The sequence below is a fragment of the Conexibacter stalactiti genome, assembly GCF_033542075.1.
In the GTDB taxonomy this organism is placed as follows: Bacteria; Actinomycetota; Thermoleophilia; order Solirubrobacterales; family Solirubrobacteraceae; genus Conexibacter; species Conexibacter stalactiti.
This window is the reverse complement of the sequence record NZ_JAWSTH010000049.1, coordinates 1-44,924: the sequence shown is the minus strand read 5'-3', so window position 1 is coordinate 44,924 and position 44,924 is coordinate 1. Positions and strand designations below refer to the sequence as shown.

Genomic DNA, 44,924 nt, shown 5'->3' with positions numbered 1-44,924 from the left:
CGGCGGCGTCGGCCGCGCCCGCGCCGCCCGTCGCGCCAGCGCCAGCGCCCGCAGCGCCCGCGGCCCGCGGGAAGACCGGCCGCGGCAGCGCCGGCAGCCTGTTCGTGAAGGCGAACTCGCCGAGCCCCTCGGAGTAGAGCGCCTCCAGCAGCGCGGCGGCGTCAGGCCCGGGCGCGGCGCCTTCGATCACGACCGCCGGCGGCACCGCGGTCTTGAAGTACGAGACGCCCGCGACCCAGTGCAGCAGCGACAGCAGCCCGTCGACGCGCGCGCGGTCGGCGGCGCTGACGCGCCTCCCCTCAGGCAGCGGCAGCGTGAAGGTCTCGCTGAACTCGATCCGCTCGTCGAGCGCGTAGCCGAGCGTGACGACGCCGTCGTCGCTCAGCTCGCGGCCGGTGAAGCGGAAGCGCTCGAACGACGCGGGATCGAACCGCGCCGACCGCTGCGTGGCGTCGATGCTCATACCCTCAGCGTAGTGGGCGGGGATCGCGGGTAGCGATCCGACGAACCCCATCCACGTGTCACCAGCGAGGTGAGGCCGATGCCACCAAGAGGTGTCAGAAGAGGCAGCAAGCGCGCGCGTCAGTACGAGCACGTCAAGGAGTCCGTCAAGGACCAGGGCAAGAGCGAGAGACGCGCCGAGGAGATCGCGGCCCGCACCGTCAACAAGGAGCGGGCACGCAGCGGCGAGTCGAGAAGACGCTCGCGCAGCTCGACGAGCGACATCTCCTCAGGACGCCGCGGCGGCCTGCGCTCGGGCACGAGACGGCCGCGCGGACGCACGCGCGACCAGCTCTACGAGGAGGCGAGAAGGCTCGGCGTCGAGGGCCGCTCGAAGATGGACAAGCAGCAGCTCCAGCGCGCTGTGGACGCGAAGAAGTAGGCGCGAGGTGAGCCGCGTGCTCGTGATCGGCGCCGGCCACAACGGCCTCGTCGCCGCGATCCAGCTCGCGGCCCACGGCCTCGACGTGACGGTGCTCGAGCACGCGCCGCACCCCGGCGGGGCGTCGACCTCGACGGCGGCGACGCTGCCGGGCTTCGTGCACGACCACTGCGCGGCGTTCGTGCCGATGGCGGCCGCCTCACCGGCGATCGGCGAGCTGGAGCTGGAGGCCGACGGGCTCGAGTGGATCGACCCGCCGACGGTGCTCGCGCACCCGTTCGAGGACGGCCGCGCGATCGCGCTGCACCGCGACGTCGAGGCGACGCTCGACTCGCTCGCGCGCGGCGGCGAGCGCCGCGCCGATCGCGCCGCCGCCGGCTGGCGCGCCGCGATGAGAACGATGCTGCCGCTCGCGACGCCGCTGGTGGAGAGCGTGCTGTCGCCGCTGCCGCCCGTGGTCGCGGGCGCGCGCGTCGGCGCCGGCCTCAACCGTGACCTCGTCGAATGGACGCGGCGGCTGCTCGGCTCCGTCGAGGCGCTCGGGCTCGACCTGTTCGACGGCGACCGCCGCGCGACCGCGTGGCTGTCGGGCTCGGCGCAGCACTCCGGCCTGCCGCCCTCGACGACCGTCAGCGGCGCCTTCGGCTTCCTCCTGCAGCTGCTCGGCCACAGCCACGGCTGGCCGCTGCCGCGCGGCGGGATGGGCGAGCTGAGCGCCGCGCTCGTGCGCCGCGCCGAGCGCGAGGGCGCGACGATCCGCTGCGACGCGCCAGTCAGATCGCTGCTCGTCTGCCGCGGCCGCGTGACGGGCGTGCTGCTGGAGAGCGGCGAGCACGTCGAGGCCGGCGCCGTCGTCACGACCGTGAACGCGCGCGTGCTCGCGCGGCTGCTGCCGCCCGGCGCGCTGCCCGGCCGCCTCCACCGGCGCCTGCACCGCTGGCGCTCCGGGACGGCGCCGTTCAAGCTCGACTACGCGCTCTCGGCACCGGTCCCGTGGGCGGCCGAGGAACCGCGCGCCGCCGCGGTCGTGCACGTCGCCGGCGCGCTGGAGGAGCTGTCGGCCGCCGCGCAGGCGGCGACTCGCGGCGAGCTGCCGCGGCGCCCGGCGCTGGTCGTCGGCCAGCAGTCGCTGCTCGACCCCACGCGCGCGCCCGCAGGCGCCCACACGCTCTACGTCTACGGCCACGTGCCGTCGCGGCTCGACGCCTCCGACGAGCAGGTGACGGAGCTGATCGAGGCGCAGCTGGAGCGGTTCGCGCCCGGCTTCGCCGACGTCGTGCTGGCGCGCGCGGCGCGCTCCCCGGCGCAGACCGAGCGCGAGAACCCGAGCCTCGTCGACGGCGATCTCGGCGGCGGCTCCTACGAGCTGGACCAGCAGCTCCTCTTCCGGCCGGACCCGCGCCTCTGCCGCTACCGCGCGCCGCTCAGCGGCCTCTACGTCGCCGGCGCCTCGACCCATCCCGGCGGCGCGGTGCACGGCATGAGCGGCCGCGGCGCGGCGCGCGCGCTGCTGCGCGACAGGCGCCTGCGGCCGTGGCGGACGCTCGGCGCCCGCCCGCTCTCCCGCTAGCGGGGCTGCCCGACGCCCGCTACGACGGTGAAGCTGGCGCGCTGCTGCCCTGCACGTCGCCCTCGGCCGCGCTGCCGCGCGGCGGCAGCGGCCCGTCGGGCAGCGGCTCGCGTCTCTCCGCGAGCGCCTTCAACCGTCTCAGCGACTCGGCGTTGCGCAGCTTGATCAGCGGGTCGGTGAGCGGATTGAAGAAGAGCCGGCTGCGCGTGTCGGCGGCGACCTCGTCCATCTCGACGCGCGCGCCGCCGCCGCTGGGGTGGATCCGCAGCGTCACCCACGCGACCGCGAGCGGCCGCGTCATCACGCGCAGTCTCAGCAGCCGCGGCGGGTCGCTCTCAACTGCCTCGGAGGAGTCCTTCAGCGTCAGCGGCCCGATCCCGACCTCGTGGTCGAAGGCGCTGCCGCGCGCCGGCCAATCGGGGTCGGCACGGCGGATCTTGCGCGAGCCGACGACCCAGCGCGCATAGGAGCGCGGGTCGGCCAGCACGGCGAAGACCGCCTGCGGCGGAGCTTCGACGTCGATCTCGTTGTGCGCCATGCCACGACGACTGCCCGCTCGGCGGCGATGCCAAGCGGGCCGCGTCAGCACGAGCGCGCCGCCGTCACACCGCCGCGGGGACCGACGCCGGCTCGCCCTCCGACGCCGACTCCAGCTCCGTCTCGACCGCGGCTCCCGCGCTCGGCCCGTCGCGCAGCACGGCGAGCGCGACGGCGAGCGCGGCGATCGTCAGCCCCGCGGCGACGAGGAAGGCGAGGTGGTAGCCGCCGGTCAGCGCCGCCGCGGTCGACTCACCGGCCGCTCTGAGCGTGTCGGTGCGGGTCGCCGACAGCGTCGCCAGCACCGCCAGCCCGAGCGCGCCGCCGACCTGCGCGGTCGTGTTGACCAGCCCCGAGGCGAGCCCGGCGTCCTGCGGCGTGGCGCCCGACATCGCGAGGTTCATCAGCGCTGGGAAGCAGAGCCCGGCGCCGGTGCCGAGCAGCACCGTCACGGGCAGCACGTCGACGACGAACTGACCGTCGACCGGCGCGCGGCCGAACAGCAGCAGCGCCAGCGCGATCAGCACCAGCCCCGGCAGCAGCGTCGCGCGTGCGCCGAAGCGCGTCACGAGCCGCTCGGAGTAGCGGATCGACAGCGCCGCCATCACGATCGTCGTCGGCAGGAAGGCGAGCCCGATCTCGAGCGGGTCGTAGCCGAGCACGCGCTCGAGGTAGAGCGAGCCAAGGAAGAAGGTGCTCATCATCCCGGCGACCGCCAGCACCTGCACGGCGTTGGCGCCGGAGACGTTGCGTGAGCGGAAGATCCGCAGCGGGATCAGCGGCGTGCGCGCGGTCGCCTCACGGGCGACGAAGCCGGCCAGCAGCGCCAGCGACAGCGCACCGAGCAGCAGCGTCGTCGTCGCGCCCCAGCCGTCCTCGGCGGCCGGTCCGACGATCGTGTAGACGGCGGCCATCAGCGCGCTCGTGATCAGCAGCGCGCCGAGCGCGTCGGCGCCGGCGCCGAGGCCGATCCCCTCGTCGTCGTGCAGCAGGCGCGCGGCGAGCGTCGCCGTCACGACCGCGATCGGCACGTTGACGAAGAAGATCCAGTGCCACGAGATCGCCTCGGTCAGCAGCCCGCCGGCGAGCAGGCCGACGGCGCCGCCGGCCGACGCGACGAAGGCGTAGATGCCGATCGCTCTCGCCTGCTCGCGCGGCTGCGGGAACATCGTCACGATCATCCCGAGGATCACGGCGGAGGTCATCGCGCCACCGGCGCCCTGCACGAAGCGGGCGGCGACGAGCATCCCGGAGGACTGCGAGACGCCGCACAGCAGCGAGGCGCCGGTGAACACGAGCAGCCCGGCCATGAAGACGCGCTTGCGCCCGATCATGTCGCCGACGCGGCCGGCCAGCAGCATCAACGCTCCGAACGCGATCAGGTAGGCGTTGACGACCCACGCGAGGCCCGACTGCGTGAAGCCGAGGTCGTCCTGGATCGACGGCAGCGCGACATTCACGACGGTCGCGTCGAGGACGATCATCAGCATCCCGGTGCAGAGCACGTAGAGCGCGGCCCAGCGGCGCGGATCGCCCACGGCGGCGGTGGTGTCGGGCGTGGCGGCCGGTGCGCTCATCTCGCCTCCAGCACCGACAGGACGTTGCCGGCCGGATCCTTGAACCAGGCGATCAGCGGACCGCCGCCGCGGAAGATGCCCTGCGCGTCGGTCTCCAGCTCGCTGCCCTCGTAGCGCTCGAACTGGACGCCGCGGGCGGTCAGGCCCGCGACCGCTGCCTCGATGTCGTCAACGGGGAAGTTGAGGATCGTGAAGGTCGCCGGGACGTGGTCGGCCTTCGGGTAGACGATCGTGTCGCGGTCGCCTGCGATGTGCAGCGTCAGGATCCCCATCTCGCCGTCGCTCACGCGCAGGCCGAGCGTCTCGCCGTAGAACTTCCGCGCGGCGTCGACGTCGTCGACGGAGAAGCCGCTGAACGCTCTCGTGTGCTCGAACATGGTGTTCCTTCCGCGAGTGGGTGGATGGGCTTGGCGGCGCCCTCCGTCAAGCGCGAAGAGGCGCCGGCCGGCGAGCGCGATGCCGTGGGCATGCGTCTGCGTCATGGAGGTCAAGACGCCCGCGGGCGCCGGAACTCATCGGCGAGCGCGCGGGCCGCGCGCGTCAGCGCGCCAGGAAGCGCTCCTCGATCCCGTCGAGCAGGGTGTCGAGCGCCAGCTCGAAGGTGTCGCCGCGGGGCCGCTGGTGACCGGCGGGGAAGACCTGCGTCATGCGCGGGAAGCTGCCGGGACCGGCGGCGCGCAACTGCGCTTCCAACTGCCCCTCCTCCCGCAGCGTGACCGTGTGGAGCGCGTGGCCCATCGTCCACTCGTGGACGAGCGTGAGCGCGGTCCAGGCGTCAGCGGGGTCGGCGCCGAGCCCGGCGACGGCAGCGGCCGACTGCTCGGCGCGGCGCAGCAGGTTCGGGCCGACGCGCGGCGCGCGGCCGTAGGCGTGCAGCATCCACGGGTGGGCGAGGTAGGCGGCGTACGACTGGCGCGCGATCGCCCGCAGCGCAGCGCGCCAGTCGTCGGGCAGCGGGCCCTGCAGCAGCAGCTCGCCGCTGACCTCGTTGAGCATCAGCGCGACGAGGTCGTCCTTGGAGGCGATGTGCGTGTAGAGGCTCATCGGGCGCGCGCTCAGCGCGGTCGCGACGCGCCGGATCGAGACGGCGTCGAGCCCCTCGGCGTCGGCGATCGCGACCGCCGTGGCGACGACGCGAGCGCGCGTGAGCGCCCCGGCGGCGGCCGGCTCGGACTCCTCCCAGTCCAGCTCTGAGGCGCGGTTCGGCACCGCCGCAGGGTATCCGCCGTACGCTGTATCGGTTAACGATACGGTGTACGGCGTGCCAGCCAGAGCCCTCCCCGCAACCGCAACTGAGGGCGAGGGCGAGCCACCTGGCGCGCCCACCCTGCCCGCCATCGCGACCGTCGTCGTGCTCGGCGCGCTCCTCTCGATCCTCGACACGACCGTGGTCAACGTCGCGATCGACGCGCTCGCGCGCGAGCTGGACGCGCCACTGGCGACGATCCAGTGGGTCGCGACCGGCTACCTGCTCGCGCTCGCGACGACGATCCCGCTCAGCGGCTGGGCCGCCGACCGCTTCGGCTCGCGCCGCCTCTTCCTCGCCGCCGTCGCGCTCTTCAGCGCCGGCTCGGCGCTCTGCGGCGCCGCCTGGTCGGCCGAGTCGCTGATCGCCTTCCGCGTCGTGCAGGGGCTCGGCGGCGGGCTGATCCTGCCAGCCGGGATCACGCTGATCGGGCAGACCGCCGGGCCGCGGCGGATGGCGCGCACGATGAGCGCGATCGGCGTGCCGATGCTGATCGCGCCGATGCTCGGGCCGCTGCTCGGCGGCGGCCTGCTCGACGCCGTCTCGTGGCGCTGGATCTTCCTCGTCAACGTCCCCGCCGGCGTCGTCGTGCTGCTGCTGGCGGCGCGGCTGCTGCCGCGCGACCCGGCGCCGGCGCCGCGGCAGCGGCTCGACTGGGCCGGGCTGGCGCTGCTGTCGCCCGGCCTCGCCGCGCTCGTCTACGGGCTGGCGCGGGTCGGTTCAGGCCGCGACGCGCCGGGCGCGAACGCTGGCGCGCTCACAGACCACGCCACCGCGCTGCTGCCCCTGCTCGCGGGCGCACTGCTGCTCGCCGCCTTCGCCCGCCACGCGCTGCGCCGCGACGGCGCGCTGCTCGACCTGCGGCTGCTGCGCGAGCGCTCGGTCGCGGCCGCCGCGGTCGCGCTGCTGCTGCTCGGCGGCGCCTTCCTCGGCGCGCTCTTCCTGCTGCCGCTGCTGTTCCAGCTCGCGCGCGGCGAGAGCGCCTTCGCGACCGGTCTGCTGCTGCTGCCGCAGGGCGCGGCGGCCGCGCTGACGCTGGCGCTCACCGGCCGTCTCGCCGATCGCATCGGCGCCGGCCGCGTCGTGCTCGCCGGACTGCTGCCGTTCGTCCTCGGGCTCGCGGCGCTGACGCGGATCACGGCCACCACCCCCGACCTCGCGCTCGCCGCTGCGCTGCTGCTGTTCGGCGCCGGCATGGGCGCGACGATGATGCCGGCGATGACGGCCGCCTACCGCACGCTGGAGCGGGCCCGGGTCGCGCGCGCGACCGCGCTGCTGACGATCGTGCAGCGGCTCGGCAGCTCGCTTGGCGTCGCGCTCGCGGCCGTCGCGCTCGGCGACGGCCGTGCCGCGGCCGACTTCGCGAGCGCCTTCCGCTGGCCGCTGCTGCTGGCGCTGGCGGCCGTCGTGCCTGCGATCGTGCTCGCATGTCACAGACCTGAGGGGAGCGTCGTCAAGCAGGCATGAGCACGCACACGAACACCACACCCCGCATCGACTCGATGGCCCTCGCCGGCGGCCCCGTCGCCGCGATGGTCCGGCTGGAGCAGCGGATCGAGCTGGACCCGACGATCAGAGAGCTGGTGAAGCTGCGCGCCTCGATCGTCAACGGCTGCGCCTTCTGCATCGACATGCACTGGACCGACGCGCGCGCCGCCGGCGAGTCCGAGCAGCGGCTGTCGCAGGTCGCCTCGTGGGACGAGAGCCCGTACTTCGACGCGCGCGAACGCGCCGCGCTGGCGCTGACCGACTCGGTCACGCACGTTGGCGAGACGCGCGTCCCCGACGACGTCTGGGAAGCCGCCGCGGCGCAGTTCGACGACACCGAGCTGGCGCACCTCGTGATCGCGATCGCGGCGATCAACTTCTGGAACCGCGTCGCGATCGCGACCCGCAAGCTGCCGGCGAGCTGGACCGAGGAGGCCGCCGCATGACCACCGCATCCTTCGACCCCGCGGCGCTGCGCGCCGCCGTGCGCGGCCCGGTCGCGCTCCCCGGCGAGCCGGAGTGGGACGCCGCGCGGCAGGCGTGGAACCTCGCCGCCGACCAGCATCCCGCCGCCGTCCTGCACGCCACCGGCCCTGACGACGTGATCGCGGCGGTCGGCTGCGCCCGCCGCGCCGGGCTGCGCGTCGCGCCGCAGGGGATCGGCCACGGCGCCGGCGCACTCGGCCCGCTCGACGACACGCTGCTGCTGCGCACGACACGGATGACCCACGTCGAGGTCGACGCGGCCGCGCGCCGCGCACGCGTCGAGGCCGGCGCGGCCTGGGAGCCGGTGGCGCGGCTCGCCGGTGAGCACGACCTCGCCGCGCTGCACGGCTCCTCCGGCACGGTCGGCGTCGCCGGCTACACGCTCGGCGGCGGGCTCGGCTGGCTCGCGCGCCAGCACGGGCTGGCGTCGGAGGCGGTCACCGCGATCGAGCTGGTGACCGCGGACGGCCGTCTGCGCCGCGCGACCGCCGAGCAGGAGCCGGAGCTGTTCTGGGCGCTGCGCGGCGGCGGCGGCAGCTTCGGCGTCGTGACCGCGCTGGAGTTCGAGCTGTTCCCGCTGGCGGAGGCGTACGGCGGCGGGATCTTCTGGCCCGGCGAGCACGCGACCGCGGTCATGCGCGCCTACCGCGAGTGGGCGGCGACGCTGCCCGACTCCGTCAGCACGACGGTCCGCCTGCTCAGACTGCCGCCCTTCCCGCAGGTGCCGGAGCCGCTGCGCAACGTGCCGATCGTCGACGTCGGCCTCGTCGTCGCCGGCGACGCGGCGAGCGGCGCCGAGCTGGTCGCGCCGCTGCTGGCCGCGACCCCGCCGCCGCTGGCGAACAGAGTGGGACCGCTGCGCGCGCCCGACCTCGCGTTCGTCCACGGCGACCCGGAGCAGCCGGTGCCCGGCGTCGGCCACCACGCGCTGCTGCGCGAGCTGCCCGACGCGGCGATCGACGCGCTCGTGGCGGTCGCCGGCGCCGATTCCGGCAGCCCGCTGCTGAGCTGCGAGCTGCGTCAGCTCGGCGGCGCGCTGGGGCGGCGCGCGCCCGGCAGCGGCGCGCTCGGCGCGCTCGATGCCGCCTTCGCGCTCTACGGCGTCGGCATCCCCGCCGGCCCCGAGGTCGCGCAGGCGGTGCAGGAGCGGCTCGACGCCGTCGTGGAGGCGGTCGCGCCGTGGCAGGCGCCGACCGGCTACCTCAACTTCGCCGACCGTCCCGGCGGCGACAGCGCCGACCTGTTCGACGGCGCGACGCACGCGCGGCTGCTGGCGCTCAAGCGCGAGGTCGACCCGGAGGGGCTGATCGTCAGCGGGCACGCGCTGGCGCTGCCGGCCGCCTGACGCACGCTCCGTCGCCCGCGCGCCCCGGCCCGGCGCGCGGGCGCGCGAGCCGCGGCGGCTACGCTCATCAGATGGGTGAGCTGCTCTCCGTCAACGTCGGTCAGCCGGCGCCGATCGGCACGCGCAAGGGCCAGCCGGTCGGCAGCGCGATCCGCAAGCGGCCGGTCGACGGCCGCGTGCGCGTCGAGGGCGTCAACGTCGCCGGCGACCGCCAGGCCGACTGGCGCGTCCACGGCGGTCCCGACAAGGCCGTCTACGCCTATGCGCGCGAGGACGGCGACTGGTGGGCGCGGGAGCTGGAGCGCGAGATCCCCGCCGGCGAGCTGTTCGGCGAGAACCTGACGACGCGCGGGATCGACTGCACGAACGCCGTGATCGGCGAGCGCTGGCGGATCGGCACGACGCTGCTGGAGGTCTGCCAGCCGCGCATCCCCTGCTTCAAGCTCGGCCTGCGCTTCGACGACCCGAAGATGCTGAAGCGGTTCGCGCAGGCGTCGCGGCCGGGCGCCTACCTGCGGATCGTCGAGGAGGGCGAGATCGGCGCCGGCGACGCGATCGCGGTCGAGCAGCGGCCCGACCACGACGTCACGATCCGGCTCGTCGCCGATGCGCTGCTGCTCGACGAGACGCTGCTGAAGCGGACGCTCAACGCGCCGGCGCTGCCGGAGTCGCTGCGCGGCTGGATCGAGCAGCGCGCGGAGTAGCGCCGGCGCCGCTCAGCGCCCGGGCGGGTGCGGACCGCGCGGGCCGGGCGCGTGGAACGGGACGACCGCCGCGCTCCCCTCCAACAGGCCGGCGACGTGCTCCCCGAGCGCCGGCGCGTGCTTGAAGGCGTGGCCCGAGCCGCCGCCGAGCACCCAGTGGCGCTCCAGCTCGCGTGACGGCCCGGCGACGAAGTGGCCGTCGGGCGTCATCTCGTACGGCAGCACGCGCGCCCACAGCAGGCCGCTGTCGCGCAGCGCCGGGAAGCGGTGGCCGACGTAGGCGCTCAGCTCCGCGATCGACCGCGCGCGCGGGATCCGCTCGTCGTGGTCGAGGTCGAACGCCGGGCCCGGCACGTGCGTGACCGCCTTGACGCCGAGGCCGTCGACGTCGGGGAAGCCGTACGTCCCCATCCCGCCCTCCTCGCCGGCGTCGATCCAGGCCGGCCCGCCGCGCCACGCCGGCGCGCCGTTCCAGTGCAGCACGTCCTGCCACGCCGGCCGCACCGGCGCGTCGCCGGGCAGCAGCGCGCCGAGCCAGGCGCCGCACGCCCACACGACGTGATCGGCTTCCAAGACGCCGCCGGAGGCGAGCCGCGCGCGGCCGGGGCCGTCGGGGCGGGCATCGTCGAGCAGCAGCCGCGCGCCGTGGCGGCGCGCCCGCCGCAGCAGCGTCTCGACCGCCGCCCCGGCGCGGATCACGTACGCCTCCGGCTCGTGCAGGACGAAGGCGAGGTCGCCGGTCTCGACGTCCTCGAACAGCTCGCGCGCGGCGTCGGGCGCGAGCCGCTCGCAGGCGGCGCCGACCTGCTCCAGCCGCCGCTGCACCGTCGCCTCGATCCCGTCGTGCGAACGCGCGAACCAGGCGAGCCCCGTCCGCTGCAGGAGGTCCGCCGACTCCTCCTCCGCCAGCTCCTGCCACAGCGCGATCCCGCGCGCGGCCGAGCGGACGTACCAGAGGTCGGTCGCCTCGTCCCACTCGCCGTGGCCGAGCCGCAGCAGCCGCGTGCGGTCGCCGGAGCTGCCGCGCGCGTTCGCGGGCGCGTAGCGCTCGAGCACCGTCACCGCCCAGCCGCGCCGCGCGAGCGCGTCGGCGGTCGCGACGCCGAGCGCGCCCGCTCCGACGACGATCGCCGACGGCCCGCTCACAGCAGGAAGGTGAAGATCGGCGAGCCGGGCGGGACCTGCTCGATCTGCAGCGGGCTCTGCTCCATCCGCTGCAGCAGCGCGGGCAGGTCGAGCGCGCGCTCCAGCTCGATGCCGACGAGCGCCGGCCCGGTCTCGCGGTTGTTCTTCTTGACGTACTCGAAGACGACGATGTCCTCGCCCTGCGCCAGCACCTCGTCGAGGAAGTGACGCAGCGCGCCCGGCTCCTGCGGGAAGGTGACGAGGAAGTAGTGGCGCAGTCCCTCGTGCACCATCGAGCGTTCGAGCACGTCGCCGTAGCGCGAGACGTCGTTGTTGCCGCCGGAGACGACGCAGGCGACCGGACCCTGCGGCGGACGGCGCAGGAAGCTCTTCGCCGCGGCGCTCGCGAGCGCCCCGGCCGGCTCGGCGATCACGCCCTCCGACTGGTACAGCTCCAGCATCTCGGTGCAGACCGCGCCCTCCGGCACCGCCACGACCTCGTCGACGAGGTCGCGCACGAGCGGGTAGGTCTGCTCGCCGACGCGGCCGACGGCGGCGCCGTCGACGAACGTGTCGACGCGCGCGAGCGAGACCGGGCCGCCGGCCGCCAGCGCCGCGCCCATGCTGGCCGCGCCGGCCGGCTCGGCGCCGACGACGTGGATCGCCGGGTGGTGGCGCTTGAGCCACAGCGCGATCCCGGCGATCAGCCCGCCGCCGCCGACCGGCACGACGACGGTGTCGATCGCGGCGCCCTGCTCGCCGGCCTGCTCGGCCAGCTCCAGCGCGACGGTGCCCTGTCCGGCGATCGTGCGCGCGTCGTCGAACGGGTGGACGTAGATCGCGCCGGTCTGCGCGCTGTCGGCGTGCGCGGCGGCGCTCGCCTCGTCGTAGGAGCTGCCGGCGATCACCAGCTCGATCCACTCACCGCCGATGTCGGCGATCCGCTCGCGCTTCTGCCGCGGCGTGTTGGTCGGCAGGAAGACGCGCCCCCTGATGCGCAGCTCGCGACAGGCGAACGCGAGCCCCTGGCCGTGGTTGCCGGCGCTGGCGCAGACGACGCCGCGGGCGCGTTCCGCCTCGCTCAGCGACGAGATCAGGTTGAAGGCGCCGCGCGCCTTGTAGGAGCGGCAGACCTGGATGTCCTCGCGCTTGAGCAGCACCGGCACCCCGAGCCGCGCGGAGAGCCGCTCGCTCGGCTCCAGCGGCGTGCGCTTGAGGACCGGCGCCAGCAGCGCGGCGGCCGCCTCGATCGACGTGGCGGTGAGGTCGTCGGCGGCAGCGGTCATCGACAGGAATCTACTCGGGAAGGCCCGGCGGAGCTGTTCCTGCGACGTACCTCAGCGCACGACGCGCGGCGGCGCGAGGCCGGGTGCTCCGCCGCGCCCGCCGATCGTCTCACCGCCCGCGGTGCAGCTGACCTGCTTGCCGCGGTGGTCGCTCGTGAGGCGGAAGGTCGGGCGCGAGCCCTCCTGCTTCTGGTAGCCATCGATCGTGAAGCCGTAGTCGAGCTTGCGGGTCGGCTTCACGAGCCAGCGCACGTCGCATCGCACCGTGTGGCCGACCGCGGCGGTGCCGGTGATGCGCGCGCGGCCGATCACGGCCGGCGCCCACGCCGGTCTGGTCGCGAGCGCGAAGTCGCGCCCCTCGACGGCGTTCGCGTAGATCTCCGGGTCGCCGTCCTCGCCGCAGCTCGGGCCCCAGCTGACGACGCCGACGATCCGCGCCGACTCTGCCGGCCCGGCGAGCAGCGGGCCGCCGCTGTCGCCGACGCAGGCCGACGTCTTCACCCTCTTGCCTCTGGGCCCCGCGACCGGGCGGCCGCGCGTGCACAGCGACCAGCGCCGCTCCAGCGCCGTCGGCAGCTGGTCGGGGCACGAGCCGGGCGCGACGAGGTCGACGAGCGCGGAGCGGAAGACGCCCGCGCCGCTCCCGTCCGATCTGGTGGCGCCGCGGCCGATCGTGGTCGCCGCCGTCCCGGCGCGGGTGAGGCCGTCGGCGGCGGTGGCGATCGTCGCGACGGGAACGTCGAGGACCGGGCGGTTCAGCTCCAGGATCATCAGGTCGCCCGCGGGCGGCGGGAACTCGCGCTCCATCTTCGCCAGCTCGCGCACGTGCAGCGGCAGGATCGCCCGCCGGCGGATCGTGCGCCGCTCGTTCTTCGGGCCGACGAGCACCTCGTCGCTCTCCTCCAGCGCGGTCGTGCAGTGCGCGGCGGTCAGCACGCGATCGGGCGCGATCAGCGCCCCGCCGCAGCCCGTGCCAACGACTGAGAAGGCGGGGAACTGCGCCCGCGACGCCGGCGTGCCGCCGACGACGGCCGCCGCCGCCTCGAGGTCGTCGTCGTCGCCGGTCGGCGAAGCCGACAGCCGGTAGACGTTGCGCGGGCTGATCACCCGCGTGATCGCCTCGCCGAGCGCCTCGCTCGGGGCGACGCCTCTGCGCGCGATGTCGGCGTTGATCAGCGCGACGATCGTCGTCTTCGTCCGCGGGCGGTACAGCGAGAGCGTCTGGTAGCCGGGCAGCGAGCCGTTGTGACCGAGCCAGCCGTTGACGTTGAACATGCCGAGGCCGTAGACGATCGGCGCGTCACCGGCGACGGACGCGAGCCGCAGCCGCTGGGTTCTCGGCGACAGCAGCCCGCGGCCGCTGACGAGCCGCGGCGCCCAGATGCGCAGATCGCGCAGCGTCGAGACCATCTGCCCGGCCGACCAGGTCCAGGTCGGGTCCCAGCTCGTGGCGTTCGCGACGCGCCCGTCGGGCGTCGTGTCCGCGTAGCCCTGCGCGTGGGGCGACGGGAACCCGGTGCCGGCGGGGAAGCTCGTCTGCCGCATCCCCAGCGGCGCCGTGATGTGTCTGCGGATGTACGCGCCGATCCGCTCGCCGGAGACCTGCTCGACGACGAGGCCGAGCAGGATCGTGTTCGTGTTCGAGTAGTTGAAGCCCGTTCCAGGTGCGAACAGGAGCGGCTCGCCGATCGCGTACGACAGCAGCCTCCGCGGGGCCCACGGCAGGTACGGCTCGTCGGTCAGCAGTCTGTCAAACGACGGGACGACGCTGTAGTTGACGAGGCCGCTGCGCATCGCCGCAAGCTGGCGCAGCGTGATCGTGTCACCGCTGATGACGCCGGGCACGTACTTGGAGATCGGATCGTCCAGCGCGACCTTGCCCTGGTCGACGAGCTGCAGGAGCGCCGTCACCGTGAAGGTCTTCGTCACGCTGCCGATGCGCATGTAGAGGTCGCTGCGCATCGGGCGGCGCGTGGCCGCGTTGCGGACGCCGAAGCTCCGCACGTAGGGCGCTCTGCCCTGCTGCCAGACGCCGACGATCGCGCCGGGAGCGGCCGTCGTGCCGAGCGCCCGGCGGATCGATCTGGTCAGCGCCGCGTCGCGCTTCGACGCGGCGGTGGCGGCGGCCTGCGCGCCGCCCTCGTAGCCGGCCAGTGCCTTGACGATCCCGTCCTGGAGCGCGTACGCCGGCGACTCGATTCTGTCCGGCGGGACGAATTCCATCCGCATCCCGTTCATCATCACCGCGAAGGCGAACTGCTTCCCGCTCTCGCTCGTGCAGTAGCCGGTGATGTTGAGCGTCGAGTTCGCCTGCTTCGCGTCGACGCGCGTGCCGTCCTTGAGCTGGCAGCGACCCTCCGCGACGGTTCCGGCGAAGCGGCGCAGCGTGCCGTCGCGTCCGGCGAGCGAGAGCGACCGCGTGAAGGCTCTGCCCTCGGGCCGCTCGCGCATCTTGGTCAGCAGCCCCACGAGCTGCTGCGGCGACGTGCGATCGTCGAGCGTCTCGCCGGAGCCCGAGCGGATGCTCGGCGCGAGCCCGAACGTGTCCGCGATGGTGCGCGAGACGACGCGGGCGCCCCCGGCGCGCGAGCCGTTGCCGGCGACGCGAGCGCCGAGCAGCCGCAGCGTCGCGTCCGCCGCGTAGTTGTCCGACGGCTTGTTGATCAGTGCGGCGAGCCGTGCGACGGTGGGCGATCTGGTCGTCGCCAGCGTGCGGGCGCGCGACGGCGTGCGCGCGGCGCCGGCGGACCCGTCGACGCGGATCCCGGCGTCGCGCAGCGCGCGCGTGAGCCCGCTGGCGGCAAAGGTCGCGGGGCGGCGCTGCGGGGCGGCGCTCGTCGCGTCGCGCAGGCCGCGGTTGAAGCCGATCGGCGTGCGCGGTCCGTTCGGGATCGGTCGCTCGAAGACACCGGCGACGCCGTACGGGCAGCCGCGGCCGAACAGCGGATCGGCGCAGAGGACGAGCGGGAACTCCGTCCCGCCGTTGTCGCGGTACAGCGATGCGTCGCCGAGCACGCGGCCCGTGACGCGCCGCAGCCCCGAGCGGCGCAGCTGCGCCGCCAGCCGCTCGACGCTCGCGTCCGATCCGTACGCCTTGCGCGCGAAGGCCGCGGTGCCGAAGGTGAAGTCGCCGGAGCCGCGCAGGTAGAGGTCCCCGCTCCAGGTGGCGCCGCTGCGCCGCCCGACGCCGAGCACGTGCGTCGTCAGCCTGGTGTCCTCGCCCAGCTCGATCAGCGCGGTCGAGGTCGTGTACAGCTTGGTCACGGAGGCCGAGAGGCGCGGTCTGTCGCTGCGGTCGTCGAAGACGACGCGGCCGTCGGAGAGATCGACGACGTAGGCGCCGGCAGCCGACGGGCCCTTCGCCATCAGCGCGGTGAGCGTCGAGCGCAGCTGCTCCTCCGGGTTCGGCGCCGCGGCGGCGGTCGCGGGTGCGGCGAGCACGGTCGCGCCGACAGCGGCCGCTGCCGCGGCGAGCAGGCGGGCGCCACGCGGCCCGGCCGCTCCTCTGGTCACGTGGTTCATGGCCCCCACACTGCGCGTCGCGCCCGAGGCGGACAAGGGACCTGGGTCCCTGTTCGCGTGTCAGCGCGAGAGGTAGCGGACGACGGCGAGCACGCGCCGGTGATCCTCGCTGCTCTGGTCGATGCCGAGCGCGTTGTAGACGAGCGAGACGTGCCGGACGACCGACTTCTCGGTGACGTGGAGCCGCGCGGCGATCGCCGCGTTGCTGCGCCCCTCCGCCATCAGCGCGAGCACCTCGCGTTGGCGGCCTGTGAGACCGGCCAGCGGATCGCCCGGGCGCGGGCGGTCCATCATCGCGGCCACGACGACGGGGTCGAGCACCGTCCCGCCGTCGAGGACGCGGTGCAGGTCGGCGATGAAGGTCTCCAGGTCGGCGATCCGCTCCTTCAGCAGGTAGCCGACGCCGCGGTCGTCGTGTCTCAGCAGCTCGACGGCGTAGCGGCGCTGGACGTGCTGGGAGAGCACCATCACCGGCAGCCCCGGCCGCTCGCCGCGCAGCTCCAGGACCGCGCGGAGCCCGTCGTCGGTGAGATCGGGCGGCATGCGGATGTCCGCGATGACGAGGTCGGGTCTGAGCCCGATCACACGCCGCACGAGATCTCGCGCATCCTCGGCGAGCGCTTCGATCGTGAACCCCGCGCCCTCCAGCACGAGCCGCAGTCCCTCGCGCATCAGGACCTGGTCCTCGCCGATCACGACGCGCATGGGATCACCGCCCGCACGCGCGTCCCGCGGCCCGGCACGCTGTCGACGTACAGCTCGCCGCCGAGCGCCTCGACGCGGTCGGCCATCCCGCGGATCCCGCTGCCTGCGCGGGCGCGGGCGCCGCCGGCGCCGTCGTCGGCGACCGCGAGCACGAGCTGGCCGCCCGTCCGCTCCAGCGACACCGTCAGCGCCGCGGGGCCGGCGTGCTTGAGCGCGTTGGAGATCGCCTCGGAGAGGACGAAGTAGGCCGCGCTCTCGACGTCGAGCCGCAGGCGCTGCTCGAGCCCGGCGACGTGCAGCTCGATCGGCATCGGGAGGCGGTCGCGCAGGTCCTCGACCGCTGCCGCGAGCCCGCGCTCGGTGAGCTGCGCCGGCATCACGCCGTTGACCAGCTCGCGCAGCTCCTCGATCGCCGACTGGATGCCGGCCCGCAGCGTCGCCTGGTCGCCCCTGCCCGCTGCCTGCACCGCGAGCAGGACCAGCCGCGCCTGCAGGCCGTCGTGGAGGTCGCGGGCGATCCGGCGCCGCTCGCCGTCGGCGGTGGCGGCGATGCGCGCGCGTGAGGCGCGCAGCTCGACGGTCAGCCGCTGCCGGTCGAGCGCGATCGCGACGATCCGGCCGGCCTCGCGGATCTCCTCGGGCCGGTCGACCAGCATCGCGTCGTAGGTGATCGCGCCGACCGCGCGCCCACCCAGCTCGACGTCGACCGTCCCGCGACCGTTCGCGTGCGCCGGGAGGGCGACGGGGAAGCCGAGGTCGTCGACGAGCGCCTCCTCGCCGTGGACCCGGAAGAGGACCTGGACGGACGGGTCGCCGAGCGTCGTCGCCAGCGCCGCGCGCAGCTCAGGCCGCCCGGCCTCGTCGGAGCCGAGCCAGACGCCGAGCTCCGCGAGGTCGCTGGTGCGGTCGAAGCCGCCGCGCGAGGAAGCGATCAGGAAGACGATCGGCACGAGGCCGAGGCTGACCAGCTGCAGGATCGTGCGCTGCACCGGGTCGCCCTCGAAGACGCTGTGCTCCAGCGCGCTGCTGACCGGGACGACGAGCAGCGCGAAGATGCCGTAGACGGAGAGCGGGACGAGCACGCGGCGCTGCTCCGGGCGGGCCCGTCGCATCCGCCCGATCAGCAGCGCGGCGGTCGCGAGGATGACGATCGCGCCTGCGATGCGCTGCACCTGCAGACCGGCGTCGGCGAGGTCCGGGCGGTCCGCGAGCGAGAGCGGGTTGCCCGCGGCGAACAGGTACAGCGGTGCTTGCAGCGGCAGGGAGACGAAGTAGGCCGCGAGGACCACGACGCGCTCGGTCGTGGTGTGCAGCCGGCCGGTCGGGAAGCTCAGCAGCAGCTGCACGATCACCGCGAGGACGACCGTCCCGACGATCATGCCGACGGCCACCGGCACGGGCGCGTCGACGGCGGTGACCTCCGCCAGCAGCGCGAAGCCGCCGGCGACCACGAGCAGCAGCCCCAGGCGGCTGCTCGGCCGGCGCGCCCATGCCACCAGGCCGGTCGTGACGTACACCAGCCCGAGCACCGGGAAGAACGACGAGATGAAGGCGTACTGGCCGCCCTGGTGCAGGATCAGCGCGAACTCCGTGCCCGCGACGCAGACCGCGCCCAACCCGATCAACCACAGCGCGTAGGGCAGCGACCCGCTACGTGAGGTGGCGGGCGACGGGGACGACGCAGTCGGAGCCCAGGGGACGCGGATGCGACAATCCTGCCAGAACTGTCACCGCGGCAGACGAGCGTCCATGCGACGGTTCCCGGTGCGCTGACACGCCGCTCGCGCGGCGTGCCGGACCGGCCCGCTCAGCGGCCGAGCAGCGCGCAGACCGCGTCGGCCTGCACCGAGCGCAGCTGCCGCAGCAGCGCGCCCTTCGGCGGCGGGATGTTCAGCGTGGTCGTGACCGAGGCCGAACCGTCGGCGGTCGCGGCAGCCCACTGCGCGTAGCCCGGGAAGCTGCCGGTGTGGCCGTAGACGACGCCGCAGCGGGTCGTGTAGCGGAAGAGCGCGAGGCCGGCGGCGTTGGTGCCGGGGCCGGGCGGATCCGAGGAGCCGCGCACGAAGCTCAGCTGCTGCTCCTGCTCGGCGGCGCCGAAGAACCTGCGGCCGAGGTCGGCGCGGATGAAGGCGGAGAGGTCGCGCGGCGTCGAGACGATCGCGCCTGAGGCCCAGGCGCCGCTCGGGCTGATCGCGGAGGTCACGTCCTGCGGGGCCTCCCCGGGCGACACGACGTAGCCGTGGATGAACGGCGCCGGCAGCGACAGCCGTCTGGTCGGGAAGCTCGTCCGCGTCAGGCCGGCGGGACCGAAGACGATCTGCTGCAGCAGCGTCGGATACGGCGTCGAGGCGACCGCCTCGGCGATCAGGCCGATCAGGATGTTGTCGGTGTTCGAGTACTCGTAGCGCGAGCCCGGCGCGAAGGCGAGCGGCTCTCTGCGCACGAAGCCGACGATCTGCTGCGGCGAGACGTACGCCCGCAGGTCTCTCGTCGCGGACTCGGCGAAGCCGTCCGACTTCGTGTAGTCCGGGATGCCGCTCGTGTGGTTGAGCAGCTGGCGGATCGTCACCGCCGACCACGCCGCCGGCGCGCTCGGGAGCCGCTGGCCGAGCGTGTCGTCGAGGCTGAGGCGGCCCTCCTGCACGAGGTGCAGCGCGACAGCGCCGCTGAACGCCTTCGCGATGCTGGCGATCCGCATGTGCTGGTTCGCCGTCGGCGCGCCCCGTCGTCTGACGTCGGCGCGGCCGGCGCGCAGCACGGTCAGGCGCCCGTCGCGGTAGAGCGTCGCAACCGCGCCGGGAGCACCGCCTCTGGCCGCCACGAGCCGTCTGAGGCCGCGCTGGACGTCGGCGTCCGTCGTCCGCGCCTGCCCGACCGCGGGGACGAGCAGCGGCAACGCCACCGCGGCGGCGCACGCGATGCGCCTGGGCGCGGTCGAACGGATGAAGCGGGCCATGCGGACTCCTCGGGAACTGGGCGGGCAGCGCGGCGATCCGCGTCCGCAGACGGTCGCGCATCGGGCGGGTACCGGAAAAGGGACCTAGGTCCCTTGTTGCGGTTTCAGCGCTCTTGGAGGCTGACCGTTCGCGCTCCGCCACGTGAGCGGCTCCGAGTTCCCGAGGTCACCGATGCGCCGAGGTTCGTCTCTTCTTCCGACGCTGGTCGCGTTGACCGCCGCGTCGTCGCTCGGAGCGACCGCCCCGGCAGTCGCGGCCGAAGGGCCGGCCGCCGCTGCCGCCGCCGCGAGAGCCCGGCGCGCGGCCGCACCGGTGGTCTCACCGCGGCCGGGCGGGGTCGTGCGGGCCCACCGCGTCCGCATCCGCGTCCGCGCGGGCGACGCTCCGGGTGCGCTGCGGGTCCGCCTCAACGGCGTCGCGGTCGGTGCTGACTTCGGCGCGAGCCGGGGCGGCGTGCGCACGCTCGTGACGTCGGTCAGCCACGGGCTGCGCCGCGGCCGCAACGTGCTGCACGTGACGGTCGTGCGCTCCGGCCAGCCGCCGCAGCGGGCGACGGTCCGCTTCACGGTCCGCACGAGACAGGTGCTCACAGGCGCCGGTCGCAACCGGCGTGTCGCGGTCGGGGCGACGGCATCGATGGTCGGCCGCACGCACGGGCTGCCGCGCGCGAGCCGCCCCTCCGCCCGCTGGCGCGTCGTCGCCGGCCCTGGCGTGCGGCGGACGCGCGCGGCGCAGCCCCGCAGGGGCGCGCGCAGCGCGCAGCGCAACCTCGCGAACGGGCTGCCGCTCACGGCGCTGACGCCGCCGCTGCTGGCCTCGCCCGCCGGCCTCGCGGCGAGCTTCCGGCCCGTCGTCCCGGGCAGATACACGCTGCGGCTGACGAGCGGGAGCGGGGCCGCGAGATCGTCCGACGAGGTGACGCTGACCGCCGTCCCGCGCTCGCCGCTGGTGCCGGTCGACACGATGGCGGCCTTGACGGGCGCGGGGCGCGGCATCCGCGTCGGGGAGACGACCTACCGGCTGCGCGACGCGCAGGGCGCGCCGCAGAGCACCGCCGTTCCGGCGCTGCAGGTGGTTGTGCTCGACCGCGACACGCTGAGCCCGATCTCGAACAAGGCCTATGACAGCAGCCAGCGGGCGATCCCCGAGCTGAAGGCGCTGCACGACGACGAGCAGCTCGTGATCGTCTCGCTGCAGGCGGGCGACGCGTCGACGAGCGGCGACTTCGATGGCATCGACCAGGGGCTCGCGGGTATCGGCTTCCCGGCGGGCAAGCTGCCGGTCCGCCCAGGGTCGTTCTCGGGCGTCGGGGTGCCGAAGATGGAGCCCGGCGAGGCCGACGTCAGCGTCGTGCCGTTCTCGATGGACACCGGCCGGATCGCGACGTACGGGCGGATGCAGGGCTACCTCAGCCCTGACCAGTACCTCAATTACGGCTTCGTCCCGAGCGAGCGCGTCCCCTTCAGATACGTCGCGCCGGACTCGCCCTGCGGCCCTGGCGCCTCCTGCGCCGGGTCGGTCGGCTTCCGCGTGCGCGTGCAGGACTGGAAGACGCTCGATCCCGCCCGCGGCGGCGACGGGATCGTCTACCAGACCGGCCGGCCCGGCCTGAGCGCCGCGCAGCAGAGCGCCGAGGCCCAGAGCATGGTCAGAAACCTCGCGGCGGTCGAGGACGGCAACGTCGTGACCATCCAGGCCGTCAGCACGCGCGACGGCGCCGGCTACCTGCCGCCGATCGGGGAGATCGACAGAGCGACGATGACGGCGCTCGCGGACACGATCGCGCGCTTCGGCGGCACCCGCAACGCCCTCAACCGGATCGCCCGCACGACCGGCCCGGCCGCCAGCGGGGGCTCGACCTACACGCTCGTCGGCTGGAAGGACGCCGGCGAGGGCAAGGCCGCGGAGGTCGCGGCGAACGTCGACGGCGCCGGCCCCGCGCCCGCGCTCAGCGGCATCTTGCGGCCCGACCGCGAGTCGCGCTTCCGGCCGGCCGAGGTCTCCGCGACGAGCAGACCCTCCGCCGACCCGACCGCGCTCGCCTCGCTCGTGATGCAGGAGCCGGCGGGGGAGTGGCCATTGTCGGACCCCAGACACGCCGCCGCGATCGCCTACATCGGCGGCACGCTGCCGCGGCTCGGCTCCGACCCGCGCACCGCCTACTGGACGCAGAGCTTCACGGAGTCCGACACCAACGCGCTGATCCGCGACGTCACGAACACCGCGTACAGAGCGAACGACCGCTTCAGCGCGAGAGAGTTCGTCGAGGCGCGCGACCAGCTCGTGCTGGAGCTCGGCCTGGTCGGCAACGTCCGCTCCTACCTCTCGAAGCTGCAGCAGCCGTTCTCCGAAGGCCAGCTGAGCCAGTGGGTGACGGCGCAGACGGTCGCCGACCGAGTGCTCGAGGACGCCGAGAACCCCGACGACGAGGTGACGCTGTCGTGGCTCGAGCTGACCGCGCAGGTGCTCGAGCTGCTCGGACCGGCGACCGAGGAGGTCACCGGCGTCCTCGGCGGCCTGCTCGACATCGGCATGTGGGCGTACGGCTCGACGAAGAGCGGCGGCCCCAGCGAGGGCGAGATGCGGGTGCACGCGAACGCGCTCGGCAAGGCGCTGGTCGACAGAGCCGAGCAGGCGAAGGTGACGATCGACCGGATGGGCGACGTGATCGTCGGCGACTACGCGAAGCTCGCGATCGTCGGCAGATACGGAAGCTGCCTCGACTGCCCGGCGAGATACTCCTACCTGGCGCTCAGCGGGAGAGACATGTCGCGCAACAGAGCGCAGATCGACCGCGGCGTCCAGCGCCTCGCCTACCAGAAGCTGCTGCCGCTCGGCTTCCCCGTGATGGCACTGACGCGCGTCGGCAGACTCAACGACTGGCCCCGCAGCACGGCGCCGGACGTCCGGAACTACGCCTGCAACGGGTACCGGCCGTGGATGGACTACGAGGAGAGCGCTTCCACCTCCCTGCTGCAGGAGCTCGATCCGGCAGGCAGAGTGAACGCGTATGACACGTTCGTGATGTCGCGTCCGCCCGGCATCTCGACCGGGCACGGCACGCCGCCGTCGAACGAGCTGCTCGAGCTGATCTTCGGCGCCGAGAGACTCGCCATGGATCCGGGCGCCTTCATGGCGGCGGCCAGACACCGCACCTGGTTCGGCACCGAGGACAGAGAGCGGAGCGCGTGCTACTGGCTGAGATAGCGCGGCCGACGCCGTGACGACGATGAAGACGACGAGGAGCAGCATGAGACGACTGACCGGAGCAGGCGCGGCGATCGCGCTGGCGTGCATCGCCGCACCCGCGGCCGACGCCGCGCCGATCGGGCCGGTGCCGGGCCTGCCGGCTGAGGCACTGCCCGTGATGAACCAGCCCGCCTACGGCCACTCGAGCTGGAACATCGCGGTCCGCGACGCCGCCACCGGCGCGTCGGTGATCTCGCTGAACTCCGACCTGATGGTGCAGCCCGCGTCGGTGGTCAAGACGTACAGCGCGGGCGCGGCATGGCTGCAGTTCGGGCCGGAGAGCCGCGTGACGACGCCGGTCAAGCGCAGCGGGAGGCTGACCCGTGGGACGCTGCGCGGCAACTTGATCCTGGTCGGCAAGGGCGACATGACGATGGACGGCCGCACCAATGCGGACGGCACCGTCGACTTCGCCAACCTCGATCACAACGACGCCAACGAGATCCCCGGCGCGACGCTCACCTCCGGCAACCCGCTGCGGGGACTGGACCGGCTCGCGCGGCAGGTGCGCAGATCCGGGATCCGACGGGTCTCAGGCAACGTGATCGTCGACGACCGGCTGTGGGAGACCTCCCACCTCGAGAACGGTCCCGTCACCCCGATCGCGATCAACGAGAACCTGATCGACTTCGTCACGAAGCCGGGACGGGTCGGGCAGATCGCGACGCAGACGATGATGCGGCCGAAGGTCGCGCCGTGGAGGGTGATCAGCGAGGTCAGAACGGTCGCCGCGGACGGGAGAACGAGAATCGCCGTCAGCTCGCCGCGCCACGGCCTCGTCGTGCTGTCGGGGACGATCACGGCGAACAGCGGGCCGGTCGTCAACACCTATGCGTTCGAGGACCCCGCGCGGTTCGCTCGCACGGCGTTCGTCGAGGCGCTCGGACGGGCCGGCGTGAAGGTCGGCGCCGACCCGGTCGCCGCCAACCCGGAGCGGCTGCTGCCGAGCAGAGCGGCGACCGAGCGGCTGCGCACGGTCGCGCGGCTGCGGTCGCTGCCGCTGCGCGAAGAGGCGACCTACGTGCTGAAGGTCAGCTACAACCGCGGCGGGCAGCTGCTGATCTGCCGCCTCGCGGTCGCTGCCGGCAGCAGCGACTGCGACGACGGCCTCGCGAAGGCGCAGCAGATCTGGGCCGCGGCGGGGCTGGACACCGACGGCGCGGTGCTGAAGGACGGCTCGGGCCTGACCGGCAACCTGGTCACGGTGGAGAACCAGGCGCAGCTGCAGGCGATCATGAACAAACGCCCCGACGCCGCCGCGTGGCAGGCGACGCTGCCGATCCTCGGCGTCGACGGCTCGCTCGCGAGAGTGCAGGCGAACACGCCGGCGGCGGGCAGAGTCTTCGCCAAGACCGGCACGCTCGGCGACTGGGACGGCTTCAACCGCCGCTTCGTGCTGCCGACCAAGGCGCTCGGCGGGGTCATGGACACGAGAGGGGGCCGGCGCTTCACCTTCGCGATCGTCGTCACCAACTCGATCTTCCCCGACCTGCAGGGCCTCTTCGCGGCCAACGACGACGTCGGCAAGGTCGCGGCGCTGATCCAGCAGGGCTACTGAGCGCGGCTGGCGGTCGGTCCCCCGCCGCCACGGCGGGGGACCTAGACCGCCCCGAGCGCGAGGCTGAGCCCGAGCGCGAGCATGATCGCCGCAATGCCGGCGTCGAGCAGGCGCCAGGCGGCCGGCCGCGCGAACAGCGGCCGCAGCGCCGAGGAGCCGTAGCCGAGCGTCGCGAACCACAGCACGCTGCCGCAGGCCATCCCGCCGGCGAAACACCAGCGCGCGTCGCCGTGGGCGTCGGCGGCGGTGCCGGCCAGCACGACCGTGTCGAGGTAGACGTGCGGGTTGAGCCAGGTCAGCGCCAGCGTCGTCGCGAGCACGGCAAGCGGGCCGCGCGCGGCGCCGGCCGCGTTGTCGGCGGCGCCCGCGCCGCCGCGCCAGGCGCGGCGTGCCGCCAGCGCCGCGTAGGCGAGCAGGAAGGCTGCGCCGCCGATCCGCGCCGCGGTGCCGAGCACCGGGACGGCGGCCAGCAGCGCGCCGGCACCGCCGACCCCGAGCGCGATCAGCGCGACGTCGGAGATGGCGCAGGTGACGACGACGACCGTGCGGTGCTGGCGCAGCAGGCCCTGTCGCAGCACGAAGGCGTTCTGCGCGCCGATCGCGACGATCAGCGAGAGGCCGAAGGTGAGCCCGGCGATGGTCGCCAGCAGTGCCGCGGAGGAGGACATCGAGCGGTGATGCTCGCGCATCGCTTCGCTGAAGCCCAACAACATTTTCTTCGGTATCTGTAGCGTTGCTTCAGTGGAGTTCGACTCGCAGCAGCTGCGCGCGCTCGCCGCGATCGCGGCCGCCGGCTCGCTTGACGGCGCCGCGGAGGCGCTGCGGCTGACGCCGTCGGCGGTCAGCCAGCGGCTGCGCGCGCTCGAGCGGGCAGCCGGCCAGGTGCTCGTCGTCCGCAGCCGACCGATCGCGCTGACCGCCGCCGGCGAGGTGCTGCTGCGGCTGGCGACGCAGGTCGCGCTGCTGGAGCGGGAGGCCGGTCGCGAGCTGGCCGGCGAGCAGGCCGAGGAGGGGCGCGCGCTGCTCGCCGTCGCCGTCAACGCCGACTCGCTCGCGACCTGGTTCCTGCCGGCGGTCGCACCGCTGGCCGACACGATCGAGCTGCACGTCCGCCGCGAGGACGAGACGCAGACCTCCGAGCTGCTGCGACGCGGCGCCGTGCTCGCCGCCGTCACGACGGAGACGGCGCCGGCCGCGGGCTGCGTCGCCAGCGCGCTCGGCGCGATGCGCTACGTGCCGGTCGCCGCACCGGCCTTCGCCGCGCGCTGGTTCGGCGACGGCGACGGTGACCCCGCCACCGGTTTCCGCCGCGCGCCGGTCGTCTGCTTCGACGCCGCCGACGAGCTGCAGGAGCGCTTCCTGCGCGCGCGGACGGGCGCCGGGATCACCGCCCCGCGCCACCTCGTCCCGACCACCGCGGACTACCTGCGCGCGATCGAGCTGGGCTTCGGCTGGGGGCTGGTGCCGGAGCTGCAGCTCGGCGAGCGGATCACGCGTGGCGCGCTCGTCGTGCTGGACGACGAACGGCTCGACGTGCCGCTGCAGTGGCAGCGCTGGTCGCTGGCGACGGCGTCGCTGACGCGGCTGACGGAGGCGGTGCTGGCGGCGGCGCGAGCGACGCTGCGTCAGCCGGGCTGAGGCGCGACCAGCTCCCCCGCGAGCAGGTCCATCAGCAGGCCGTCGTGCCACGTGCCGTCGAGGCCGCGCTCGTAGCGGCGCATCACGCCGACCGCCCTGAAGCCGACCCGCGTGTAGACGGCGATCGCGGCGGCGTTGTCAGCGGCCGGATCGATCGTGATGCGATGGTGACCGCGCGCGTCGAACAGGTGCCGCGCGAGCGTCACGAGCGCGTCGGTGCCGATCCCGCGGCCGTGGTGGTCGGGGTGGATCGCGATGTCGATCCCCGCGTGGCGGTACATCGGATCGTCCTCTTCCCAGCTCTGAATCAGGCCCAGCGGCGCGCCGCCGTCGCGCGGCTCGATCGCGTAGCGCGTCTCGCCGGGCTCGCGCTCGACCAGCTCGCCCGGGTCGGACTCGCCCCACCAGCGCACCACGCCGGGATGCGAGAGCAGCTCGGCCAGCCAGCCGCGATCGTCCTCGGTCACCTCGCGCAGCCGCACCCGCCGTCCCTCGATCGTCTCCATCCGCGGGAGTCTGCCCGCACCGCCGGCCGGCGCCCGTCAACATGCAGGGCCGCTGATGGCCCCCGCCCCTCGCAACCTCGTCAACCTCAAGTCCGTCGAGAAGGGCTACGCCAGCCGCACGGTGCTCGACGGCGTCACGCTCGGCATCAACGCCGGCGACCGGATCGGGATCGTCGGCGTCAACGGCGGCGGCAAGTCGACGCTGCTGAAGCTGATCGCCGGCGCCGAGCAGCCCGACCGCGGCGCGGTGACGCGCATCACCGGGCTCGACCTCGCCGTGATCGGCCAGGGCGACGAGCTGGACGGCGCCAAGACGATCCGCGACGAGCTGGTCGGCGGCCGCGCCGACCACGAGTGGGCCGGCGACGCGCGCTTCCGCGAGGTGCTCGACGGGCTGCTCGGCGGCGTCGCGATGGCACGCTTCCCGCAGGGGCTCGACACGCCGATCGCGCCGCTCTCCGGCGGCGAGCGGCGGCGGATCGCGCTCGCGCAGCTGCTGCTCGACAACCCCGACCTGCTGCTGCTCGACGAGCCGACCAACCACCTCGACGTCGAGGGGGTCGACTGGCTCGCGCGCCACCTCGCCGCGCGCAGAGGGTCGATGGTCGTGATCACCCACGATCGCTGGTTCCTCGACGCGGTCGTGACGCAGACGTGGGAGGTCGCCGACGGCGACGTCCACCAGTACGAGGGCGGCTACGCCGCGTACGTGCTCGCGCGCGCAGAGCGCGACCGCCAGGCCGCCACGCGCGAGGAGAAGCGCCAGCAGCTGATCCGCAAGGAGCTGGCATGGCTGCGGCGCGGGCCGCCGGCGCGCACCGCCAAGCCGAAGTTCCGCATCGAGGCGGCCAACGCGCTGATAGCGGACGAGCCCGACGCGCGCGACGGCGTCGAGCTGCTGAGATTCGCCAGCGCCCGCCTCGGCGGCAAGGTGCTCGACGCCGAGGAGGTGTCGGTCGCCTACGGCGAGAAGGTGCTGCTGCGGCGCGCGACCTGGCGCCTCGGGCCCGGCGATCGCGTCGCGCTGGTCGGCGTCAACGGCTCGGGCAAGACGACGCTCGTGAAGCTGCTCGCGGGGGAGTTGGAACCGTCGAGCGGCGTCGTCGAGCGCGGCGCGACGGTGAGACTGGCGCACCTGTCGCAGGAGACCGTCGAGCTGGACGGCGGCCTGCGCGTGCTGGAGTCGCTGGAGCAGGTGCGCGGCCGGATCAGACTGGGCGACGGCGTCGAGCTGACGGCCGGCCAGCTGTGCGACCGCTTCGGCTTCCGCGGCGTCAAGTCGCGCACCTTCGTCAGAGACCTGTCCGGTGGCGAGCGGCGGCGGCTGCAGCTGATGCGGCTGCTGATGGGCGAGCCGAACGTGCTGCTGCTCGACGAGCCGACCAACGATCTCGACATCGACACGCTGACGGCGCTGGAGGACCTGCTCGACGGCTGGCCCGGCACGCTCGTCGTCGTCTCCCACGATCGCTACTTCGTCGAGCGCGTGACCGACAACGTCTACGCGCTCGCGCCCGACGGCTCGATCCGCCACCTGCCGCGCGGGATCGACCAGTACGTGGACGAGCGGCGCGGGGCGAGAGCACCCACCGCCGCGCCCGCACCCGTTGCCGCGCCCGCCGCCAAGCCCTCGCTCGGCGGCGGCGAGGCGCGCGCGATGCGCAAGGAGGTCCAGCGGCTGGAGCGGGCGCTGGAGAGAATGGACGCGCGCGAGGCCGACCTGCACGAGCGGATGGCCGGCGCCGCGACCGACCACGGCGCCCTCCGCGAACTGGGCGACGAGCAGACCGCGCTGGCCGAGGAGCGCGATCGCCTGGAAGCCGCCTGGCTGGAAGCCTCAGAAGCGCTCGAAAGCTGAGGAGCGCAACTCTGCTGCGGTAGAGCAGCAGTAGACCTGCACTGCTCGCGTCAGAGCGCCGCCGCCGCGGCCTCTTCCAGTCTGTCGTCGCCCCAGAACAGCCGCCCGCCGACGTCGACCGTCGGGACGCCGGTGACGCCGCGCGCGATCGCGGCGTCGGTGACGGCGCGCAGGCGGGCCTTCACCTCCGGCCGCGCGACGCCGGCCTCGACGGCCGCGCGCGAGAGCCCGGCCGCCTCGGCGGCCTCCAGCACGACGGCGAGGTCGCTCAGGTCGCGGCCGTGGCCGAGCCCCGCGTCGAACGCCGCGAGCGAGAACTCGCGCAGCCGCCCGCGCTCCTCCGCGATCAGCGCGGCGCGCAGCACGACGATCGAATAGGTCGCTCTCGGCCAGCCCGGAGGCCAGCGCAACGGCAGGCCGAGCGCGGCGGCGCGCCGCTCGCAATCCTCCATCCGCGCCGTGCGATCCGCGCTCTCCTCCCACGACCACGGCACCTTGCCGATCTCCACGACGAGCGGTCCGAAGGCGATCGGCTGCCAGCGCGCCGCCGGCAGCAGCGTGCCGATCCGGTGGGCGGCGAGATACGCGTACGGCGAGCTGAAGTCGTAGTAGAAGCGCATACCTCGCAGTTTGCGGACCTTTCGCCGAGGTGGACGCCGTTACGCGCTCGGCATGGCACCCTGTGCGGCGATGGCAGACGTCGATTCGCTCCAGAACTCCGAGGAGGCCGTGGCGCAGCAGCGTCAGGAGGCCGCCGAAGCCTCCCGCCAGGCCGCCCTCCAGCAGCTGCGCAAGACGCCGCTCGCCGATACGGCCAGCAAGGCGCAGCGGCGCGTGAGCGCCACGCTCGACCAGGTGCAGACCTCGACCAACATGCGCGAGGGCCCGCTGCCCGAGGTCGAGGAGCTGGCGATCTCGCTGCTGGAGACCGGCCTGCTGCACCCGCCGCTCGTGCGCGAGACCGGCAACCCCGACATCCCCTACGAGCTGGTCGCCGGCGCGCGCCGCCTGGCCGCGATGCGGCTGGTCGACGAGGCCGAGGGGACGCCGCGCACGTGGGATCTCGACGTGCGCGTCGGGATGACGCGGCGCGAGGCGCTGACGCTCCAGTTCGCCGAGAACTTCCACCAGAGAAAGCCCGAGCCGATCATGTTCGCGCGCGCCGTGCGCCAGATCATGATCGAGGACCCGGAGCTGACCGCCGCCGAGGTCTCGCGCATCACCGGCGCGCCGGCCGACTGGACGCGCAGCGCGCTGAAGCTGCTCGATCTGCCGGCGATCGCCGAGCGCGTCGAGGCCGGCGACCTCGCCTTCACCGCCGCCGACATGGTCCGCCGCGCGATCTCGACCGGTCGCGTCGACGAGGAGGAGGCGGTCGAGCTGGCCGCGAAGGCGGCCGACGGCGAGATCACGACCGGCGAGCTGAGAAGAGCGGTCGGCTACGTGCCGCCGAAGCCGGAGAACTACGACCAGCTCGCCTCGGAGCTGGACAGACAGCGCTGGGAGGCCAGACGCGCGGCCGACGCCGGCGAGGGCAGAGGCGACGCCGACCAGCGCGACTGGGAGAGCGGCGGCCACGAGCAGGCGCCGGGCTTCTCCGCCAACGCCGGCGGCCTCGACGGTGCCGCCCGCCCCGTCGACCCCGCGGCCGGCGGCGCGCGCCCCGACGCCACCGCCGGCGAGAGCGCCGAGGAGGCCGAGCGGCGCGCCAGCGAGCTGGACGCCTACCTGCTCGGCCGCGTGCTGAACGGGATCGCCGACGACTACCGCGAGCTGCTCGGGATCGTCGACGACGAGGAGTCGTTCCAGTACGCCTTCGCGCTGCGCCCGTACGAGCGCGTCGCGGCGCTGCGGATGCTCGCCAGAAAGCTGCTGGAGGCCGACCGCAACCCGCCGCGCGAGCTGGCGCACCTGGCCGGCGCGGGGGCCTGAACGAGCTTCCGTCGCGGGCTATCGCACCGTCGGCGAGCTGCCGCGCCGTGCGTCCTGGATCGTCAGCACCGTGACAGCGTCACGGACCTCGTCGTACTCGTAGACGATCACCAGCCAGGGCCAAGGTCCGAGCAGATAACGGGTACCAGCCCAGACTCCGTCGAGCTGTCGCCCCATTCGCGGAAATCGCCCCACGCTGCGCAGTCGTGCGCGTATCCGTCGAGGTGTATCGCCCGGCAGCTCGTGACTGACGATCAGCTCGTCCAGATCGTCGACGGCCGCCCGCGTCAGGCGGACCGTCGCCACTACAGATCGTCGAGGTCGATGACCTCGCCTCGGTCCGCTTGCTCGCGACCGAGTTGGAGGCGCCCGGCGGCCCCAGGGATGCGATCGAGCACAGCCGTCATGTCAGCCGACGTCTGCTCGAGTTCGTCGAGCGTCTCGGACAACAGCGTGAGCGCGAGCGCGTCCTTGTCGGCGTGCGCGCGCTCCGCGAGCGCGGCGAGCCGAGCGGCCGCGTCGTCGTCCAGCGTCAGCTCGATCCGTTGCGCCATACGGGCCAGAGTATCGCCCGTCGAACGGCTCGGCTACAGCCGATGTCTGGTGTCTACCGCAGCTCCCGCATCGCTGGCAGCGTGCCGAGCGACAGCAGGCGCGCAAGCCGCTCGGCGTCACGGGCCGTGAACCCGCCCGCGATCAGCGCCCCGTCGTCGCCGTCGATTCCGTCCGGCAGCCGCTGCGGGTCGATCGCGGCGATCGACAGCAGGCGTCCGTCGAGCACGACGGCGAAGTGCTGCGCGATCTCGGCCGCGCTCACGCCCGGCAGCATCAGCGACTGGCCGCGCCGGGCGATCGCGCGCGTCGCTCTGTGGAACTCCCGGCGCCCCTCCGCCGTCAGGTCGAAGCGCACGTCGGGCTGACCGCTCGCGTTCGTCGCGGCGCGCGGGTGGACCAGCTCCGCGCCGGTCAGCGCCGGGCGCCCGCGCAGCACGTAGAAGCGCGCGCGCGGATCGTCGCGCGGCAGCGGGCTGCGGCGACCGCCGTCGAGCGCCTGCACGACCGTTCCGAGCCCATCATGCGGCCGCGAGAGGTTCTCCGGCACCTGCGCCAAGGTGCGCGCCAGCCCGAGCCGCATCCCGCCGGAGGCACCAGCCGTGCGACTGATCGAAGTCGCCCGCGCCGCGCCGTCAGCGAGCCCCTCCGCGACCGAGCGGCCGTCCGTCAGCAGCACGCTCGCCTCCCAGTCGTAGAACCGCAGGACGCCGGGAGCGAGTGCCGCGCGCGCGTCCGCGGCCGGCTCCGGCGTCCGGCTCGGCAGCTCGACCGTCAGCCGGTTGCCGTCGCCGACCACTTGCGACGGTCCCGGCCCGATCGCCTCCAGCCGCGCCTGCGCCAGCCCGACGTAGCGTGCCGAGAAACGGCCGCGCTCCACGCGGTAGACGAGCGAGCGGCCCGGCTGGAACCCGCTCGGCCGGACGGCGCCGAGTCGGATCGTCTGGCGCATCACGCGGCCATCCGAGTGGACCACGTCGACGTGCACGTCGACGCCGCCACCGCGCGGCAGCGTCGCGCCGAACGGCCGCGCCGTCAATCGCTCGCCGACCGTGCTGATCGTGACGGGCCGCTCGCGCAGCAGTGTCGCCCCGCTCGGCCCCTGCCCTCCGCGGGCCGCCGGCATCGACAGCACGACCCGCTCGGCGCCGGTCTCGGCCAGCCCCGTCACGACGACGCGGTCGCCATCGACGCGCGCGGCGAGCCACGCCAGCCCATCGCGTTCAAGCGCGGGCCGCAGCAGCTCCGGCGAGCTGCAGCTCGTCATGCCGGCGGCATCGCGTCCGTTGGGACGGTTGGCGCAGAGCGCGCCGTGCTCGTTCGCGAAGACCTCGAAGCTCCCGCCGGGCACGGCCAGCTCGACCCGCGCGGCCGGCGACAACGGCGAGCCGCCGTCGAACGGCCGCGCGACGACGAGGACCGCCGCCAGCAGCGTGACCGTCACAGCCGCGCCGGCGATCCGCTGGCGCGCATGCCGCCGGCGGCGACGCCGCTCGACGGCCGCGCCGACCAGCCGCTCGCCGATGCGCGCGAGCGGGTCGCCGCCGCCGCTCGCGGTCGTCGCGCGGCCGCGGGGTGCGTGGTGCTGGTGCTCGCTCATCGCTGCCGTCCCTCTCTCACCGCGGTCATCCGCACGCCGACGCGGCGCAGGCCGCGGTGGACGCGCGCCCGCACGTTCTGCTCGCTCGTCTGAAAGCGCGCCGCCAGCTCCGCGTACTCCCGCTCCTCGACGATGCGCGCGAGCACCGCCGCGCGCTGGTCCTCCGGCAGGTCGCCGACCAACCGCAGCGCAAGCGCGCCGTCGGCCTGCTCGCTGAGCCGCCGGTCGACCTCCGCGATCTCGTCCTGCGACAGGTCGAGCGTCGCGATCCCCAGCCGCTGGAGCGCGCTGTCGGCGGTGCGCGCCCGCCGCAGCGAGTCGATCAGCTTGTGGTTGGCGATCGTCAGCAGCCAGGCCCGCACCGGCGCCTCGCCGGGCCGGAAGCGATCGGCCGACTGCAGCGCGGCCGCGAACACCTCCGCCGTCAGGTCGAGCGCCAGCTCGGTCGAGCGGGTGCGCGCCCGCAGATAGGCGAGCAGCGCCGGCGCATGGCGCTCATAGACCGGCCCGAAGGCGGCCGGATCACGGCGCGTGGCAGCCAGCAGCTGCTCGTCTGTGCGGTCGTCGTGCCCCATCTACACGGTTCCACGCGGGAGCCGCTCCCCTGTGACGAGCGATTAGTCTCACAGAGGTGAGTGACGCGCAGGCAGATCAGCCGGGCCGGGCGATCGTGCGGATCGAGGCCGGGAGCGTCCCCGCGCTCGGCGACGTCGTCGACGTGCTGCGCGCGAAAGCGGTGGCGCTGGAGCGGCTGGCGGCGACGATCGAGCGCCTGCGCGCCGACGGCTGGCGCACCGACGGCGCCGTCGGGCTCGCCTTCTCCCTCGGCGTCGACGGCGTCCACGTCGAGCGCGACGTCGCCGGCTTCGGCGAGCTCGAGCGGCTCGCCGGGGCGCTCCCGGCCGGCACCGTGCTCCACTGGCACCGCCACGACCGCAGCTGGCGCTCCGGCGGCTGGATCGCGGGGCTGCCGCCGGCCGAGCAGCTCGGCGAGACCGACGAGCTGCCCGTGATCGTGCAGTCGACCCGCTCCGGCCGCCAGACCCGCTGCGAGGACCAGCAGCAGCTCGTCGCCGCGATCCGCCTGCATCTGGAGGAGATCCGCGACGCGCTCGACAGCGACGCGCTGACGCGCGCACGGGCTGACGAGGTGCGCGCCCAGCTGCGCGCGCTCGACGCCGGCGAGGCGCCGCAGGTCTTCTACCGCTTCGAAGGCTCGCCGGAGGCCGAGGACGCGCTCAACAGCGCCCACATGGTCCACGTCACGCCGGAGGCGCTGGCGCTGTGGGAGGGCTTCCAGGACGGCGTCGCGGGCGAGCCGCTGTACGAGGGCGACACGCGCCTGGAGGGGCTGACGGGGCTCGCCTTCCGCGACGGCTTCCGCCGCGGCGAGGAGCGCGCGCACCTGCTCGGGCGCTGAGCGCGTCGCGGCCGGGCGTCCCGCGCGAGGCGACGGCGCACGCCTCAGCCCGCGCCGTCGCCGTACTCGCGCGCGAGCACGGCGACGTGCAGCGTCAGCAGCTGCTCGGGATCGCCGAGGTCGACGCCGAGCAGCTGCTCGATCCGCGTCAGCCGGTGGTAGAGCGCCTGCCGGTTGAGGTGGAGTGCGCGCGCCGTCTCGGCCTTGCGCCCGCCGTTGGCCAGCAGCGCCTCCAGCGTCGGCATCAGCACCAGCTTGCGCGCGCGGTCGTGCGCGACCAGCGGCCCCAGCACGCGCTCGACGAGCGCCGCCTGCTCGGCGTCGTCGCGGCCGGCCCACAGCAGCCGCCGCAGCTCCAGCGCCGCGACGTCGTGCCACGGGCGCGGCGGCAGCGCGACCGCGGCGGCGGCGCTCTCCTCGCTGCGGCGCAGCTCGGCGCCGGCCTCGGCGGGCACGCTCGCGCGGCCGGCCGCGAGCGTCACACGCTCGGCGCCGACAGTTCTCGCGAGCACCCGCTCCAGCAGCTCGGCGACGGTCGTCGCGGCCGCCGCGCGCTGTTCGGCGACGGCCGCGTCGGCATCGACGGAGCCGTCGCCGCTCGCCCCGCCACCCCCGTCGCGCAGCGCCACCAGCAGCAGCACGGTCGCGCTCGACGGCCGCCGGCCGACGACGGCCTCCCAGCCGCGGTCGGCGAGCAGTCGCTGGACGTCGCGCAGCGCGCCGTCCCAATCGGCGCCGACCGGCGCGATCGCGCCGCGCACCTCGGCGGCGAGCGGCAGCAGCAGCGCGGGCACTCTGCGCAGGCCGGCGGCGAGCGCGGCGCGGCCGACCGCGGAGGGCGCGACGCGGCCGTCGGCGAGGTTGACGAGCAGGTTGCCGCGCTCGCGCGCCGCCAGCTCCTCCTCCTGCCGCGCGCGCAGCAGCGCCAGCGCGACGATCGCGCCGGCCTGGTCGAGCGCGACGCCGGCGAGCGCGTCCCACGGCGGGCGCAGCTCGGCGACGAGCAGGCGGCCGTCGTCGTGATGACCGCCCATCCGCACCGCGGTCGCGCGCACGCCGGGCGCGCCGGGCCGCCGCGCGACCTCCCACAGCTCCAGCGGATCGCCGCCGCTGCCGTCGCCCGGCAGCGCGTGCGACAGCAGCCGGCCGCCCGGATCCTCCAGGAAGACCGGCGCGTGCAGCGTCGCGGCGAGCGCGGCCAGCACCGCCGGGATCCCTTCGCCGTCGAGCATCAGGTCGGTCAGCTCGCGCTGGATCTGCTCGCCGCGCCGCAGCAGCGCGTACTGCGAGGAGACCAGCTCGGTGTGGATCGCCTCGGTGACGGCGACGAACGGGATCTCGCTGCGCAGCACGATCAGCGGCAGCTCGGCCTGCGCGGCGGCCTCGACGAGCGCGTTCGGCGGCTCGGCGAAGACGGTCCCCAGCTCGATCACGAGCGCGGCGGCGTTGCGGTCGGCGAGCGCGCGGACGAAGCGGCGCTGGTCGGCCGCGCGGCTGCCGATCCCCATGCCGGTGCTCAGCAGCATCTCGCCGCCGGTCAGCAGCGCGGCGATGTTCGCGACCTCGCCGGCATGGACCCAGCGGATCGTCCGGTCGAGCCGCTCGGCGCCCGCGACGACCTCCGGCAGCCCGCGCCGCAGCGCCGGCAGCTCGAGCGCGCGCCGGACCGTGATCGCGGGAAGGGGTCTGTCGTCGAACGCAGTCATGCCATGCCGTCCCCGCGCCGTCACGCGGCAACTCGTCGCTGAATGCACGGTCCGGCGCGACAGGGCGTCGCAACTCGCCGGCCGCGTCTTCGCGGGCGCGCTCGCGCAGGATACCGTCGCACGATCGCCTCCCCCTGGCCGCACACACCCCCGAGCGCCGCCGATCGCGCGCGCTACGCCGACGCCTCGACGACCCCGTACTGGCTCGACGCGCTCCCGCCCCGTCCTCCGCAACCGCCGCTCTCCGGTCCCGCCGCGACCGACCTCTGCATCGTCGGCGGCGGCTTCACCGGCCTGTGGGCCGCGCTGCACGCCAAGCGCGCCGACCCGGCACGCGACGTGCTGCTGCTGGAGGCGGCGACGATCGCCTGGGGCGCGAGCGGTCGCAACGGCGGCTTCGTCGCCTCGTCGCTGACGCACGGCCTCTCCAACGGCGCCGAGCGCTTCCCCGACGAGATCGAGCTGCTGGAGCGACTCGGGCTGGAGAACTTCGCGGGGATGCGCGAGGACGTCCGCGCGCACGCGATCGACTGCGGCTGGGAGGAGCCGGGCGAGCTGGCGCTGGCGCAGGAGCCGCACGAGCTGGCGTGGCTGGAGGAGGCCGCCGCGGAGGCGCGCCGCTTCGGCCATCAGGTCGAGCTGCTCGACGCCGCGGCGGTCGCGCGCGAGGTGCGCTCGCCGCTCTACCTCGGCGGGCTGCTGACGCGCAGCGGCGCCGCGCTGGTCGACCCGGCGAGACTGGCCGCCGGGCTGCTCGACGCGGCGCTCGCTGCCGGCGTGCGCGTGCACGAGCACAGCGCCGCGCTCGGCCTCCAGCGCGACGGCGGCGGCGTGCGCGGAAGCCGCGACGGCGACGGCAGCGGCGGCCAGCTCGGGAGCGCCATCACCGTCACGACCGCCGGCGGTCGCGTGCGCGCGCGCAAGGTGCTGCTCGGCACCAGCGCCTTCCCGCCGCTGCTCAAGCGGCTCGCCCACTACATCGCGCCGGTCTACGACTACGTGCTCGTGACCGAGCCGCTGAGCGCCGAGCAGATCGCGGCGATCGGCTGGCGCGGGCGCCACGGCCTGGCCGACTGCGCCAACCAGTTCCACTACTACCGCCTGACCGCCGACGACCGCATCCTGTTCGGCGGCTATGACGCCGTCTACCGCTACGGCGGCCCCGTCTCGACGCTCCAGGACGACGCCGGCGAGGAGACGTTCGCGACGCTCTCCCAGCATCTCGTCACGCTCTTCCCGGCGCTTGAAGGGATCCGCTTCAGCCATCGCTGGGGCGGCGCGATCGACACCTGCAGCCGCTTCTTCCCCTTCTTCGGCACCGCCCACGGCGGCGACGTCTCCTACGCGGTCGGCTACACGGGCCTCGGCGTCGGCGCGACCCGCTTCGGCGCGCAGGTCGCGCTCGACCTGCTCGACGGCCGCGAGACGGAGGCGACGCGCACCCGCTACGTGCGCACCAAGCCGCTGCCGTTCCCGCCCGAGCCGCTGCGCAGCGCCGCGATCCAGCTGACGCGCAATCGCCTCGCCGCGGCCGACCGCAACGGCGGCAGACGCGGCCTCTGGCTCAGAACACTCGACCGCTTTGGACTGGGATTCGACTCATGAGCGACGCAAAGCAGGCCGTCCACCACATCGCCGACGTGGCGCTGGAGCCCGACCCGCTGCCCGACGAGCAGGTCCTCGCGGGATCACCGCAGGTGAGCGCGCGCGAGCTGTGGAGCGCGCCCGGCGGCGGCGCCTCCGCCGGCATCTGGGAGCACAGCGAGGGGATCAGCAGCGACGTCGAGGCCGACGAGGTCTTCGTCGTCATCTCGGGTCGCGCGACGATCGCGGTCGAGGACGGGCCGACGCTGGAGGTCGGCCCAGGCGACGTCGCCACCCTGCGCGCCGGCCAGCGGACGGTCTGGACCGTCCACGAGCCGCTGCGCAAGGTGTACTTCGTTCAGGAGTGAACGGGGAAGCCGAGGTCGATCCCGCGGTCGGCCGGATCGGGCCAGCGGCGCGTGACGACCTTGCCGCGCGTGTAGAAGCGCACGCCGTCGGGGCCGTGGACGTGCAGGTCGCCGAACAGCGAGTCCTTCCAGCCGCCGAACGAGTGGTAGGCCATCGGCACCGGGATCGGCACGTTGACGCCGACCATGCCGGCCGTCACGTCCTGCTCGAACTGGCGCGCGGCGCCGCCGTCGTTGGTGAAGATCGCGGCGCCGTTGCCGTACGGGCTGGCGTTGGTGAGCGTGATCGCCTCGTCGTAGGAGTCGGCGCGCACGACGCACAGGACCGGGCCGAAGATCTCCTCGTCGTAGATCGCCATCCCGGGCTTGACGTCGTCGAACAGCGTCGGGCCGAGCCAGTGGCCGCCCGCGCGCCCCTCGACCTGCAGCGTGCGGCCGTCGGCGCGCAACGTCGCCCCGTCGGCCTCGCCGGTGTCGACGAGCCCGCGCACGCGGCCGAGGTGGCGCTCGCTGACGAGCGGCCCCATCTCGGAGGCGGGGTCGAAGCCGTCGCCGACGGTGAGGCCGGCGATCCGCTCCTCGATCTTCGCGATCAGCGGCTCGGCGACCGCGCCGACCGCGACGGCGACCGAGACGGCCATGCAGCGCTGGCCGGCCGAGCCGTAGCCGGCTGAGACGAGCGCGTCGGCGGCGAGGTCGAGGTCGGCGTCGGGCAGCACGATCGCGTGGTTCTTCGCGCCGCCGAGCGCCTGCACGCGCTTGCCGTGCGCGGTCGCGGTCTCGTAGACGTGCTTGGCGATCGGCGTCGAGCCGACGAACGAGACCGCTCTCACCTCGGGGTGGACGAGCAGCGCGTTGACCGCGTCCTTGTCACCGTTGATGACGGTGAAGACGCCCTCGGGCAGGCCGGCGTCAGCGAGGATCTCCGCGAGCAGCAGCGAGGCGGAGGGATCCTGCTCGCTCGGCTTCAGCACGAAGGCGTTGCCGCAGGCGAGCGCGACCGGCGCCATCCACAGCGGCACCATCACGGGGAAGTTGAACGGCGTGATGCCGGCGACGACGCCGAGCGACTGGCGCAGCGAGTAGGAGTCGACCCCGCGCGAGACCTGGTCCGACATCTCGCCCTTCAGCAGGTGGCCGAGGCCGCAGGCGAACTCGATCACCTCGAGGCCGCGCTGGACCTCGCCGGCGGCGTCGGAGAGGACCTTGCCGTGCTCGCGCGTGATCGCCTGCGCCAGCTCGTCGCGGCGCGCGTGAACGCCCTCGCGGAAGGCGAAGAGGACCTTCGTGCGCTGGCCGAGCGACGATCTGCCCCACGCCTTCGCCGCCTCTGCCGCGACGCGCACGGCGCGGTCGACGTCGGCCTCGGTCGCGAAGGCGACGCGCGCGATCGTCTCGCCGGTCGCCGACTCGGTCACCTCGCCGAAGCGCTCGCCGCTGCCCGCGTCGGGGCGCCCGCCGATCCAGTGGGCGAGGGTCGTGGGGGTCGTGCTCGTGGCCATGTCAGGGAACTCCGATGGTGGTCGCTTGGAAGAGTGGGCGTCGCGCGCGTCAGGCGGCGGCGGTCGCGGCGGCGGACTCGACACCCATGAACGTACCCGCGTCGGTCAGCACCTCCGCGAGGCGGTCGACGATCTCGTCGAGCACGGCGCGGTCGCTGATCAGCGGCGGGGCGATCTGGAGGACCGAGTCGCCGCGGTCGTCAGCGCGCGCGATCAGGCCGGCGTCGAGCAGCCGGCCGGGCAGGAAGCCGCGCAGCAGGCGGTCGCGCTCGGGCTTGTCGAAGGTGCGGTTCTCCGCGTCGCCGACCAGCTCCATCGCCCAGAAGTAGCCGCGCCCGCGCGTGTCGCCGACGATCGGCAGCGCGCGCAGCTCGGCGAGGCGCGCTTCGAGGTACGCCTCGTTGGCGCGCACGTTCTCCAGCACGCCGTCGCGCTCGAAGATCTCGATGCTCTTGAGCGCGACCGCGGCGCTGACCGGGTGGCCGCCGAACGTGATGCCGTGGCGCAGCGGGAGGCCGGAGCCGTGGATCGCCTCCGCGACGCGGTCGGCGACGAGCACCGCGCCCATCGGCGCGTAGGCGGCGGTGATCCCCTTCGCCGTCGTGGCGACGTCGGGCACGATCCCCTCGCGCTCGCTGCCGAGCCAGTGGCCGAGGCGGCCGAAGCCGCAGATCACCTCGTCGGCGACCAGCAGCGCGCCGAACTCGTCGGCGAGCGCGCGCAGCCCGGCCCAGTAGCCGGGCGGAGCGACGAGGCAGCCGCCGGCGTTCTGGACCGGCTCGGCGATGATGATCGCGACCTCGTCGGGGCCGGCGGCGACGATCGCGTCGCGGACCTCGGTGAGGAGCCGCTGCGTGTGTGCGGCCGGATCGGCGCCGTCGGGCGCGCGGAACGCGTTCGTGTTGGAGACGTGCGTGACGTCGATCGCGGGCCGGCCGAACGGCTCCTTGAAGCCCGGTACGCCGGTGAACGAGAGCGCCCCGAGCGTGACGCCGTGGTAGGCGCGGTCGCGCGCGATCGCCTTCAGCCGCCGCGGCTCGCCCTTCGCGGTGAAGTACTCGCGCACGATCTTCCACATCGTCTCGACCGACTCCGAGCCGCCGTTGGTGAAGAAGACGTGGTTGAGGTCGCCGGGCATGATCTCGGCGAGCTTCTCCGCGAGCGCGATCGCAGGCGGATGGGCCGTCGCCCAGTTCGTGTTGAACGCCAGCTTCCGCATCTGCGCGCTCGCCACCGCCGCGATCTCCTCGCCGTACGAGTAGCCGAGCTGCGAGCAGAAGAGACTCGAGAGCGCGTCGACGTAGCGGTTGCCGGCGGTGTCGAAGACGTAGGGACCCTCGCCGCGCTCCAGCACCAGCAAGTCACGCTCGCCGCCGTACGCCGCGGCGTGGTTGGTGAAGTGCAGGAGCAGGTGCTCCCGCGCGGAGTCGTGCAGCGCCGAGTGGGTCATGCACCTGAGCTTCCCGCCCCCGCCCTGCGCGCGCCATGCGCAGAGCGTCGGAATCTCAGGCGGCTGGTGGGACGGGGTGTATGACGGTGCGGGTCAGCCGGCGGTGGTTGAGGGCGGCCACGGGCCGAGCAGCGCTCGCCACCGCCCGATGCCGCCGTTGCGACTCGCTGCGGCATGCAGGTCGCGGCGACCAGCAGCCTCGAACTCGCCACGAGTCGGCCATCGCTCCCAGCCGCTCAAGAAAGTGCGCAACTCGCGCTCGATCCTCGCATCGGTCCAGCCGACGGGGCGACCGGGCGCGGCGCTCGTGTCGGAGCCCGGCTGCGCTGCGAACGAGTAGCGCGTCGCAGGCCCAGCCCCGCGCACGTGCAACACCCCGTGACGTGAGAGCGCAGCCAGATCCGCGCCTGCCGCCGAACGCGCGACGCCGGCGGCGCGCTCGTACTGCACACGGGTGAACTCACCCGGCCCGCTGATCCGCAACGCCGTCAGTGCCGCCTGCTGGCTCGGCGAAAGCTGTAACGGCGGCACGCCGCCCGCAGGTCCAAAGGCGCCGAGATCCTCGACCGTGCGAGCGATCCGCTCGTACTCCTCGACCAGCCCGCGAAGGAAGTACTCCAGCCAGCTCTCCATGTTGAGCGTGCGCGCCCGCACCGAGCGCAACGCGGCGTAGTAAGCCTGGCGATCGTCGGCGTAGTAGCGCTCGAAGGAGAACATCCGCCCGGGCAGCACGCCCGCGTGCATCAGGATTGCCGACTGGAACAGTCGCGCGACGCGGCCGTTTCCGTCCGCGAACGGATGGATGTCCGTGATTCCGTAGTGCACCACCCCGGCGACGACGTGCGGCGGTTCACCACGGCCCAGCATTCGCACCGCCCATTCGAACATGCTCTCGACCCGGCCTGGGACCTCCTCCGGTGGAGGCCCCTCGTGCATCACACGCCCAGTCAGGCGATCCACGACAAGGGCGATCCCGTCGCGCCACGCCCCTTCATGCTGTGGACGGAAGTGCGGGTCTCCACGTCGCCCCAGGTCGCGTGTTGTGACGCGGTGCAGGTCGAGCAGCAACTCCGGCTTCAGCGCGAGTCTCCCGCTGTCGAGCCGCTCGTCGAGCAGGTCGAGCGCGGCGACGTAGTTGATCAGCTCGACCTTCGCGCGCGTGTCCGGTGTGAGTTCGCCGCGCGTCGCGCGTTCGGCTTCGATTGCAGGCAGCTCGTTACCTTCGATCAGGTTCGAGTAGTGGACCGTCCCGACGCGGGCGGAGGCACGCAGCTGATCGGCGACGGCGGGCAGCACGCGGGCACCGCGTATCACGCCGAGTGTCTCGGAGAGACGCATCAGCAGCACCGTCGCCTCTGGGGTGAAGCGACGATAGTTCGCCGAGAACTCATGCTGCGATCGAGCCGCCACGGCACAGAAATCTACCGCGTGGGCCGATCTACTTCTACAGCTCCTATCGTGGAATACGTCCTATCTACCGTGCTGGCACGGAAGTTCTACCGCAGCATTCTCAGCACGAGGTCGGCGTGCAGGCGGCCGATCGACTCGGGGTCGCCGCCGCGCTGCGGGGTGTACCAGCGGGCCGAGTCGACGCCGAGCGACATGATCGCGCGGACGGTGCCCTGGAGGTCGTCGACGTGCAGCTCGCCGCCCGCCGCGCCGGCACGCAGCTCGTCGGCGACGAGGCGCTCGGTCGCCTGCCGCAGCGAGAGGATCTCGCCGAAGCGCTCCGGCGGCAGCGCGCGCAGCTCGTGCGCGGTCACCTGGCCGAGCGTCGAGAAGCGCGCGTGCCAGGAGGAGAAGGCGCTGACGAAGGCCGCCGTCCGCTCCGACGGGCCGTCGCGCTCGTCCATCGCCGTGCGGGCCGACTCGAGCACCGACTCGTGGCCGATCCGCATGATCTCGCCGAGCATCTCGACCTTCGAGCGGTAGTGCACGTAGACCGCGGCGGGGCTCATGCCGGCCCGTCTGGAGATGTCGCGCGTCGTCGCGGCCTCGAAGCCGCGGTCGGCGAACGCGTCGAGCGCCGCGAGCAGGAGCCGTCGCGAGCTCTCCGGCTCGACGTGCGCCCACAGTTCGGCGTACAGCCGGGCCGTCTCGTCGTCCATGCCCACAGGATCGCCGATGTGCGGGGAAAACGACGCCATCGCGGGGGCGGCGACCGCGCCAGATCGCGGTGTGGCAGATGCAACTCAGATATTGCGCATTGCACGGATCGATGTGATGTGCCACTCTAAGCAAGCGCTTAGTCACTGAAGGAGAGAACCCGTGCTCTACCAATTCAGCCGCGCCATGTACCGGGCCCTTGCCGACGACGTCGTCGAGAGCCCCGGACCGTGCGCGAAGGACCGCAGCAACCACCTCCGCGTCTTGCGCGCCTGTGAAGGCACGCTCGGCCGGATGGCGACCGACCGGTGGTACTTCGCCAAGCCCACACGGTCGCTGATCCGCGAGCTGCGCCCCTACTTCCCGCTCAACGCCCAGAGCCACATGAACGCGGTCGTAGAGCACTACCTCGCGCTCGCCGACGAGGCGATCGAGGAGCAGTTCGAGAGTGGTTACGACTTCGCCGGCAACCGCCTCTGCTGTCGCGCGATGACGCGCAAGGGCACGCCCTGCCAGCGCCTGCCGCACCCGCGCAACGGCTACTGCCCGTCGCACCAGCACCTCGCCGACGCCGACGAGCTGGACCACACGCGCGTCGTCGTCGCGGCCTAGAGCGCCGGCACGCCAGCGGCGGCCGCCCGCGGCCGCCCGCGCGCCATCCGCGCACCGTTATACGGTGCGCGGATGCGTCTCCAGCCCGTCGCCGCCGCAGCGGCTCTCCTGCTCGCCGCCGCCACCGCCGTCGCCTGCGGCGCCAGCGGTGAAGAAGACTCCCGTCGTGCCGCCGCGACGACGCCCGCGCCGACCGACTGGACCCCGAGAGCGGGCCTGCCCTTCTCCGAGCCGGTCCAGCTGCACAGCAGAGGCGGCAAGCTGCGCGTCGAGCTGACGGCCGAGCGCGGGATGGTCGAGGTCTCCGGCGCGCCGGTCGTCGCGCAGCCGTTCAACGGCAGACTGGTCGGCCCGACGCTGCACGTCAGACCCGGCGAGACGATCGAGGCGACGATCAAGAACGCCACCGACGAGGACACGAACATCCACTGGCACGGTCTGCACGTCAGACCGACCGGGATCTCCGACAACGTCTTCCGCACCTTCAGACCGGGCCAGACCGTCCGCTCGGTCGTCAGACTGCCGCGCGACCACGAGCCCGGCACCTACTGGTACCACGTGCACCTGCACGGTCTGACCGAGGGCCAGGTGATGGGCGGCCTCTCCGGCCTGCTCGTCGTCGAGGGGCTGAAGGAGCTGCTGCCGAGACCACTGCAGGGGATCAGAGAGCAGCAGCTGGCGGTCCGCGACCTGCAGACGACCGGCGGCGTCGTCAACGACGCGCAGCAGATCGACCCGCAGGCGCCGACGGCGCGCCTCGTCAACGGCCTGCTGAGACCGAGAATGTCGATCGCGCAGGGCGAGACGCAGCTGTGGCGGATCGGCAACATCGGCTCCGACCTCTTCTACAACGTGCAGCTCGACGGCCATCGCATGACGGTGATCGCCGAAGACGGGTCGCCGGTCTGGCGCGTCCACTCGGCCGACCACCTCGTGCTGGCGCCCGGCAAGCGCTACGACGTGCTCGTGCGCGGCGGCAAGCCCGGCAGCTACGCCTTCCGCACGCTCAGATACGACGAGGGCTTCGAGGCGCAGCCGAACGTCGAGCTGGCGCAGGTGACGGTGACCCCGAGCACGTCGAGCGCGAGACCGCCGGCCTTCCCGAGAACGCTCGACACGCCCGCCAAGCCGCTCGGCAGACGACCGATCGCGCGCAAGCGCACGTTCGTCTTCAGCTTCGGCACCGGCAGCGGCTTCTCGGCGCTGATCAACGGCAGACAGTTCACGCCCGGGATCAACAACGTCGTGCCGACGCTGAACACCGTCGAGCAGTGGACGTTGGTCAACAGATCGAACGAGGACCACCCGTTCCACATCCACGTCAACGACTTCCAGGTGATGAGCGTCAACGGCAAGCCGTTCCACGCGACCGGCCTGCAGGACGTCGTCGTGATCCCGAAGAACGGCGGCCGCGTCGTGATCCGCAACCCGTTCGACGACTTCCCCGGCCACTTCGTCTTCCACTGCCACATCCTCGGCCACGAGGACGCGGGGATGATGCAGACGGTCGACGTGGTCCGCAGAGGCGAGAGACCGACGCCGCCGCCCGGCGGCGGCATGCACGCCCATCACGACACGCCGTGAGCGACCTCGCCGGACTCGGCGCGTGGCCGGCGACAACCGCCGACTGGTCGCTCGCCGAGGCCGGTGACGGCCCGCTGCTGCTGCGCGTCGCGATCGCCGCGCGGCCGGCGGCCGCGGTGCCCGGCCCCGGGGCCGATCCCGCCCCGGTCGCCGCCGCGGCGCTGAAGCAGGCTGAGCAGCTGGAGGCCGCCGGCGCGCAGTTCGCGGTGCCGCCCGATGCGGCCGGCGCGCAGTTCGCGGCGCCGGCGGCGCACGCGGCGCTGCTGAC

38 protein-coding genes and 2 pseudogenes are annotated in these 44,924 nt (G+C 73.9%); 17 read left to right on the top strand and 23 right to left on the bottom strand.

Going from position 1 to position 44,924, the window contains the following annotated elements:
* Positions 1-463, bottom strand: a pseudogene (locus R7226_RS17840) (hypothetical protein); the annotation flags it as partial.
* Positions 464-541: 78 nt separating this feature from the next.
* Between R7226_RS17840 and R7226_RS17835 the strand changes: the two are divergent.
* Positions 542-883: a hypothetical protein gene (locus R7226_RS17835; protein WP_318598592.1), complete on the top strand. Its 342-nt coding sequence runs from the start codon at positions 542-544 to the stop codon at positions 881-883.
* 7 nt (positions 884-890) lie between these two features.
* Positions 891-2,453, top strand: coding sequence for a phytoene desaturase family protein (locus tag R7226_RS17830; protein WP_318598591.1), 1,563 nt, complete (start codon positions 891-893; stop codon positions 2,451-2,453).
* A 19-nt stretch (positions 2,454-2,472) separates the two neighbouring features.
* On the opposite strand, the gene R7226_RS17825 is transcribed toward R7226_RS17830, so the two are convergent.
* From R7226_RS17825 to R7226_RS17810, 4 genes are all read right to left on the bottom strand, one after another.
* On the bottom strand, positions 2,473-2,991 hold the full coding sequence (locus tag R7226_RS17825) for an SRPBCC family protein (RefSeq protein WP_318598590.1): 519 nt from the start codon (positions 2,989-2,991) through the stop codon (positions 2,473-2,475).
* Positions 2,992-3,055: 64 nt separating this feature from the next.
* Positions 3,056-4,567 carry an MFS transporter gene (locus R7226_RS17820; RefSeq protein ID WP_318598589.1) on the bottom strand — a complete coding sequence of 504 codons (1,512 nt, stop codon included), beginning with the start codon at positions 4,565-4,567 and terminating at the stop codon, positions 3,056-3,058.
* Positions 4,564-4,944, bottom strand: a complete 381-nt coding sequence (locus R7226_RS17815) for a VOC family protein (RefSeq protein WP_318598588.1) — start codon at positions 4,942-4,944, stop codon at positions 4,564-4,566. Before R7226_RS17815 ends, R7226_RS17820 begins: the two co-directional genes overlap by 4 nt.
* Before the next feature lie 163 nt (positions 4,945-5,107).
* Entirely contained in the window at positions 5,108-5,776 is a 669-nt protein-coding gene (locus tag R7226_RS17810) for a TetR/AcrR family transcriptional regulator (RefSeq protein WP_318598587.1), read from the bottom strand.
* 52 nt (positions 5,777-5,828) lie between these two features.
* Here R7226_RS17810 and R7226_RS17805 point away from each other — a divergent pair, with 52 nt between their 5' ends.
* The 4 genes from R7226_RS17805 to R7226_RS17790 all read left to right on the top strand — a co-directional run bounded on the left by R7226_RS17805 (position 5,829) and on the right by R7226_RS17790 (position 9,836).
* Complete coding sequence (locus tag R7226_RS17805) at positions 5,829-7,280, top strand: DHA2 family efflux MFS transporter permease subunit (protein WP_318598586.1); 1,452 nt, start codon at positions 5,829-5,831, stop codon at positions 7,278-7,280.
* Positions 7,277-7,747, top strand: a complete 471-nt coding sequence (locus tag R7226_RS17800; protein WP_318598585.1) for a carboxymuconolactone decarboxylase family protein — start codon at positions 7,277-7,279, stop codon at positions 7,745-7,747. Before R7226_RS17805 ends, R7226_RS17800 begins: the two co-directional genes overlap by 4 nt.
* The gene (locus R7226_RS17795; protein WP_318598584.1) at positions 7,744-9,132 is read left to right on the top strand and encodes an FAD-binding oxidoreductase; all 1,389 of its coding nucleotides are present in this window, start codon (positions 7,744-7,746) and stop codon (positions 9,130-9,132) included. The genes R7226_RS17800 and R7226_RS17795 overlap by 4 nt, the downstream gene beginning before the upstream one ends.
* Positions 9,133-9,203: 71 nt before the next feature.
* Entirely contained in the window at positions 9,204-9,836 is a 633-nt protein-coding gene (locus R7226_RS17790) for an MOSC domain-containing protein (RefSeq protein ID WP_318598583.1), read from the top strand.
* A gap of 12 nt (positions 9,837-9,848) precedes the next feature.
* On the opposite strand, the gene R7226_RS17785 is transcribed toward R7226_RS17790, so the two are convergent.
* The 6 genes from R7226_RS17785 to R7226_RS17760 all read right to left on the bottom strand — a co-directional run bounded on the left by R7226_RS17785 (position 9,849) and on the right by R7226_RS17760 (position 19,430).
* The gene (locus R7226_RS17785; RefSeq protein WP_318598582.1) at positions 9,849-10,982 is read right to left on the bottom strand and encodes an NAD(P)/FAD-dependent oxidoreductase; all 1,134 of its coding nucleotides are present in this window, start codon (positions 10,980-10,982) and stop codon (positions 9,849-9,851) included.
* Complete coding sequence (ilvA, locus tag R7226_RS17780; RefSeq protein ID WP_318598581.1) at positions 10,979-12,247, bottom strand: threonine ammonia-lyase IlvA; 1,269 nt, start codon at positions 12,245-12,247, stop codon at positions 10,979-10,981. Before ilvA ends, R7226_RS17785 begins: the two co-directional genes overlap by 4 nt.
* Before the next feature lie 51 nt (positions 12,248-12,298).
* The gene (locus tag R7226_RS17775) at positions 12,299-15,769 is read right to left on the bottom strand and encodes a serine hydrolase (RefSeq protein ID WP_318598580.1); all 3,471 of its coding nucleotides are present in this window, start codon (positions 15,767-15,769) and stop codon (positions 12,299-12,301) included.
* Positions 15,770-15,829: 60 nt separating this feature from the next.
* A complete protein-coding gene (locus R7226_RS17770; RefSeq protein ID WP_318598579.1) occupies positions 15,830-16,474 on the bottom strand; it encodes a response regulator transcription factor in 645 nt (214 codons plus the stop codon).
* Entirely contained in the window at positions 16,462-18,099 is a 1,638-nt protein-coding gene (locus R7226_RS17765; RefSeq protein ID WP_318598578.1) for a sensor histidine kinase, read from the bottom strand. The genes R7226_RS17770 and R7226_RS17765 overlap by 13 nt, the downstream gene beginning before the upstream one ends.
* Positions 18,100-18,281: 182 nt before the next feature.
* Entirely contained in the window at positions 18,282-19,430 is a 1,149-nt protein-coding gene (locus tag R7226_RS17760) for a serine hydrolase domain-containing protein (protein WP_318598577.1), read from the bottom strand.
* A 211-nt stretch (positions 19,431-19,641) separates the two neighbouring features.
* On the opposite strand from R7226_RS17760, the gene R7226_RS17755 reads away from it, so the two are divergent.
* Positions 19,642-22,638, top strand: a complete 2,997-nt coding sequence (locus R7226_RS17755; RefSeq protein ID WP_318598576.1) for a hypothetical protein — start codon at positions 19,642-19,644, stop codon at positions 22,636-22,638.
* Positions 22,639-22,681: 43 nt separating this feature from the next.
* On the top strand, positions 22,682-24,238 hold the full coding sequence (dacB, locus tag R7226_RS17750; RefSeq protein WP_318598575.1) for a D-alanyl-D-alanine carboxypeptidase/D-alanyl-D-alanine endopeptidase: 1,557 nt from the start codon (positions 22,682-22,684) through the stop codon (positions 24,236-24,238).
* A 41-nt stretch (positions 24,239-24,279) separates the two neighbouring features.
* On the opposite strand, the gene R7226_RS17745 is transcribed toward dacB, so the two are convergent.
* Positions 24,280-24,906, bottom strand: coding sequence for a LysE/ArgO family amino acid transporter (locus R7226_RS17745; RefSeq protein ID WP_318598574.1), 627 nt, complete (start codon positions 24,904-24,906; stop codon positions 24,280-24,282).
* 73 nt (positions 24,907-24,979) lie between these two features.
* On the opposite strand from R7226_RS17745, the gene R7226_RS17740 reads away from it, so the two are divergent.
* The gene (locus tag R7226_RS17740; protein ID WP_318598573.1) at positions 24,980-25,876 is read left to right on the top strand and encodes an ArgP/LysG family DNA-binding transcriptional regulator; all 897 of its coding nucleotides are present in this window, start codon (positions 24,980-24,982) and stop codon (positions 25,874-25,876) included.
* Here R7226_RS17740 and R7226_RS17735 read toward each other — a convergent pair.
* Positions 25,864-26,382: a GNAT family N-acetyltransferase gene (locus R7226_RS17735; RefSeq protein WP_318598572.1), complete on the bottom strand. Its 519-nt coding sequence runs from the start codon at positions 26,380-26,382 to the stop codon at positions 25,864-25,866. The two genes, R7226_RS17740 and R7226_RS17735, sit on opposite strands and share 13 nt — an antisense overlap.
* 55 nt (positions 26,383-26,437) lie before the next feature.
* Between R7226_RS17735 and R7226_RS17730 the strand changes: the two genes are divergently transcribed.
* Positions 26,438-28,240 (top strand): ABC-F family ATP-binding cassette domain-containing protein, encoded by a 1,803-nt coding sequence (locus R7226_RS17730; RefSeq protein WP_318598571.1) that lies wholly within the window; start codon positions 26,438-26,440, stop codon positions 28,238-28,240.
* A gap of 50 nt (positions 28,241-28,290) precedes the next feature.
* Here R7226_RS17730 and R7226_RS17725 read toward each other — a convergent pair whose 3' ends face one another.
* Positions 28,291-28,860, bottom strand: coding sequence for a 2-hydroxychromene-2-carboxylate isomerase (locus R7226_RS17725; protein WP_318598570.1), 570 nt, complete (start codon positions 28,858-28,860; stop codon positions 28,291-28,293).
* Between the two features lie 70 nt (positions 28,861-28,930).
* On the opposite strand from R7226_RS17725, the gene R7226_RS17720 reads away from it, so the two are divergent.
* Entirely contained in the window at positions 28,931-30,172 is a 1,242-nt protein-coding gene (locus R7226_RS17720) for a ParB/RepB/Spo0J family partition protein (RefSeq protein WP_318598569.1), read from the top strand.
* An 18-nt stretch (positions 30,173-30,190) separates the two neighbouring features.
* Here the strand turns inward: R7226_RS17720 and R7226_RS17715 are convergent, their stop codons facing one another.
* From R7226_RS17715 to R7226_RS17700, 4 genes are read right to left on the bottom strand one after another with little or no spacing between them, the layout of a single operon-like run.
* Complete coding sequence (locus R7226_RS17715; RefSeq protein WP_318598568.1) at positions 30,191-30,478, bottom strand: type II toxin-antitoxin system RelE family toxin; 288 nt, start codon at positions 30,476-30,478, stop codon at positions 30,191-30,193.
* A complete protein-coding gene (locus R7226_RS17710; RefSeq protein ID WP_318598567.1) occupies positions 30,478-30,726 on the bottom strand; it encodes a hypothetical protein in 249 nt (82 codons plus the stop codon). Before R7226_RS17710 ends, R7226_RS17715 begins: the two co-directional genes overlap by 1 nt.
* 53 nt (positions 30,727-30,779) lie before the next feature.
* Positions 30,780-32,324: a SecDF P1 head subdomain-containing protein gene (locus R7226_RS17705; RefSeq protein WP_318598565.1), complete on the bottom strand. Its 1,545-nt coding sequence runs from the start codon at positions 32,322-32,324 to the stop codon at positions 30,780-30,782.
* Positions 32,321-32,899, bottom strand: a complete 579-nt coding sequence (locus tag R7226_RS17700; RefSeq protein WP_318598564.1) for an RNA polymerase sigma factor — start codon at positions 32,897-32,899, stop codon at positions 32,321-32,323. Before R7226_RS17700 ends, R7226_RS17705 begins: the two co-directional genes overlap by 4 nt.
* Before the next feature lie 56 nt (positions 32,900-32,955).
* Between R7226_RS17700 and R7226_RS17695 the strand changes: the two genes are divergently transcribed.
* The gene (locus R7226_RS17695; protein WP_318598563.1) at positions 32,956-33,744 is read left to right on the top strand and encodes a hypothetical protein; all 789 of its coding nucleotides are present in this window, start codon (positions 32,956-32,958) and stop codon (positions 33,742-33,744) included.
* A gap of 44 nt (positions 33,745-33,788) precedes the next feature.
* Here R7226_RS17695 and R7226_RS17690 read toward each other — a convergent pair whose 3' ends face one another.
* The gene (locus tag R7226_RS17690) at positions 33,789-35,450 is read right to left on the bottom strand and encodes a PucR family transcriptional regulator (protein ID WP_318598562.1); all 1,662 of its coding nucleotides are present in this window, start codon (positions 35,448-35,450) and stop codon (positions 33,789-33,791) included.
* Positions 35,451-35,492: 42 nt separating this feature from the next.
* Between R7226_RS17690 and R7226_RS17685 the strand changes: the two genes are divergently transcribed.
* Both R7226_RS17685 and R7226_RS17680 read left to right on the top strand, forming a co-directional pair.
* Entirely contained in the window at positions 35,493-37,055 is a 1,563-nt protein-coding gene (locus tag R7226_RS17685) for an NAD(P)/FAD-dependent oxidoreductase (protein ID WP_318598561.1), read from the top strand.
* Entirely contained in the window at positions 37,052-37,402 is a 351-nt protein-coding gene (locus R7226_RS17680) for a cupin domain-containing protein (RefSeq protein WP_318598560.1), read from the top strand. The genes R7226_RS17685 and R7226_RS17680 overlap by 4 nt, the downstream gene beginning before the upstream one ends.
* On the opposite strand, the gene R7226_RS17675 is transcribed toward R7226_RS17680, so the two are convergent.
* The 4 genes from R7226_RS17675 to R7226_RS17660 form a co-directional block, all read right to left on the bottom strand.
* On the bottom strand, positions 37,393-38,904 hold the full coding sequence (locus R7226_RS17675; RefSeq protein ID WP_318598559.1) for a CoA-acylating methylmalonate-semialdehyde dehydrogenase: 1,512 nt from the start codon (positions 38,902-38,904) through the stop codon (positions 37,393-37,395). The two genes, R7226_RS17680 and R7226_RS17675, sit on opposite strands and share 10 nt — an antisense overlap.
* Positions 38,905-38,953: 49 nt before the next feature.
* A complete protein-coding gene (locus tag R7226_RS17670; protein ID WP_318598558.1) occupies positions 38,954-40,354 on the bottom strand; it encodes an aspartate aminotransferase family protein in 1,401 nt (466 codons plus the stop codon).
* A 93-nt stretch (positions 40,355-40,447) separates the two neighbouring features.
* Positions 40,448-41,764, bottom strand: a complete 1,317-nt coding sequence (locus tag R7226_RS17665; protein WP_318598557.1) for a Fic family protein — start codon at positions 41,762-41,764, stop codon at positions 40,448-40,450.
* Positions 41,765-41,850: 86 nt separating this feature from the next.
* Positions 41,851-42,462 (bottom strand): TetR/AcrR family transcriptional regulator, encoded by a 612-nt coding sequence (locus tag R7226_RS17660; protein WP_318598556.1) that lies wholly within the window; start codon positions 42,460-42,462, stop codon positions 41,851-41,853.
* Between the two features lie 292 nt (positions 42,463-42,754).
* Here R7226_RS17660 and R7226_RS17655 point away from each other — a divergent pair, with 292 nt between their 5' ends.
* From R7226_RS17655 to R7226_RS17645, 3 genes and pseudogenes are all read left to right on the top strand, one after another.
* Positions 42,755-43,072, top strand: a complete 318-nt coding sequence (locus tag R7226_RS17655; RefSeq protein WP_318598555.1) for a hypothetical protein — start codon at positions 42,755-42,757, stop codon at positions 43,070-43,072.
* Between the two features lie 72 nt (positions 43,073-43,144).
* Positions 43,145-44,656 carry a multicopper oxidase family protein gene (locus R7226_RS17650; RefSeq protein ID WP_318598554.1) on the top strand — a complete coding sequence of 504 codons (1,512 nt, stop codon included), beginning with the start codon at positions 43,145-43,147 and terminating at the stop codon, positions 44,654-44,656.
* Positions 44,653-44,924: pseudogene (locus R7226_RS17645) on the top strand (hypothetical protein); the annotation flags it as partial. The gene R7226_RS17650 and the pseudogene R7226_RS17645, both read left to right, overlap by 4 nt.

What these genes read in the sequence shown, in the direction of transcription:
- R7226_RS17690 (WP_318598562.1), bottom strand. Translation starts at nt 35,450, where the DNA reads ATGACTGCGTTCGACGACAGACCCCTTCCCGCGATCACGGTCCGGCGC.
- ilvA (WP_318598581.1), bottom strand. Translation starts at nt 12,247, where the DNA reads ATGACCGCTGCCGCCGACGACCTCACCGCCACGTCGATCGAGGCGGCC.
- R7226_RS17675 (WP_318598559.1), bottom strand. Translation starts at nt 38,904, where the DNA reads ATGGCCACGAGCACGACCCCCACGACCCTCGCCCACTGGATCGGCGGG.
- R7226_RS17800 (WP_318598585.1), top strand. Translation starts at nt 7,277, where the DNA reads ATGAGCACGCACACGAACACCACACCCCGCATCGACTCGATGGCCCTC.
- R7226_RS17655 (WP_318598555.1), top strand. Translation starts at nt 42,755, where the DNA reads ATGGCGACCGACCGGTGGTACTTCGCCAAGCCCACACGGTCGCTGATC.
- R7226_RS17770 (WP_318598579.1), bottom strand. Translation starts at nt 16,474, where the DNA reads ATGCGCGTCGTGATCGGCGAGGACCAGGTCCTGATGCGCGAGGGACTG.
- R7226_RS17775 (WP_318598580.1), bottom strand. Translation starts at nt 15,769, where the DNA reads ATGAACCACGTGACCAGAGGAGCGGCCGGGCCGCGTGGCGCCCGCCTG.
- R7226_RS17760 (WP_318598577.1), bottom strand. Translation starts at nt 19,430, where the DNA reads ATGGCCCGCTTCATCCGTTCGACCGCGCCCAGGCGCATCGCGTGCGCC.
- dacB (WP_318598575.1), top strand. Translation starts at nt 22,682, where the DNA reads ATGAGACGACTGACCGGAGCAGGCGCGGCGATCGCGCTGGCGTGCATC.
- R7226_RS17795 (WP_318598584.1), top strand. Translation starts at nt 7,744, where the DNA reads ATGACCACCGCATCCTTCGACCCCGCGGCGCTGCGCGCCGCCGTGCGC.
- R7226_RS17820 (WP_318598589.1), bottom strand. Translation starts at nt 4,567, where the DNA reads ATGAGCGCACCGGCCGCCACGCCCGACACCACCGCCGCCGTGGGCGAT.
- R7226_RS17790 (WP_318598583.1), top strand. Translation starts at nt 9,204, where the DNA reads ATGGGTGAGCTGCTCTCCGTCAACGTCGGTCAGCCGGCGCCGATCGGC.
- R7226_RS17725 (WP_318598570.1), bottom strand. Translation starts at nt 28,860, where the DNA reads ATGCGCTTCTACTACGACTTCAGCTCGCCGTACGCGTATCTCGCCGCC.
- R7226_RS17720 (WP_318598569.1), top strand. Translation starts at nt 28,931, where the DNA reads ATGGCAGACGTCGATTCGCTCCAGAACTCCGAGGAGGCCGTGGCGCAG.
- R7226_RS17670 (WP_318598558.1), bottom strand. Translation starts at nt 40,354, where the DNA reads ATGACCCACTCGGCGCTGCACGACTCCGCGCGGGAGCACCTGCTCCTG.
- R7226_RS17825 (WP_318598590.1), bottom strand. Translation starts at nt 2,991, where the DNA reads ATGGCGCACAACGAGATCGACGTCGAAGCTCCGCCGCAGGCGGTCTTC.
- R7226_RS17745 (WP_318598574.1), bottom strand. Translation starts at nt 24,906, where the DNA reads ATGTCCTCCTCCGCGGCACTGCTGGCGACCATCGCCGGGCTCACCTTC.
- R7226_RS17650 (WP_318598554.1), top strand. Translation starts at nt 43,145, where the DNA reads ATGCGTCTCCAGCCCGTCGCCGCCGCAGCGGCTCTCCTGCTCGCCGCC.
- R7226_RS17730 (WP_318598571.1), top strand. Translation starts at nt 26,438, where the DNA reads ATGGCCCCCGCCCCTCGCAACCTCGTCAACCTCAAGTCCGTCGAGAAG.
- R7226_RS17835 (WP_318598592.1), top strand. Translation starts at nt 542, where the DNA reads ATGCCACCAAGAGGTGTCAGAAGAGGCAGCAAGCGCGCGCGTCAGTAC.
- R7226_RS17685 (WP_318598561.1), top strand. Translation starts at nt 35,493, where the DNA reads ATGCACGGTCCGGCGCGACAGGGCGTCGCAACTCGCCGGCCGCGTCTT.
- R7226_RS17705 (WP_318598565.1), bottom strand. Translation starts at nt 32,324, where the DNA reads ATGAGCGAGCACCAGCACCACGCACCCCGCGGCCGCGCGACGACCGCG.
- R7226_RS17710 (WP_318598567.1), bottom strand. Translation starts at nt 30,726, where the DNA reads ATGGCGCAACGGATCGAGCTGACGCTGGACGACGACGCGGCCGCTCGG.
- R7226_RS17680 (WP_318598560.1), top strand. Translation starts at nt 37,052, where the DNA reads ATGAGCGACGCAAAGCAGGCCGTCCACCACATCGCCGACGTGGCGCTG.
- R7226_RS17815 (WP_318598588.1), bottom strand. Translation starts at nt 4,944, where the DNA reads ATGTTCGAGCACACGAGAGCGTTCAGCGGCTTCTCCGTCGACGACGTC.
- R7226_RS17700 (WP_318598564.1), bottom strand. Translation starts at nt 32,899, where the DNA reads ATGGGGCACGACGACCGCACAGACGAGCAGCTGCTGGCTGCCACGCGC.
- R7226_RS17735 (WP_318598572.1), bottom strand. Translation starts at nt 26,382, where the DNA reads ATGGAGACGATCGAGGGACGGCGGGTGCGGCTGCGCGAGGTGACCGAG.
- R7226_RS17660 (WP_318598556.1), bottom strand. Translation starts at nt 42,462, where the DNA reads ATGGACGACGAGACGGCCCGGCTGTACGCCGAACTGTGGGCGCACGTC.